Raw genomic sequence first — 54,706 nt, 5'->3', positions numbered from 1 at the left:
CGCTCGATGAGGGCCGCTTGCTGGTGGCCCACGCCGGAGACAGGGCCGACCTCGCGGGCAGTGAGCGCGGCGAATACAACGTGCACGGCCACGACTTTGAGGAGCGGGACGCTTACGGGCATCCCGTGCGCGAAGACTGGGCGGCGCTTCACACCGGCCCGCACCTGATCGTCAGCGGGCACACGCCAGTGCGCCGTCCTCAGCAGCGCGGCCAAGTCGCGGCAGGGGAGAGCTGGAACATCGATACCGGCTGCGTTTACGGTGGCTCGCTCACCGCCCTGCGTTATCCGGAGCGCCAGCTCGTCAGCGTCAGGGCCGCGCGGGCGTATATGCCGAGCCGCTTATTTGAAGAAGTCAGCGGAGTGCGGTAGGCGCTAGCTGTTGTTTTCACTCAAGTCCTCGACGCGGTTGACATTCTGATAAGCCTGCGGCGCGGCACTTTCCAGCTCGGCCCAGCCCACCTCAATCACAGCCAACTCATCGAGCAAGGCCAGCATTCGCCGCTCGCCTTTATCCAGCAGCGCAGTGACAGTGCTCAAGCTGGACACGTGATAAAGCGCGGCCAGCGGCTGCTTGCGCTTATCTGAGCTGTGGCCGATGACGGCCTGAGCGTTCGGCGCTCTGAACTGGGCCAGCCGTGCCCAGAACTCTGGCGTCAGGTAAGGCAAATCCACCGCCGCGAACGCCGCCCACAGTTGCGGCTCCAGTGCGCCCGTTTTTAAGGCACCCAGCCCCGCTTCCAATCCCGCCAGCGGCCCTTCGCCGGAGCGGGTGTCGGGGACGTTGTGCCAGCCGCCGAGTTCGTACTTGCACGGCGGCGCGACAAGAATTCTGGGCGCGTGGTTCTCCAAGCTGGCCGCCACCCGCTCCAGCAAGGTTTGCCCACCGAGCCGGGCCAGCGCTTTGTCGCTCCCGAACCGGCGCGAGGCTCCTCCGGCAGTGATGATGGCAGCAGTAACGATGGCGGGGGGCGGCGCGGCGGGCAGCATCCCTCAAGGCTAGCGCGTTCTCAGCGTGGCTGCGTCATTTGCGTGACTGCGTTATAAACTAACCGCCATGAGTAAAGTCATTATCATCGGCGCGGGCGGCGTGGGCAATGTGGTCGCCAAGAAGTGCGCCCAAAACGACAGCGTGTTCACCGAAGTTCTGATCGCCACCCGCACTGTCAGCAAGGCCGACAAAATCGTGGCCGAGATTCACCAGCACCTGCCGGACTCCAAGACCCAGTTCAGCACCGCCAGTGTGGACGCCGACAACGTTCCGGCCTTGGTCGAACTGTTCAATGCATTTAAGCCTGAACTCGTCATCAATGTGGCGCTGCCCTACCAAGATTTGACCATTATGGACGCTTGCCTGGAGACCGGCGTGCATTACCTCGACACTGCCAACTATGAGCCGCTGGACGTGGCCAAGTTTGAGTATTCGTGGCAGTGGGCGTACCGCCAGCGCTTCGAGGAAGCTGGCCTGATGGCGCTGCTCGGCTGCGGTTTCGACCCCGGCGCGACCAACATCTTCACCGCCCACCACGCCAAGCACCACTTCTCCGAAATTCACTACTTAGACATTATCGACTGCAACAACGGCGATCACGGCAAAGCTTTTGCCACCAACTTCAACCCTGAAATCAATATCCGCGAAATCACCGCCAATGGGCGCTACTATGAAAACGGCGAATGGATCGAAACCAAACCGCTGGAAATCTCGCAAGACATCTACTATCCCAAAGTTGCCACCCGCAAAAGCTTTGTGCTGTATCACGAAGAACTCGAATCCCTCGTTCTCAATTTTCCCACCATTAAACGCGCCCGCTTTTGGATGACTTTCGGCGAAAATTACATCAAGCACCTGAACGTCTTGGAAGGCATCGGTATGACCAGCATCGTGCCGATTGACTTCAGGGGCCTGAAGGTCGCGCCGATCGAATTCCTTAAAGCGGTATTGCCCGCGCCCGAATCGTTGGCTGAAAACTACACCGGCCAAACCTGTATCGGCGTGCAGGCCAAAGGCATCGGCAAAGACGGTCAGGAAAAAGTCCATTTTGTCTACAACGTCTGCGATCACGCTGAAACGTACAAGGAAGTGCAGGCGCAGGGCGTCAGTTACACCACTGGCGTTCCGGCCATGATCGGCGCGGCGCTGATGCTTCAGGGCGTCTGGAAGAAGGTGGGCGTTCACAACGTCGAAGAATTCGACCCCGATCCATTCATCGCTGAGATGAACAAATGGGGCCTGAAGGTAGACGAACTGGCGGGCATCGAACTGGTCAAAGCCTAGCGCCGGAGCCGGTTTGACCCGGCAACCCCTCTCGCCCGCTTCGGCTGGGCTTGAGGGGTTTCTCATCTCGCTCATTTCTGGTACGCTGAAGTGCTGAGTTTTTCACAGAAGTATTAAGCCATCTAAGTAAAATCAATGGAGTTCTGCTGCCTGCCCTCTTCCTTCGCCTCACCCCCAAGGAGTTCCATGACCACGTTAGACACTACTCCCAGCATGGCCCAGCGCCTCACCGCCGAAGCGGTCGGCACGTTCTTTCTCGTCACCTCGGCGCTGCTGGCTCCCGCTGGAACCACTTTTGCCGTCGTCGGCCTGACCCTCGCGGTGATGGTCATTGCGCTCGGCAAAGTCTCGGGCGCTCAGCTCAACCCCGCCGTGACCACCGGCTTGATCACCTCTGGGCAGTTTCCAGCGGCCACCGGCCTGCTGTATATGCTGGCGCAAATTGTCGGCGCGGTGATTGCCATGCTGATCGGCACGGCGGTGCTGCGCGAACTCGGCACACCGGCTGGCCCGATTGCGCCCAAGGGCCTGTTCTGGCTGATGGAATTTATCGGCACCTTCCTGTTGGTCACGACCGTGACCCGCGTGGTGATCGGCAAAGCCTCGGACGCGGCGGCCAGTCTCTCCATCGGCCTGGCGCTGGTCGTCGGCATCGGCATCTCGGGCGCGAGCAGTGGGGGGGTGCTCAATCCGGCGATTGCCATTTCGCTCTCAGTGGGCGGCATCCTCAGCTTCGGCAACGTCATTTTGTACATCGTTGCTCCGCTTTTGGCGGGCGCATTGGCGGGCTTGCTGACCCGCTTTCTGGCCACGCCTTCCGAGCTGCGCGGCGAAGGCTGAGATTCATTTCGGTTGGCTGAGCGCTGGGGGAAACCTCGGCGCTTTTTTTGCTCTTCTTTTATGGACAGCACCGAAATTCTTGGACTGAGTTGACCAAACATCGGGTGTAATAGACTGAGTTCATGACCCAAACTGACTACGCTTCCCGCATGGACTGGCTCCTAGCCTTTGGCAAAACGCCGGATGAAGTGGCCGGGCGCTTGGAGCGCGAGCTGAGCACTTACCAGCAAACCGTAACGCGGGCGCAGGCCCACTGGAACGCCACCTTGCCTGAGCGCGACTGGTCGCCTGCCCAAGAAACCGAACACGTGATCTTGGTCAACGAGGGCAGCGCCAAAATTGCCGCGCTGCTGCTCTCTGACAAGCCGCTGCGGCCCACCGAGCAAACACCCATCGAAGTGGACGCGCAGGGCCGCCGCCAAGCGCCCAGCAACACCCTGCCCAGTGAGGGTCAGCCCTGGGAACATCTGAATGAGCGGTTCGGGCAGGCCGGTCAAATGTTGCAGGCGTTGGCATTGCGGGCCGACGACAACACCGAGCGCCGGTTTTTTCATGCGGCAATGGGCGAGATCACGGCTTTAGACTGGCTGAGAATGGCCGCCTTCCACACCCGCCACCACCGCAAAAAGCTGGAAACGGGCCTGACCCAGTTGGAGGCGCTCGGAGGCCCAGCCGTGAGCGCTCCCATTCCTGCCGAGCCGCAGGGCAAGCTCGAAAAAGGGGTGCGCGGCTTTGAACTCGATGCCCACATCACCTTCAGCGGCCCGCACAGTGCTGAGGAAGTGACGCGGCTGCTGCGCGGCTTTGGAGCGCGGGTCGAAGCCTACGGCACGCAGGACGTGCGCGTCGCACGCGTCACCGGCCAAGTGGACACCCAACTCGCCCGCGAGCAACTCCGCGCCCTCCTGGAAAGCGGAGCCGCCAGCCGCATCGAAGTTGGACTGCACGGGTTTATGCGCTCGTCCACCGGCCAGACCGACTGGGTGCCTTGGCGGCGCAACGTGGTGCTGGGCCGCTCAGACTGGGAGCAGGTCAAGTTTGAGGAAGGCCTGCGCTACGTTTTAGAGTAGATGGGTCAGCCGGATTATCTGGAAACTCAGCCACTCAGGCAGAGTCCAGCGGTGTGGCTGAGCGTTCCCTTCGCCTTGCTGTTCTGGGTGTTGGCCTTCGCCCAACTCATCTTAGGGGTGACGGTGGGCAACCGCCCCGTCTCCAATCTGACGATGGGACTGCTGTGGCTCGGCGTCGGTGTGGCCCTGCCCAGCTTTTTTCTGCTGTCCTGCCTCAAGACCAAGGTGGACGCCCAGAGCGTGATGCTGAGGCTCGGGCCGTTTCCAAGCCGCACCATTGCGAGAAAGCAGATTGTGCGGGCCTATGCCCGAACCTGCGACCCCATCCGGGAATACGGCGGCTGGGGGTTCCGTGTCGCCTCTGGCAGCAGGCGGGCTTACCTCGCGTCAGGCACCTCGGGCGTTGAGCTTGAACTCGTGAGCGGCCAGCGGGTGTTTGTCGGCTCATGCTGCCCAGAAGAACTCCTCAGCGCCCTTGACGCCTGAGCGCACTCAGAGAAAGCGCTCGGGAAACTCGGCTTGAAATTGCCGCCACGTTTCGGTGGTGCGGGGCTTGCCGCCTTCCGCTGTCCACATCCAGTACGGGGTGTATAAGCTACGGGCCAGCCGGACTTCTTCACGGAAGATCTCGGCGCTAACTCCGCCCTCACGCAACAGGCCACTGCTCTCAAAGCGCCCCAGCACCCCGGAGCGGTCATAGGGCACCGCCCGTAAAGTGGCTTTCCAGCGGCCCTGCTCCATCCCCTGAACGCTGTCGAGCAACAAGTATTGGGCGCGGGGGTCTTCGTTGAAGGGAGCGCCCACCGCTCCGGTGTTGAGCACCAGCCGCCCGCCTTCCACCGCCCTAACCATCGGCTTGTGGGTGTGCGAGCCGATCAAGACCTGAACGTCGGCTTCGTCCAGCAGTTCGGTGAGGCGCTGCTCTGGGGTGTGCTGGCTGAGGCTCTCGCGGTAGTGGGCGGCGGTGCCGTGCGCCAGTTCGATGGTGGGCAGGCCGCTCCAACTCAGGCGCTGCGTCATCGGCCAGGTCAGGAGCGGGGCGATCAGCCCGGCTTGGTCGAGTTGACCGGCGCTCCAGGCGGTGGCGGCCCAGAAAGGGTCTTCAAACCAGTCGCCGGGTAAGGTGCTGTCGCGGGTCAGCCACAGCCGCATCAAATCGTCGTGGTTGCCCAGCACAAACGTCGGCGGCGTCGGCAAATTCAGCAGGGTTTCTACTGCCCGCACGCTGTCGGGGCCACGGTTGACCACGTCACCGTTGACATACAGCAGATCGGCTCCCTGCGTTTGAATATCGGCCAGTACGGCCGCTAGGGCGTCGTGGTTGCCGTGAATGTCAGCGATAAAAGCGAGGCGCACGCGGCGCATTCTAAAGCCTGCGGCCCGCTGCGTTGGCTCAGCGGCTTGCAATTGCGGCGGGCCGTTTGTGTACGGCGCTCGGTGGACGGTCAGCCATGAATTGAAGTCGTGCCAGAAGCGAATGGAAAAGAAACCTTCAGCGCTCAACGCTCGGGACGCTGTCATTTATTCCGCTCAGCGCCTTTAAGCCCCGCTCAGCGCCTGCCTGCACCTGCGGGTGCGGGTCGGTTCGCAGGCGTTCCAGACCGGCCCGGTCTTGCCAGCGCCACAGCGCGTAAGTCGCCGCCTCGCGCACTTCCCAGGCGGGGTCGGCGGCGGCCAAGTCCAGCACCGGGCGCAGCCGCTCTTCGCCCAAGTTCCCGGCCACCGTCACGGCGTTGCGGGCCATGCCCTTGCGGCGCGGTCGGGCGTGGGCGGCGTGCTGATACCGGCGAGCAAATTCGCGCTCCGAGACGCCGAAAAAGCTGAGCAGATCGGGATGGGCCAGCTCGGGGTCAGGTCTGAGAGTGCGGGCCAGCTTCCCGGCTTTGAGGCTCCAGGGACACACCGCGCAGCACACATCGCAGCCCAGCAGCCACTCGCCGATGCCGGGGCGCAGCGCCCAGTCCACCGGGCCCCGGTGCTCAATGGTCAGGTACGACACGCACTTGCGGGCGTCGATGGCGCGGTCGGGGTCAATCGCTCCCGTCGGGCAAGCTGAGATGCAGCGGGTGCAGCGTCCGCAGCGGTCGGGGTGAGCCGGTTCATCGGGCTGGTCAGGCAAGTCGGTCAGTACGGCGGCCAGCGTCACGAACGCGCCCAGCTCGGTGCTGACCAGCATTCCGGACTTGGCGTGCCACCCCAAAAAGGCCCGCCCAGCGAGGTCGCGCTCCATCAAGGGGCCGTGATCGACGTAACCGCGTGCCCGAACGCCCAGCGAAGTGGCCTCGCTCACTAAACGCGCCAGCAGCGGCTCGATCTGGGCGTGGTAATCGGGCGTGTGGGCGTACTGGGCCACCCGTCCGGCCCGCAGGCCCCCTTTGGGCGGTGGCGTCTCCTCAAAGGCGTGGCTGATGCCCAGCGCCAAGACTCGCCCGACGCCCTGCGAGGCCAGCAGCGAAGTGGACAAGTCGGCCCGCCTCCAAGCGCCGGTCTCCAAGTAAGCCATGCCGGCTTGCCGCCCGCTCTCCAGCCACTCGCCGTAGCTCTGCCAGGCCTGGCGCGGCACCTGACCCGAGGCCCAGCCCGCCACGTCAAAGCCCAGCTCAAGCGCCAGCTCACGCAGGGTCTGGGCAGCGGTGGTGGTGTGGGGTGAAGGCAAGGCCAGCATCGCCCTCAAGTCTAAAGGCAGACACGGTGGTTGACGCTGCCGCCGCTCGCTCTTTTTCGTTGCCTATTTTCCTTTAATAAAATTCCGCATCAGATTGACGCAGGCGCTGGCCTCACCCTCTGTGTTGCTGCCGCTGAGGGTGTGCAGTTTACCGCCCTGCGACAAATACAGTTGAACGATCTGGTAATTCACGCCGCTCTGGGCGTAGGTGTAAGCGGCCAGCACGCTCCAGTCGCTTTGCTGCGACACCGGCTGAATGCTGACTTTCATCATGCCCTGCTTGGCCAGCGCTTTTTGGAGTTTGTTGCCCATGCTCAGGGCGTCTTGCTGGCTGCTCATCGGCGCAAACTCCTGAGCAAAGCTCTGCTCACGCAGCACGCACGCGCCGCTTTGGTCGCGCCAGGTGTTGGCGTCCACGCTGATCCACCCAGCAGGCGGCGTGAGGGCGTAAGCCGCGCCGCCCAGCCCGCAATTCAGCGCAGCAAAGGCAACGAGCGGTCTGATGACGGGCTGGACAAAGAAGGGGCGCATGACGCTAGCTTAGCTGCTGCGTCTGTAAAGCTTCTAAACGTTTGGTGAGCTGCTCACGCACAGCCGGCCACTCGCTGCTCAAAATGCTGAACATCACGCTGTCCCGGACGTAACCGTCGGGCTGCACCTGAAATTGCCGCAGAGTGCCCTCACGCACCGCACCAAGCTTTTCGAGCGCCTTTAAGCTGCGGGCGTTGCGCTCATCCACCTTGAACTGCACCCGGTTGGCTCCCAGCACGGCAAAGGCCCGCTCCATCAGGAGGATTTTGGCTCCCGGATTGGCGGCGCTGCCCTGAAACGGTGGGGTCAGCATGGTGCCGATCTCCAGCCACAAATCGCTGGGCTTGGTTTCGCTGTAACTGATGCGCCCGGCGACTTGTTGGCCCTGCGGCGTGCTGAGCAGCACCGCGAAATTCACGCGGTTGGGCAGCGCGTTGAGGCGCTCAATGTACTCGGCCCAAGCCGGCGGCGTGTTGGCGGTTGGCCCGCCCCGCGACAAAAACGACACAGTGGCGTCGGTGGCGTGCTGCGCCAGATCAGGCGCGTGGGCGGCGGTGAGGGCTTCAAGTCGGACGAACGGGTTGGTCAGCGTCGGGGCCTTGAGCCAGTCTGGGGGCGCGGCAGGTTGCATACTTTGAGCGGCTAAGCCTTGACGCTCTGTTCGGCAACCGGGGCGGCTTGACCGAAGGGGATTTCCGGTTGCCGGGCGACGCGCCACAGCATATAAATCGAGAACAAAATCAGCGGGATGCTCAGCACTTGGGTCAGCGTCAGCAGGCCGATGCCGGGGTTGTTCAGACCCTCATTGAGGTAGATGTTGGGCGAGAGCGGGTTGAGACGGAAGGTTTCTTCCCAGCCGGCCCGCAGGACGCTGTACCACAACCAGAATTGCCAGAAGGCCCAGCCGGGGTGACGCGAGCGCATCCAGAAAGCCGAGGCGATAATCAGCAGGATGCCGATGATGATGCCGTAGAGCTGAGTAAAATGCACTGGAGCGGTCATGACCTGCTGACCAGCGATGGTTTTGCAGTACTGCACCAGATTTTCTTCGGCATTGGGGTTGCACATGGCGTCGTGGAAACCGCGTGCCCAGTCCGGCCAGCGGTAGCCCACCGCCCAGTTGGTGACGCGCCCGACCGTGTCGGAGCCGTTCATGATATTGCCGAGCCGCCCGCCCACGATGGCAAAGCCGATGCCCGGCACGAACATGTCGGCGTACTGGTAAAAGTTGACGCGGTGGCGGCGGGTCATGATGTACAGCATGCCCACGCCCGCGATCAGCCCGCCGTGAATGCTGATGCCGCCCTGCCGGATGTTGATGATGTCGTAGAGCAGCGCTAGACCCGTTTTGTCGCTGAACAAATTCCACGAAGTCGCCACGAACAGCAGCCTCGCGCCGATAAAGCCGACCACCAGCGGCCACAAGATCATGTCCGAGAAAAGCTGCTCGTTGAGGCCGCGCCGCCGCACCATCCGGGTGCCGATGACGGCTCCGATAAAGATGCCCAGCGTCATGAGGACGCCGTACCAAGCGATGGAAAAGCTGCCGATCTGAAGGAAGACTGGATGCATAAAGTGAAGTCAGTTTAAACCCAATGGGTGAGGAGTGGGCCGCACACCTACAACTTCAGCACCCGCCGCAGCCGCTCACGGCCCAGCACCCCTTTGGCGATCACCGCGCCGCCGAGGCTCAGCACCGGCACGTCCCAGCCGTAGAGGCGCTCCAGTTCGGCGTTGCCGCTGATATCGACGCGCTCAAAAATTACGCCGAGCCCAAACAGGGCGGTTTCGGCGTCCTCGCAGAGGTGGCAGCCCGCGCGGGAATACAGCCGCAAGTCTGGCAGCGGCGGCAGACTCATAGGCTGGCCGTTGGCCACAGCCGCCACAGGACGTACAGCCCCATCAACACGTGTAGGGTGAATTTGGCTGCCACCCCGCCTAGCACGCCCAGCAGCGTTCCCCAAGCCGCCCGCACCGCCAAGAGCAGCGGCTTTCTGACGATCAGCAGCTCGGCCAAGAGTGCGCCCAGGAGCGGCCCCACGATCAAGCCGAAGGGAATAAAAATGCCCACCACACCGCCGATCAAAGCTCCCCAGATGGCCTGTTTGCTGCCGCCGTAGCGCCGAGCGCCCCAGGCCGAGGCCACGTTGTCGATCAATGAAATCAGCAGCGTCAGCACGCCGAGGGTGATGAAGAAAGCGAGATCACACCAAAGCTCAAAGCCGCTGAGCCAAGCGGTAAGCAGCGCACCGCCAAAGATGAGCAGCGTGGCCGGAACCGCCGGTATAAAGGTGCCGGCAAGGCAAAACAGCCAAATCAGCAAGAACACCAAAAAGGGCCAAGTCACCACGAAGTTACCGTCATCTCGGTTTCAGAGTACGCGGCGAGGCGCACAAAAGTTGCAAGTCAGCTCCCCAGGAATGAACTTTATGAGTAAAAATAAGACACACACATCAGACAGTGGTAAAAAGGAGGCCATGCGTCCATTCCTTGCCCTCACCGTACTGGCCTCCGCTTTGGCTGCTTCAAGTGCTTCCAACGCTTCCGCCGCCGATATCCGCCTTGGCCTCAACACCAGCGCCGCCCTGGGCTGCCAAATCGTGGGGCTGCGGGCAGGTGTGCAGTCTGAGAAGATCAGCGTGTACGGCCAAGTCTCGTACTGCAACGCCCAGAACGCCACCGGCGCGTCATTTGGCGGCGGCGTGAGCTACGACGTGGCTCAGTTCAGCAACTTCAAGCTGTACTTGCTGGGCGGTATCGACACCTTGCCCTCCGGTTCGCTGGCGGCCAACTTGGGCGTGGGTACCCGCTACAGCACGCCGCTGCTGCCAGTAGAAGGCTACATCGAAGCTGGAGCGCAGCTTATTCGCGGCACGCTCGCCAACGTGCCGGGGCCGCGCCTGTCGCTGGGCGTCAATTACCGCCTGAGTGTCGAGAACTTGCAGGGCACGCTGGTGCCTGATCCCAAGCAGGAATCCACCAGCGTGCAGTATGCCGGCGCTGCGCCAGTCGACTGCAAACTGACCCAGGAACAAGACGTCGCCTCGGCACGCGGCACGGCCAGCAGCGCCGCTTCAGCGGGCCTGAGCGACGCGGCGGGGGGATTCGGGGCGGTGTACGGCAACATCAACTACACCGTCAGTGTGGGCGGAGTCAGTATCAGCGGCAACAGCGCGAAAGTCAGCGGCAGCGTCAAAATCAGCGCCACCCAGCGCAGCAACGGCGAAAATGTCGGCGGCACCTTTGGCGGCACCATCAACTTGACCCGCGACGGCTGTGGCTGGCGGGCCACCGGCTACACGCAGAGCGGAAGCTGAGCGTAACAACGTTTGGCTTCAGGTAAACCGGGCAGGCCCGGGGGTTTAGCAAAGCACCGTCATCTTGTCAAGAAGCCGCTCTGTTTAAGACGCGGAATCCCGAAGTGGCAGCCGAGTTGTCTTTAAACGCGCCTGAACCGCGTCCGCGCCTGCTAGCATCAGGGCTATGTCGGTTCACCCGCTCACGGCGGCTCTCCTCTCCGGTCAGCGCCGCGCACTGGCCCGCGCCATTACGCTGGCCGAGTCGTCGCGGCCTGATCACCTGAGGGAAGCCCAGCAGCTCCTCGCTGAGGTCCTGCCGCACGCGGGGCGCAGTCTCCGGGTGGGACTGAGCGGTGTGCCGGGGGTGGGCAAATCCACCTTTATAGAAGCGCTGGGCTTGCAGTTGGCTGACGCGGGCCACCGGGTCGCGGTGTTGGCGGTCGATCCCAGCAGCCAGCGCACTGGCGGCAGCATCATGGGCGACAAAACCAGAATGCCCAACCTGACGGTGCATCCCGGCGCTTTTATTCGACCCAGTCCTGCTCGCGGCGCACTCGGCGGCGTGGCGCGGCGCACCCGCGAGGCCATCACCCTGTGTGAGGCGGCGGGCTACGACGTGCTGCTGATCGAAACGGTGGGCGTCGGCCAAAGCGAAACGCAAGTCGCCAGCATGACCGACGTATTTGTGCTGCTGACCTTGCCCAACGCCGGAGACGAGCTGCAGGGCATCAAGCGCGGCATCATGGAACTGGTGGACGTGTGCGTGGTCAACAAGGCCGACAGCAACCCGGCAGCGGCCCGGAAAGCCCAGGGTGAGCTGGCGGCGGCGCTGCATCTGCTAACTCCACGCACGGCGCTGCGGCAACCTCAGGTGCTTCAAGCCTCAGCCCTGACGGGTGCGGGCATCACTGAAGTCTGGGCGGCGGTCAAGGCTTTTACGGCGGACTCGGTGCGGGTACAAGCGCGGCGGCAAGCTCAACACAGCGGCTGGTTTGAAGAACTGCTCAAAGAAGCCGCCTGGCAAGCGTTTGAAGCGGGAGTGAGCGCCGAGCAGCTGCGGGCCATTCGCGCCGAGGTGCGGGCGGGAACGTTGACAGCGGTGCAGGGGTTGGCGGCGCTGCTGGGCGGCGCGTTCAGGCCGTAAGCAGTGGGGTACTGTGCTGGTGGGTGCGGTGAGAGGAAGTGGAGGCTTGATGTCAGGACTTAAAAAACATGCTCAGAACAAATTGGGCCGCTCGTTCATACTGCTCGGCTTACTGGGTTTCTCACTCAGTTCGGCTCAAGTTCCGCCGACTGCTTCAAACTCGCCGCACATTTTTCTGCTGATCCTTGAAAACCACAGTTACGGCCAAGTGATCGGCAATCCCAATCTGCCTACACTCAATGCGCTGGCAAAGCGCGGCGCACTGGCCCGCAACTATACTGGCGTGACCCATCCCAGTTTGCCCAATTACGTGGCTCTCATCGCGGGCAGCACCATGAACATGGTAGGCGACGACCCGGCGCAGTCATTTGTGGGCGCGACACTGGCCTCGCAACTCGCAGATCAGCGCCTGACCTGGAAAGGCTATATGCAGGGCTTGCCGGCGGCCGGTTCCAACGTGAACTACGCCGGGCTCTATGGCAAAAAGCACAACCCGTTCATGCTCAGCAGCGACCTTGTCAAGCAGCCGAAACAGCTTGCCAACGTCGTGCCGTTTGAGCAACTTCAGACCGACTTGCAGCGCGGCCAAGTGCCCAATTTCTCCTTGCTAGTGCCAGATTTGTGCCACGACCTGCACGGCGACTTGCGCTGCTTGGGCCGCGCCAACGTGGAGCGCACAGGCGACGCTTTCGTCAAAAAGTGGGCCGACCAGATCATGGCCTCTTCCGTTTGGAAACCCGGCGCGGCGTTGATCATCACCTTCGACGAAGGCGAGGATCAGCAGGGCGGCGGGGGACGGGTGGCGACCATCCTCTTGACGCCGGGCGGGCAGGGCGGCAAGGTCAGCGATCAGCCATACAACCATTACTCTTTGCTGCGCAGCATGGAAGACCACCTCGGTGTGCCGCCGCTGCGGGAAGCCGCCCGCGCGACGCCGATGAGCGATCTCTGGCCGTGAAAGCTGGCGTGGCCACAAAAAAGCGCCGCCCCCACAACTCGGGAAGCGGCGCTGAACTCAGGCGGGGTTAAGCGCTGGGAATCTTGAGGACTTGCCCGGCCTGAATGGCGTCGGGGTTGGAGATGTTGTTGAGGTGGGCAATGTCTTTGTAGCGCATGGCGTCACCGAAATACTTCTCGGCAATGGCGCTGAGGGTATCGCCCGACTTGACGGTGTAGGTGGCGTCGCCGCTCACTTCGTCGCGGTCTTTGTGCATCTCTTTGGCCTGCGCCACCACTTTCAGACCGCTGATGTCCACGCCTGACACGCCTTCGACGCCGCGTGCGATTTGCTCAGCGAGGCGCTGCTCGTGGTCGCTGTCGACCGCGCCGCGCAAGATGACGCTCTTGCCGCTTTGCAGCACGTCAATCGGATCGTCGGCCAGTTCGCCGTTGCTGCGAATAGCGTGGTAAACCGCTTTGGCGATTTTGCTGTTGTCCACAGCGGCGGCGATAGCGGCGTCCACACTGCTGTTCGCGGAGCTGCTCTGGGCAGGATCACTCTGCATCACGCTGCCGCCCTGCGAGCCGGATTCGGTCACGTCGTCGCTGCTGCCGACATCGGCGGTGGGTGTCGGGGCACTCACCTGCACTTCGCTGGTGTTTTGCTGAGCCACCAAGCCGCTGATGTCCACACTCTTGACGCCGTTGATCCCTTCGGCCACCACATTGACGAGTTGGCCGTAGCGCTCATTGGGCACCATGCCAGTCACGCTGACATTGCCGCCACTTTCGCTGACTTGAAGGCCCAGATCCTTGAGTTGGGGCTGGGCATTGAGGGCTTCTTTCACACGGTCGGCAGTCGATTTTCCAAATGGCCACATGCGGTCAGCGTACACTTTTCGTCACTGGAAATGTAAGAAAGTTACTTTTTATAAAGAATTGTTCCAGAGCGTCCTCATCTGTCGCCAGTGGATTTGTCGGCTGACTTTGAGCGGGGCCATCTCATTTTTTGCTGTACAGCAGCCTGAGAAGTGAGGCGGTGGCAACAGCCCGGCTGATTCTCCGATGAGAAAGGCTAAGCCCTTGGCTGCGTCGATTGGCTTCGGTGGGCCAGCGCAAGGGCGCTTGTTATTCTGCAAGGAGCGTAATATAATCCTCTAAGTTATGACCTATGCACTGCAAGACGCTGCCCGGCACCACATCGCCAGCCGCTTTCGGGCCGCCACTGACCGCGACATCAGCGGCTTGGCTGCCGACGAGTGCTTGCGGCGCGGTTTGTTTGCTCCAGACGGCACTCCGGCGGCGCGGCTGTGCCTGGGAAGCCACAGCGCCGTGAGCGATCTGCTGTTTCGGCGGCTGCATTTCGGCTGGGAAGAAGTGGTCTACGTCTATGACGGCACGCGCGGCGAGCAAGCCAAATACCTCAAAGCCAAGCTGGATCTGACGGTGGCGCTGGCAGACAGCGGCGACGAGCTGACGCCTGAGGTCGAACAGCGCTTGGCACAGGCGGTCGCGGCGCTGGAGCAGCTCTGGCAAAGCTGGGCCGGGTATCAGGCCACCACCACCGACGACCTGGCGCGGGCGCTGGATGAAGCTGGGTAAGTGAATCAAAGGTAGAATTTCTTGAATTATTTTAATCTTGATGCAATGAATGAATGAGTTTTTTAGTCTCAGAGTTATTCCATCTGTTTGAATTCTTCGATATGAAATCTTCTAACTTTTCAGACTGCTGCCGAGACATATAGTCTACCGAAAGCCTATTGGATCTATCCAGTAGCATCTGATATATATCGTTTTCGAGCAGTAAGCGCATCTCGAATCTTATTTTTCCTCCTGAGGTTTCTACTCTCTTTCCCAGTCTCCCCTTATATTTGCGGGGCTTGAGAACGGTGAAGAATATGAAACCGGGTAACATAGCCATCGTCACTAAATAGTTATTCACATAAAATGCGAAACTATCAAACGATCTCAGAAGGTGGAAAACCAAGCCCCGAGGTAGACCATGTGTTGTCTTTATTGTGTCATTGTCATCGCATATGGTGGTATTCTTGCCGTCATTTGTAACGAGTAGAAAGTGTTCCACTCCTTGCAATTTACTGGTGGATTTCAGCAAGTATCTTCTCAGATAGGATTTTGCTGATCTGAAATCTTCAAAATCCAGATCATTCCTTCTGTCTGGGGACTCTTCTTCTAAAAGTATAATTCTGTAAGCCAGAGACGCAGCAAAATAATGTAATTGTTGAGTATAGTCGATCTCAAGTGATCGATCTTCGTGGTATGGAAGAAATATTTTCTCCATGAAATACTTCTCACTTGAACCAATTAGATTCCCATCGCAATTTGAACAGAGGAGATGTTTTTTAATACCGTCCTGAATTCTTTTCTCAGGATTGATTGAGCTGCGCAGATGTCCCGTTGCAGAAGTTCTCTTTATCCAGTTTATTACGCTTCTGGGTATTATGTGACTTTCAATGAGCTGAGAGTGTTTACCGCATAGCTTGCAAAGGCCAAAAGCAGTGTGTTTCACAGACATGTTTCCTACTGTAGAACAGTTCTCCGATGTTTTCTCTAAGTAAAAAATAATTGGAATCTAAAATTACAGTTCAAACCGTCCGTAAATCGCGTCCACCTCGCGCAAATACCACTCCAATTTGAAGGCTTCATCCAAATCGGCGTCGTTCAGCGGGTTTTCGGGATCGGCTTTGAGCAGGTCGCGCAGGCCCTCGCCGCTTTCCCAGCTTTGCAGGGCGTTGCGCTGGACGATTGAATAGGCGGCTTCACGGCCCAGCCCCTTTTCGTCGATCAGCAGATGCAGTACCCGCTGGCTAAACACCAGACCGCCCAAATCGTTGAGGTTTTTCAGCATCCGCTCCGGAAAGACCACGAGGTCGCGCAGCACCCCGGTTAGGCGGCGGGTGGCGTAGCTCGCCAGGCCGGTGGCGTCCGGCAAAATGACCCGCTCGGCGCTGGAATGGCTAATATCGCGCTCGTGCCACAGCGCCACATTCTCCAGGGCTGTCACCAGATAGCCGCGCAGGAGCCGCGCCATGCCGGTGACATTCTCGGTCAAAATCGGGTTTTTCTTGTGCGGCATCGAGGAACTGCCTTTTTGCCCTTTGCCGAACGGCTCCATCGCCTCGCGCACTTCGCTGCGCTGAAGGTGACGGATTTCCACCGAAATCTTTTCCAAGGTGGTGCCCAAAATGGCGATGGCCGACAGCACTTCGGCGTGGCGGTCACGTGCCAGCGTTTGATTGGTGACGGGCGCGGGTTGCCACTGCCAGGCGGCGGCCACCGCTTCTTCGATTTTGGGGCTGACGTGGGCGTAGGTGCCCACCGAGCCGGAAAGCATCACCACCCGGACGCGCTGCTGGGCCGCCTTGAGGCGCTCGCGGTCGCGGTCGAGCGCCGTCATCCAGTTGAGGAATTTGAGGCCAAAGGTCATCGGCTCGGCGTGAATGCCGTGGGTGCGGCCAATCGTGGGCGTGTGCTTGTACGTCACGGCCTGGACGCGGCAGACTTCCCGAAGAGCGGCAACGTCGGCCAAAATGATGTCCAGCGCTTCGTCGAGCAGCAGGTTCTGGGCGGTGTCCACCACGTCGGTGCTGGTCAGCCCATGATGCACGAAGCGGGCCGGATCGCCGTAGCGCTCGGTCAGGGCGGTGGTAAAGGCCACGATGTCGTGCCGCGTCACGTTTTCGATCTCGGCCACCCGCACCGCGAAAGCCTCGTCGAGGGGGTCGGCCCCGGTCAGCGGAGCGAGGGTGCGGTAAGCGTCAGCAGGCACTTCACCGAGCTGGGCCTGCGCCTCTAAAGCGCTGAGTTCGACTTTGAGCCAAGCACGGTAGCGGTTGGCTTCACTCCACAGGACTTTCATTTCGGGCGTCAGGTAACGGTCAATCATGTCGCCTTAGCCTACACGCTCAGGTGCTCGCCTCATTCACGCCCACCCACAGCACCTTGACGCCCGGCACGTCCAGCGCGTCGGCGGGCAGGTAGCCGTTCCAAGCTGGATTGAAAGGAATCACGTCGGGCTGGTTCAGGGCTTGCTGCAACTCGTTTTGGTAGGTCGTGCAGTAGCTGGTGTTGGGTGCGCCGCTGAAGCTGTAAGGTTGCCCCTTGAGCTGCTCAGCGGCCCGCTCCAGGGCGAAATACTGCGCCGACGTGACGCCCACGTCCAGCACGATCACGGCGTAGCGCGGCAGCAGCGTGTCGGTGGGCCGAATCCCCGCCGTTTGGGTCAGGCCCGGTTGGTCGGCCATCTGGCCTTGCCCCAGCTTGCGGGCCAGATGCGAACACGGCCCCCAGAAATTGGTGGCAACGGTGGTGCGCCAGCAGGGCAGCAGCAAACTGCCCTCGGGAGCGCGGGCCAGCGCCTCGGCAACGCTCACCAGTTTGTCGGCGGGCACCAGACCGGTCTCCAGAAGAGTGGCCGGTTTGATCTCGCTCCCAATGGGGCCAGCTTTGAAGTTCAGGGTGCGCGGCTCGATGGCGGGCAGTGCCAAGCAGCCGGACAGCACAACACTCAGCAGCGGCCAAAGCAGCAAGGAACGGGCGCGGATCATGCGCTTATTCTGAGGCCAGGCCGCACACAAAACGTGATGAAATCCCCCAGCCGTCAGGCTTTGGTGTGGGGCAAGCCTTTAGACTGAGGCGTGACCTCGCCTGACTTTGCTCCGCCTGATCCAGCATTCACCGCCTACCTTGACGTGGCCACCGAAGCGGCCCGCGCTGCCGGAGCCATTCAACTCGCCCGCGCCGAACTCGCGCACGACGAGAAAAGCAAAACGACCTTCAGTGACCTCGTGACCGAAGTGGACGCCCTGTGCGAAGCCGAGATTCGGCGCGTGATCTCGGCGGCTTATCCGGCCCACGCCGTGCTGGGCGAGGAAGAAGGGCAGGCCGGTGAGGGCGACTTTTTGTGGGTGGTCGATCCCTTGGACGGTACCGTCAACTACGCACGCGGCTATCCGGTCTACTGCGCCTCGGTGGCCCTCGAGGTGCGCGGCGTGCGGGTGGTGGGCGCAGTCTACGATCCGACCCGGCGTGAGCTGTTCACCGCCACTTTGGGCGGCGGGGCGTTTCTCAACGGCGCACGGATTCGGCCCTCGCGCACGCCGAGCCTGCTCAGTCCGGCGCTGATTTCCACCGGCTTTCCGTACAACGTGGCGAGCGACCGCAGCAACCTGACCTACCTTGAAAAGTTGCTGGCGCTCGGCGTGCCGGTTCGCAGGCCCGGCGCGGCGGCACTGGATTTGTGCAACGTGGCCTCGGGCCGGATGGACGGCTACTGGGAAACCGGCCTCAAGCGCTGGGACGCGGCGGCGGGCAGCCTCATCGTGGAGGAAGCAGGCGGCGTCATCAGCGACCTCGGCGGCCAGCCGACGCCTTACGGACACGGCATCGTGGCGGCCAGTGCGCTGCTCCACCCCGAACTCTTAGCGGCGCTCAGCGGCTGATGACGGGTGAGGCGTGAACAGCCGCGTTGTCGGACTGATGGTGGCCATGCTGGTGCTGCTCAATATCGGCGGCGCGATTGGAGTGATTTTGAGCTTGGGACGCGGCGACCTCAGCGGTTTGGGCACGCTGGCGGTCACGTTGGGGCTGGACGTACTGGGCTTTTGGCTGCTGAGGCAAATGCGGGAATAAGTAGGAGAACTCCCAGCCTAAATTCCCCCCGGCAAAGCGCTTACCTTGAGGCCCAGCGCCACCAAGATCAGCGCGGCCAAAAAGCCCAGGGCCACCAACGCGGCCAGCAGCATCACCGCTCCAATCAGCACGCTCAGCGCCGCTCTGGGCACGCTCAGGCGCTGGGCGGCGGCGAGGCTCTGCACCAAGAGCAGCAGCGTCCAAACGCTGAGCAGCAAGCTGAAAAAGCCGAACAACACGCCGCCCAGTGTGGGCACGGCTCCCGCCTCGGCGCTGCCGCCCAGCGGAGCCAGAATGTAAGAGAGCAGCACGGGTAAGCAGCTCCAACCCGCCGCCAGCCTTGAGGCCCGCAGGTTGCCGCTGCCGCCCAGCCACTTACTGGCCGTCCGCAGCATCGGAGGCCAGCCCAGCGCCTGCAACCCGCCCAGCAGCACCCCGCTGACCACCGCGACCGTAAAGACATTGGTGCCGGAAGGCAGCATCGGCACCAGCATTTCGCGCACCTGCGGCGCGAGCGAGGAGAGCAGCCCCGCGCCGAAGAGGAGCGGCAGCGCCCAAGCGTCGCCTTGGCCGTGCTGAAGCATGTTGTTTAAGGTTGCGGCGGGCGCGGTCCACATCAGCCGCCAAGGACTGACCGGGCCGGAAGCGAAATCGGGCAAAGACATTGGCGTATTTTGGCACAGGCGTGCAGAAAGGCCGGGCGGCTTGATTGAGGACTTGAACTCAGCGGCTTGCCTCAGCCGGAAAGCGGGGCGCTGTCATCCTCTGCGAACCACAGCTTTGCGGCCACTGGCCCCGCTGCCGCCCTCAGCGCTTTTGGTGAAAGCACCGCTTGTTCAAACGCCCGAATCAGCGGATGCTGACTTGTTTGGGCGCTGGTCACGCGGCCAATGCTGCGCCACAGCGGAGTGGGCAGAGGATACGCCTGCAAGTTGGCTGCAAGCGGCGCGACCACCAAACGGGTCAGCACGGTAAAGCCGTGTTCTTCGGCCACCATGCCCAGCGCCACTTGAGCGTCTTTGAGGCGCACGGCGGGCATGGGCGGGCGCGAATGGCGGGCGATGTGATCAGCGATGTGCGGCGCACAGTCTTCCTCGCAGACGATGTACGGTGCGCGGTGAAAATCTTCCCAACTCGTCAGGCGCGGGGCGTGAGCGGCGGCGACGATCAGGTATTCGTCGGCGAACAGCGGTTGGCAGCGCAGCTCAGGGCGCATCGGCAGCCGTCCCAAGCCCAAGTCCGCTTGGCCCCCGAGAACCAGCTGTTCAATTTCATCATGCTCGCCGCTGGTGTCCTGAATGACCACTTGAATGTGGGGATAAAGACGCCGAAAGCCGCTCAGCGAAGGCGTGAGAAGCTGGCGAATGACGCTGCGGCACGACGCGACACGCAGCAGGCCGCACAGCGCTTCAGGTTGAGGATGTTCATTCGGCAGCATGGCCCTCAGCGCAGCGGCGGCGAGGCGGGCCTGCTCCAGCACCGCCGAGCCTGCGGGCGTCAGGCGTGCGCCGTATCTGCCCCGTTCAAAAAGTTGGACGCCCAGTTCTTTTTCCACCGCCTTCACCGCGTAGCTCACACTCGACTGCGCCACGCCCAGCCTCAGCGCCGCCTCGCTGAAACTGCCGCTGTCGGCCACCGCGATCAGGGCCGAGAGGTGCTGGCTGCTCAGCGCCGGTAAACGCTGGCCTGACGCGCCGGTCAGTGGCTCACTGAGCTGAAGATTCACGTGGGCAGTCTAGCGCCGCCTATAGACAAAGCCGATGGATGTGGCGGGTTGTATCAAAGCGCTGCTTTGTTTTCTGGGGAGCTGAGTCTCAGAGTAGAGTTCACCGTCACTCCTCGCCCATTTCCCACTTCAAAGGAAGGCCACATGTCTATGTCCCGCTCATTTTCCCGCTGGCAAACCCTGAACCTGGCCGCCTTACTGCTCGCCTCGCAGGCTGGAGCGGGCGGAGCGGGTGCGCCTAACTCTGCTCAACCTTCCAGCATCGCCGCCCCGCCCAGCCTCACCCAACCGGTGCGCGAACTGCAACTCGCCGCCGCGCCGGACGGTTCACTGATCTTGAGTCTGCTCAGCGATTCCGGCGAATTTTTCAGCGGGCGGGGCTGGTTTACCGGGCGCGAGCTGACGGCTTGGCGCTACGGCGGCGCGTGGCAGCCACTCGGCGGCGTGCTGAATTACGACGTGCCGCGTCCGGCCTCGACCCTCAACATGGCGCTGGACGAGCGCGGGCAGCCGCTGTTGGTCTGGAATGAAAATTACGGCGACAACGACGTGGTGGTGATGCGGGCTTACGAGAACGGCGCGTGGACGAATTGGCATTCTCGCTATCTGGGCGACGATTTGCCGTATGCCGCCCGGACGCGGGCCGTCGCCATGCGGGACGGTGAGCCGGTGCTGGCCTGGGGCGAGTATCTCCGCAAACCCTACGGCAGCCGCCTGACGGTGCGGAAATGGGACGGCCAAACCTCGTGGGTGCGCAGCGAAGCGTTCAACGACATCAAGGCCTTTTCGCGCACGCCCGCGCTGGCGACCGACTCGGCGGGTCGGGCGGTGGTGGCGTGGTTGCAGGGCGAAGTGCTGACCAGCAATGTCTATGTTTCGCGCCAAACGAGCAGCACTTGGGAAAAGTTAGGCGGCAGCCTCAACCGCCACCCTCAGCGTTATCTGGCCTCTACCCGCTTGGTGTTGGACGACAAGGAGCAGCCCATCGTGGCGTGGCTCGAAGATTTGGGCGGTCAGGACACGCTCTACGCCTCGCGCTGGAACGGGCAAGCTTGGCAGGCCTTGGGCGGGCCGGTCAATCAGCACTTTGCCGCCGCGCCGAGCCTCGCCGTGACGGCTGAAGGTCAACCCGTGTTGGCCTGGGTAGAGGAAAAAGGCAGTACCGGCCAAATTAAGCTGGCGCGGTGGACGGGCGCGGGCTGGCAAGCCTACGGCATCCAGAATCTCGATCCCAAAAAAGACGCCCGCTCGCCTGCCGTAACCGTGCTGCCGGATGGCAAGCTGGCGTTGGCGTGGCGGGAGGACGTGGACGGAATCTATACGGTGCAGTTGCGGGAATTTGGGCGCTGATAACAGGGGAGAGCTTAGGGGTGTTTAGCCCTTGACGCTCCCCGCCAGCAGCCCGCGCACGAAGTAACGGCCCAGCACGATGTAGACGAGCAAGGTGGGAATCGCCGCCAGAATCGCGCCTGCCATCGGCAAATTCCACGAGACGGCTTGCCCGCCCGCCAGTTGCGAGAGGGCGTACGTCACCGGCTGGCTGCCAGAAGAGGTTAGGGTGGCGGCAAACAAAAACTCGTTCCAGACCTGCGTGAACTGCCAGATGATCACCACCACGAAGCCGGGAATGCTGATCGGGAAGATGACTTTGCTGTAAATGCTCCAAAAGCCCGCGCCGTCGATGGTGGCGGCTTCCACCAAAGCGTCCGGCACGTCGGCGTAGAAGTTGCGGAAAATCAGGGTGGTGATCGGGATGCCGTAGACCACGTGCGCCAGAATCAGGCCCCAGATGCTGCCGTACAGGCCCAGCGATTTGATGAACTGAAACAGCGGAATCAGCACCGACTGATAGGGAATGAACATCCCGAACAGCATGAAAGCGAATAAGGTATTGGCTCCCCGGAAGCGCCACTTGCTCAGCGCGTAGCCGTTGAGGCTGCCCAGCATGGCGCTGATGGCCGTGGCAGTGACAGCCAGAAACAGGCTGTTGCCCATGTTGCCGCCGACTTTGGCCCAAGCGTCCGAGAAGCTGGCCCAGTTCAGAAACTTGGGCAGTTGCCAAGTGGTTGCCAGATTGATGGCGTCGGGCGTTTTGAAAGCGGTGACGACCAGCAGATAAATCGGCAGCAAAAAGAACAGCGTGGCGACGGTCAAACCCAAATACATCAGGCCGCGTGCAACTGAAAAACGCGGGGACTTGTGGGTGCTGGGGGCGCTGACCGGACTCAGGGGGGTGGTGGTCATAAAGCCTCCGGTTGAACGGTTTCACAGAGGCGGTGAGATCCGAGTGAAGCGAGTGGAACCCGCCTCATGCGTGACCTTCCTGCGTTTTAAACTGGCTGAACAGGTACGGAATAATAATGACGGCGACCAGTAGGAGTAGCACTGTGCCGATGGCTGCGCCGACGGCCAGCGCGTTTTGCCTAAACGAGGTGATGTACATCAGCAGCGCCGGAACGTCGGTGGGGCCGTTGTCGGGGCCGGTCATGGCAAACACCAGATCAAAAATCTTGAGGCTGATGTGGCCCAGAATAATCATGGCCGACAAGGTAATCGGGGCCAGCAGCGGAAAGATTACGTGGCGGTAAGTGTTCCACTCGTTCGCGCCGTCCACGCGGGAGGCCTCACGCAGCTCCTCGGGAATGCCGCGCAGCCCTGCCAGATACAGCGCCATGGTGTAACCGCTCATTTGCCAGATGGCGGCGATGATGATGCCGATAAAGGCGATGTTGAAGCCGTGCAGTTCCGGCGCGGGCAGCAGCTTGACATTCGGCCCGATGACCAGCGCCCACAGCAGTAGCAGCGCGGCGCAGCCCAGCGCCACCCATGTCCGGGTGCGCTGCCCGTCCCTGAAGGCCAGCCAAGCCACCCACAGCAGCACGAGGCCCACAATCGTCGCGGTGATCAGTGGAAGCTTGTTCCAATCAAAGCTCCACACCGAATCGCGGCTGGTCAGCCAACCGTTGCTGGCCGGATTGAGGTGAAAGAGCTGGTTGAGGCCGCCCTGCGGTTGCAGCATCCAGCGCCAGATGGTGCCGGTGACGATAAACGACAGGCTCATCGGAAACAGAAAAATGGTGCGCCAGAGGCCCTCGGCTTTGGGATTGCGGTCAAGGAGGAGCGCCATGCTGAGGCCCAGCCCCAAGCAGCCCACAATGAAAAACACTGTGAAAAACAGGGTGCTGACCAGGTCTTGCCTAAAGCGGACGTTCAGGTTGCTGGTAAACAGATCGTGGTAATTTTGCAGCCCGATAAAGCGGATGATCGGGGTGAGGCTAAACGCCTGTGCCGGATCGTTGCCCCAATCGGTCAAGCTGGTGTAGGCGGTGCGGAAGATAAAGCCGTAGACGAAGACCGCCAGCAAAATCACCGACGGTGTCAGCACCGCGATAGCCCACAGGCGGTCAGTGGAAAGACGTTTCAAATTGATCTCCTTTCAAAAACCAAAAGACGGCGCAAGGGCTTGCCGTCTCTGGGAGGGGTGCGAAGTTGTAGTCAGGATATGCGGCCCAATTCAGTCGGCTTCACCAACCGACTGAATCAGAAGCCGTCTTACATGCCGATGCGCGACTTGTCGGCCAGATCCTGAGAGGCCTGGGCGGCAGCCTTGGCGTCGCGGTTGCTGACGAAATCGTCGTTCACGCTGCCAAAGCCGCTGGTAAAGCTCTCGGGCGCGGCGGCTCCGTGAACCATGCTGCCCACGATGGTGTTCTTCTTCCAGTCTTTGGCGGCCGATTGCGAGTACGCGCCGTACTTGCTCAAATCCGAGTCGGTGCGGGCGGCAATGCTGCCCTTAAGCGGATTGAAGGCGTCTTGGCCCTGCTTGCTGCCCAGCACTTTGAGCCAGTTGACAACTTCGGCGCGGTTTTTGACGCCTTTGGGGAGTCCGAAGCTATCGGCCAGCATGATAAAGACGCCGTTGGTGCTGGGGCTGGCACTCCAGGCAAAATCAGTGCCGGGCTTGAGCTTCTTGGTGGTTGTCATGTAACCGGCAGCCCAGTCACCCATGATGTTGAAGGCAGCCTGGCCCGCGAGCATACGGTCGGTGGCCTGCTGCCAGCTCAGGCCGCTGGCGTCTTTGTTGGCGCAGTCGAGGATATTGCCGTACATCGAGAAGGTAGACACCACTTTGGGATCGGTGAACTTGAGATTGCCGCTCCACAGATCGTTCCAGCCCTTCGTCCCCAGCATGGCCGTGGCGATGGACTCCCAGATCATCTGCTGGGTCCAGTTTTCGCCCATCACGAGAGGAGTGGCCACGCCCTTGGCCTTCAGGGTGGTGCAGACCGTGAGCATATCGTGCCAGGTCTTTGGCGCACTGACGCCCCACTTTTTCAGGTTGGCCGGGACATACCACATCACGTTGGAGCGGTGAACGTCCACCGGCACGCTGTAGATGCCGCCCTTGTAGGAAATCAGGTCAATCACGGCTTTGGGGAATTTGCTGCTCCAGCCTTCGGACTTGTACAAGCTGGAGAGGTCTTCCATCCGGTTGGCGACGACCCAAGTACCGGTGAGTTCTTGGCCGGCGTGGGCCTGGAAGCTGTCGGGTGGATCGCCGCCGAGCATCCGGGTTTTGAGAACCGCTTTGGCGTTGGTGCCCGCGCCGCCCGTCACTGCGGCATTGTCCACTTTGACACTGGGGTATTTGGTTTCGTAGAGCTTGATCAGGGCGGCGAGCGCTGGGCCTTCGTCACCGGCCCACCACGAGAAGATCTCGATTTTGCCGGCGGCGAGGGCTTGGGCGGTCAGGCCGAGAGCGGCGGTGATCACGAGGGCGTTCTTGATGCTTTTTTTCATAAAACTCCTTTGGGAGAAGCGCCGAGCGCTTCAGAAAAATACGGGTTCGGACGAGCCAGTTGTGTCCTATCAGGCGGTGCCCGGCTGGCCTGAGCTGAATAAACGGCGTCTTGCCGTGAAACCTGAGTCAGATGCCGCAGGCCGCGCGGGGTCAGTAACTCACCCAGCAGCATGGCCCCCACACCCAGCACGCCCACATCAGTCCCCAGCTCCGAGTAATCGATACAGACACCGGTATGGTTGATTTGCATGGTGCGCGGCGCGGCGCTTTCACGCACGGCGCTCAGCAGGGCGTCGCCCGCCTGGGTCAGCCGCCCGCCCAGCACCACCGCGCCGGGATTGAACAGGTTGAGGGCCGTCGAGATGGCCACCCCCAGGTGATGGCCGACCTCGCGCCACAGGCCCCTGACCAGAACATCGTCCGGGGAGGCAAACAGATCACTCAGGGTAAAGCGCTCGGGGAGCCGGGTGGCTTCTCCAGCGGCGCGGCGCTCGGCGGCCAGCGGCAGCAGAACTTGGGCCGCCGCGTAGCTTTCCAGCGAGCCGGGGCCGCCGCTGCGTCCCACCGGCCCCTGCTCGTTGATGGCGATATGCCCGATCTCACCTGCGCCGCCGCGTGATCCCCGGTAGAGCTGCCCGCCGCAGATGATGCCCGCGCCGATGCCGGTGGCGAGTTTCACGTACACCAAGTCCGGCTGGCCCTGATGGGCACCGAAGCGGTGCTCGGCCAGCACCCCCAGGTTGGCATCATTCTCGACCAGCGTGGGCAGCCCCAGCAGCGCACCGAGTTCACTGGCCACGGCGACGCCGTGCCAACCGGGAATGTGCTGGGCCATGACCTCCCCCGTACCGAAATCGACTGGCCCCGGCACGCTGACCCCCACCAGCGCCACCTGCGCTTTGCTGACGCCCGCATCGCTGAGCACGGCCCCGCTCAGCTCAGCGATGCGGGCGTAGGTGTCCTGCGGCCCGGCAGTCACGTCATGCGGAATCTGGCGGCTGGCTTGGGGCTGACAGCGCAGGTCGAGCAGGTCTACCCGCAGGTGACTGGCCCCCAGATCGACGGCCAGCAGATAAGCCGCCTGGGCATTCAGCGAGAGCAGGGTGGCCCGCCGCCCGGTTTGCGAAGCGGCCTGATCTTCCCGCACGCCGCCTTCCAGCACCAGCCGGGCCGCCAGCAACTCGTTGACCAGTGACGACACCGCGCTGCGCGACAGGTGCAGCTCACGCGCCAGATCGACCCGCGCCAGATCCCCCGCCCACAACCGCGAAAGCAGTTGCAGCAGATGACGGCTGCGGATGGCCGCCTGATCAAAGGCGACGTGTTCGGTAGGCTGCGGCATGGTCGATGACACTCCTGAGAACAGCTCCTGAATGGTCAGGCGAGATGAGGAAGATGGGTGTTGTTTAACGTTCATGAAGGTACGCCTTCCGGCTTTGTTTGTCAACCGGACGAACTAACTCCCCCCAGTGGGGTTCCTCCCGGATTGCCCGCCTTAGATTGCCAAGATGGGGGCCGGAGCTTCGCCAACCCGCCCAGCGGTAAAAGTGCGCTTTGAGGTTAACTCAGTCGGTAAGACGCTGAACCCCAATCCTGTTCACCTTTATCAACGCTCTGCGCTCGCCCCAAACTTAGACAAACAGGCCGTTTTCCTGAAACACTTCGCCGTCCAGCAGGATTTGGCCGCCGTTGCCGCGAAGATCGCAGATCATGTCCCAGTGAATGGCGCTTTGGTTGAGGCCGCCGGTTTCGGGATAGCTGCGGCCAGCCGCCAGATGCACCGTGCCGCCGATTTTTTCGTCGTACAAGATGTTGCGGCTGGGCGTCTGGATACCATCGTTGCTGCCGATGCCGATCTCACCGAGAAAACGTGCACCGGAGTCAGTGGACAGCGCCGCTTGCAGCACGTCGTCGCCGATTTCAGCGTGGGCCTCTACAATCTGACCGGCCTTTAAGCGCAGCGTAATACCTTCTACCGGCTGTCCGGCGTACTCGCTGGGCAGGCCGAAATAAATCTGGCCCTCGGCGCTGTCTTCAATCGGCGACACGAACACCTCGCCCGAGGGCATGTTGCGCTTGCCGTCCGAGTTAGCCCAGGTGCGGCCCCTGACGCTGAGGGTCAAATCGGTTTGAGGAGCCAGAACCCGGATCTGGTCGGCGCGGCTGAGGCGCTCGATCAATTGGGCCTGCCGGACGCGCACCTTGCCCCACTCGGCCACCGGATCGGGGGTGTTGAGAAACATTGCTCTTGACACGAAATCCTCGTATTCGGGCAGGCCCATGCCCGCCGCTGCCGCGCCCTGAGGAGTGGGGTACTGGGTCAGCGTCCACTTTTTGCTGCTTCTGGCGGCGCTGAGCGGCTGCGTAGCTTTGACGCGCCGGGCCTGGCGCGTGGGATCGGTGGAAGCGCCCAATCTGGGCAAGCTGTGGGTCATCAGCCGGATACTGCCGTCGATGGCCTGAACGTCGGCCAGCTCGGCGGGGTGAAGGCTTTCCAAGATGAGGTCGGAGGCCAGCTGCGCGAAATCTTCAGCTTGCCCCGGATACTCCAGCCGCAAAACCGGCAAAGCTCCCCGCCGCAGCAGGGCGCGGGCGACTTCCTCAAAAAGTGGCAGGGTCTGCACGCCGCCGCTGAGCAAAATGCGCTCGCCGGCCTGAGCGCCGATGCAGTAGCCCGCCATCAGCTCGGCGTGGGCGGCGGGATCGTACTTGACGAGGTCTGGTTTGACGAAACCGGATGCGCTGAGTTCGGAGGCCATGCCTCAAAGATACCCCCGTGAGCTAAACTCAGCCGATATGACGCTGGCCCAAGGTCTTGACCGCACCGATCCCCGCCACACCGCCCGCCTGACCATCGCCTGCGCCGACCGCAAAGGCATCGTGGCGGCGGTGTCGCAGTTTCTGCACCATCACGGCGCGAATATCATCCACTCCGATCAGCATTCCACCGATCCGCAGGGCGGGCAATTTTTTATGCGGATGGAGTTTCACCTTGACGGTTTAGACCTCGCCAAAGAGCAGTTCGAGCGGGCCTTTGCTCAGCAGGTGGCCGAGCCGTTTGACATGAACTGGCGCGTCTGGTACACCGCCCAGCCCAAGCGGATGGGCATTATGGTCAGCAACTACGATCACTGCTTTCTGGACTTGCTGGTTCGCAAGCGCCGGGGCGAGCTGGATGTGGAAATTCCGCTGGTGATCAGCAACCACGCGACCCTGTGCGGCGACGCCGAGATGTTCGGGGTACCGTTTGCTCAAGTCAGCGTGACCAAAGACAACAAAGCCGAGGCCGAGCAAGAGCAGGCGCGACTGTTCCGTGAAGCGGGCGTGGACTTCGTGGTGCTGGCCCGCTATATGCAGATTCTGTCGGGGGAGATGCTGCGCGGCCTCGCGGTACCGGTCATCAACATTCACCACTCGTTTCTGCCCGCCTTCATCGGCGCGAATCCCTACCGGGCGGCCTTCCAGCGTGGCGTCAAGCTGGTTGGGGCCACCGCCCACTACGTGACCGAGGAACTCGACGCCGGGCCGATCATCGAGCAGGACGTGGCCCGCGTGAACCACCGCGAAACACCCGAGACCTTGATGCGGCTGGGCCGCGACGTGGAGCGCCAAGTCTTGGCCCGCGCCGTCAAAGCGCACTTGGAAGATAGGGTGCTGGTGTCGGGCAACAAAACGGTGGTGTTCTAGCACGGAGCAAATGGAGCAACGCGCTCTGGAGGCCCCATGATCGCCCGCGCTTACCTCGGGGTCATCCTGACGGTACTGATCTGGGGCGGCAATGTGGTGGCCCTCAAGGTGCTGCTGGACTTTTTTACCCGCAGCCAGACCATCGGCCTGCGGCTGGGGGCGGCGTCTCTGGTGCTGCTGGGGCTGACGCTGCTGCGAAGTGGCTGGCCGAAGTGGAGTGTAAGAGACTGGCTGTGGGTCGTGGGCGCGGGGCTGCTCGGCACCACGCTGTTCCAGAATTTCTCGGTCATCGGCGTCGACCGCTCGCCTGCCGGGATTTCGGGGCTGGCCAACGCAGTGGTGCCAATTTTGGTGGTGCTGCTGGGCAGTTTGGTGGGTCAGCGGCCTAACCGCCTTCAGGTGCTGGGGGTGCTCGTTTCGCTCAGCGGCATGCTGTGGCTGCTGGCACAGACGCTGGAACCTGGCAGCACGCTGAATCTGCTGGGTCTGGGCTTTTTGGGCTTGTCGTCGCTGACCTGGGCCGGTTACACCCTCGCCAACCGGCCCCTGGTGGCGCGGCTGGGCCTGTTGCCGTCCGTCACCTTCGCCACCCTGGTCGGCACATTGCCGCTGCTGATTCCGGTGCTGCCGACGCTGGGCCAGCTCTCCGCGCCGCCGCTGATCTGGGGGCTGGCTGCCCTGTCGGGCCTGCTCTCCAACGTGTTCGCTTACTTGGCTTGGGGCAACGGCATTCAGGTGCTGGGCGCGGCCCGAACCAGCATCTGGCAAAACCTCTCGCCGCTGGTGGCCTTCGGGCTGGCCGTGTGGCTGCTGGGTGAGCGCTTCACACCCGGCGAACTGAGCGCGGGGGCGCTGACGTTGATGGGCGTGCTGGTGGCCAACTGGCCGCAGCGGGCGGGTCAGTCTGGGCTGAATGACGCGGGCTGAGTCAGAAGAAAGTGGTTCTCTAGGTCGTTTCTTGGTCTGTTGGTGGCTGGATTAGTTGCCGAACGCGCGTCTCCACGGTGGCCCAGGCAGCTTCGGGCGTGATCTGATTCAGCAGCAAGTGAACATTCAGGCCGTCGATCAGCGCCTGAATCTCGCGGGCGGCGTTCTCAGGGGCCGGGTGATTCAAGCAGCCCAACTCGGCGAACCCTTCAAAAACTTCCCGAAAGACCTCACTCAGGGCGCGGTAGGCCACCCCCTGAGTATCGGCCAGACCCGGATCGCTGATGCTCAGGCCGACAAAGGCCAGCCAGACCTGCGATTCGGCGCGGCGCTCGCTGTCGAGCGGCAGCACCTCACGCAGCAGATTCAGGAAGTCGCCCAGTACGTCTGCGGTGCGCCGCAGCCCCAGCATCCGCGCTTCGATGCGCTGGGCGATGTGCTGCGCGGCAAACATCAGGATCGCTTCTCGGTGCGGCAGATAATGCCTGATCGCGCCACTCGACCAGCCGGAACGCTCGGTGATCTGTCTCAGGCTGACGCCCGCCACGCCGTGTTCGCGCACCAGTGCCCAGACGGTTTCGGCCAGTTCGCGGCGGCGCTGATCATGATCGACAATACGGGGCATCTTGTCTTTTTAGCACACGCGTGCTATTAAAAGTGGGATTTAGCAAGAACATGCTATAAAGGGAGCTCAAGAATGGGATGGACGGTATTGGTGCTGGCTGGGCTGTGCGAGATCGGCTTCACGACTTGCCTCAAGCTGAGCGACGGCTTCAAGAAAATTTGGCCGAGTGTGCTATTTCTGGTGTTCACCATCGCCAGCTTCAGTTTGATGAGTCAGGCGCTCAAGACGCTGCCGCTCGGCACGGTCTACGCGGTCTGGACGGGGATCGGTGCAGTGGGCACGGCGATCATCGGCTTCATGTTCTTTAAGGAAGAGGCCACGCCGCTGCGGTTGGGGCTGCTCGGCACGGTGGTGCTGGCGATCATCGGGCTGCGGGTGGTGCCGTGAGTGGCCCGCGCTGGACAGGGTGGCACTGGCTGGTGCTGGCGGGCCTCCTCGAAATCGGTTTTGCCACCGCTCTGAAGCTGGAGCAGACCCGCCCGCAGTTCCTGTATCTCTTTTTGGTCTGCGCTTATTTCAGCTTCGACTTCCTCGCCCGCGCCCTCAAAACCATTCCGCTGGGCACGGCCTACGCCATCTGGACGGGCATCGGCTCGGTGGGCGCAGTCGCGGTCGGCAGCTTGATGTTCGGCGAGAGCCTCAGCCCACTGCGGCTGGCCCTGCTGGGCGTACTTGTCGCGGCGCTGATCGGCCTGAAGCTGTCGAGCAGCAGCAAAGACGCTCAGGCCTGAAATCGATTCAGACGCGCAGCTCCTCCTGTCCTGCTCCGCTGCGGTCGGCCACTATCGCCTCGGCCACCACTTGCGGCGTCACTGCGCCTTTGGGCACCTTGCCGACCTGCGCCCACAGCCCCGTGTCCACGGCGGGCGGCAGCACCAGTGTCAGCGTTTTGCCGCGTGCTTCCAGGCGGGTAATGGTCAGCAGCCGCGCCACCGCCGCCTTGCTGGCCGCGTACTGCGAAAATCCCCTCGCGGTGGTCAGGTCTTCGCGTGCGCCGATGACGTACAGCCGCCCGCCCGAGGCCAATTTAGGCAGCCCGTACTTGAGTGTCCACAGCAGCCCAAAATAATTGGCGTTCCAGACGTGGCGCACGCTTTCAGCTTTGGCACTCGCCAGCGCTTCCGGGTAAGCCGACCCCGCTGCATAGACGATGGTGTCTAGGTTGTCTGGAAGCTCCCCGAAGAGCTTGCTGACCTGACTTTCAAAGCCGACATCTACTTTGAGGGCCTTTGCATTGAGCGGTTGGGCCAACGCTTGGAGCTTGACTTCGTCGCGCCCGCTGAGATAAAGCTCGTTGTCAGGCCAACTTTGAACGAGAGCCGAGCCGATGCCGCCAGTTGCGCCGAGAATAAGCGTGGTCATGCCCTCAATTCAACACAACAAAGCCCCGCGTGACCGTAGGGTTTCGCGCTTATGGCTCCTCAGTTCTGAATGCTGGGCCGGAGACTGAAAGCCTCAACCTGCTCTCAGCCCTCATTTTACAGCTCACTCAACTCAGCTTGATCACCGTGCGGCCCCGCACCTGCCCGGCCAGAATCTCCGTCGCCAGTCGCGGCAGGTCTTCCAGCTTGGCCATCTGCACGCCGTCCTTAAGCAGCTTTTCAGGTAGCTCGGCGGCCAGCCTGTCCCAAGCCCGCTGGCGCTGAGGCGCGGGGCACTGCACGCTGTCCACGCCGTGCAGTGTGACGTTTCTTAAAATAAAGGGCAGCACCGAGGTCGTCAGGCTGGCGCTGTCGGCCAGTCCGCAGGCCGCCACGTGGCCGCCGTACTTGGTGCTGGCCAGCACGCCTGCCAGCGTCGCGCCGCCTGCCACGTCCACCGCCGCCGCCCAGCGCTCTTTTTCCAGCGGCTTTTTGAGGGCGCTCAGCTCATGGCGGTCAAGCAACTCGGATGCGCCCAGCCCGCGCAGGTACTCGCCCTCGGTTTCGGCCCTGCCTGTGGCAGCGGTGACGCGGTAGCCGCGTGCGGCCAGCAAACTGACGGCCACGCTGCCCACCCCGCCTGCCGCGCCCGTGACCAGCACCTCGCCATCTTCCGGTTTAAGGCCCGCGTCTTCTAAGGCCATCACGCACAGCATGGCAGTCAGTCCCGCTGTGCCCACCGCCATCGCTTCGGCGGCGCTGAAACGTTCGGGCGTTTTGACCAGCCAGTCGGCTTTGACACGGGCCAGTTCAGCGTAGCCGCCCCAGTGCCGCTCGCCCACGCCCCAGCCGGTCAGGGTCACGGCGTCGCCCGCCTGATAGCGTGAGTCCGAGCTGTCGAGCACCGTTCCGGCAAAGTCGATGCCCGGCACCATCGGATAGGTGCGGATGCCCAGCTTGCCCAAAATCGCCAGCCCGTCTTTGTAGTTCAGGTCGGACGCGTCCACTTTTACCGTCACCTCGCCGGCAGGCAAATCCTGACTGGACACGTCGGTGACGTTGGCGCTCACCGCGTCGCCGTCTTTGGTGAGCAGCAGGGCGCGGAAGGTGGCGGGCAGGGCGTTTGAGTTTTGAATGCCTGAGTTTTGGGTCATGCCCGCACGCTAGCGGCAAAATGGGGGGCGGCGTCTGTGAAGCGTGGGCAACATTCTAGGTTCAAAGTGAAAAAGCGCGTTCCAGCGCGGCGTGAAGGTGACATTTAACCTTACTTTAGAGTTGCAGTTTCAGGTTCGCGGTGTGGGCGGCTGTTCGTCATCGGAGCGGTCACCGGCTTGGTGAATCTCCTCGGTCACCGCTTCCTCGGTTCGGCTGAGAAAGCGCCGGGCAGGGTCGCGCCAAACGGCAATCAGGGCCGCGCCGCACACCGCGAGGGTCGCGGCCTGATAAGGCAAAGTCCCCAGCGGCGCGAACATCAGGCCCAGCATGGCCGCGCTGCTGAGCAGGAGCGCCCAAACGCTCAAATCCATTCGCAGTTTGCCCAGCGCGTGCTGGGTCACGAAACGCAGCGTTGCCAGGTTGACGAAAATCGCCGTCAGGGACAGGCCTACGGTGATCCGCTCAACTTGGTCGGCTTCTTTACCCTCGTGCGCGATGCCGTGGCCGATGCCGACGCCCAGCGCGGTCAGCGCCAAGGTCAGCGGCAAATGGCTGTAGAGCCACACCAGCAGCGTACCCACCCGCCCGTCGCGGTGGGCCAGCAGCACCGGCAGGTCGCGGGCTTCGTCAAAGTAGAGCTTGAAGAGGGCCAGACTCAGCAGCAGCGAGAGGGCCGCCGGAAGCTGATCCACGAAACTGAGCGGCTTATTGCCCGTGCCCGCCACGATTTCGGTAATCACCGCCCCGAGCGAGATGATGGTCAGCAGCCCGACGCGCTCCGGCAGGTGCTCGGGGTGTGGCAGGTTCTGGCCCTGCACCCGCCGCGAAACCAGCGAGGCCAGCGCGTCTATGCCCACGGCGCTGCCCCAGGCGACCTGCTGCCAGCCGGGCGGCAACCATGCCGAGCCCAGCCACACGACGGCGCTCAGCCCGAAGGTGCGTATCTGGGTGTAGGCCAGTTCAGGGCTGTCAGACGACCTGGCCTGAAAAGCGTACATGCCCACCAGAATGAACCGGTTGACGGCAAACACCACGCTGAAAAAAGCCCCCACGTCGCGCAAGTCGCCCAGCACCCCCAAAGCGAGGCCGCCCATACTGAGCAGTTGCAGCGCCGTGCCCCAGCGGTAGGGGCGCTCCTGATTGCCGTAGCGCCCCGCGAAGAGGGTGTTGCCCACCCAGGCCCACCACACCGCCACGAACATCAGCGCGAAAGTGCTGAAGCCGCGCAGGGTGTCGTCGTCGCTGAAGCGCTTGGCGAGCTGGTCGAAGGCGGTCACGAAGATCAAATCGAAAAACAGTTCCAGCCAGGTGGCCCGCTGCTCTTGCTGCGGCGATTTGTTTTCGGCGGCCACGTCGGTGGCGGTACTGGCTGAAGAGTTGGCTAAGGGGTCGGCGTCGGGTGAATCGGCGGCAGCCGAACTCACCGCAAGCGGCCCAGACTTTTGCGAATGAGTTGGTCGGCGCTTTGCTCAGAATCGCTGGCCAGGAGTTCCGAGACCACCGAACGCACCTGCGCGTCGCGGAAGCCCAGCGCCAGCAGCGCTTCCACCGCGTCCTGCCCCGCTGTGCTGATGACCCGCTGCCGCTTGCCGCCCACCGTGGGCGCAGCGAGGTGTTCCGGCACCTTGTTTTGAAGTTCTAATACCAGGCGCTCGGCGGTCTTTTTGCCCACGCCGGACACGCTGGAAAGCAGCTTGCTGTCGCCGCTGAGCAGTCCCTGAGCCAGTGCCGAAACTGGCATGGCCGACAGCAGCGCCAGCCCCAGCTTTGGCCCCACGCCAGTCACGCTGGTCAGCAGCTCAAACAGCTTGAGGCTGTCGGTCTCGGAAAAACCGAACAGCGTCCAAGCGTCTTCGCGCACCACCAAGCGGGTGTGGAGTTCGGCCACGTCGCCTACTTTGAGTTTGGCGAGGGTAGAAGCGGGACACAGCACTTCGTAGCCGACGCCGCCGGTAAGCACTATGGCGCTGTGTTCGCGCACTTCGCGCACCACGCCGGAGAGGAAAGCAATCATGGAAATTAGTGTAGAGCGGAAGGGGGGGTCAGGACGGGTGTATGTGAACCAATCTGAGCAGGCGCAATTCACCCGGTCGGCTGGCGGCAGTCCAGCAGCCAAACCCACCTTCACCACCTTGCCACGGCGCTAGACTTTGCGCCATGACCATCTCAGAACAGGGCCGCTTAGAAACCCTTCCCAAAGTCGGCGACCAACTGGGCCGCTACACCGTTGAGCGCGTGGAAAGCCTGCCCGACACGGCGTCCACCTATATCCAACTGCGCCACGAACTCGGCAGCCGCCACATTCACATTGCCCGCGCCGACGAGAACGCCGGATTCGCCGTGACCTTTCCCACCGTGCCCAAAGACAGCACCGGCGTGCCGCACATCCTGGAGCACATCGCCCTGATGGGTTCTAAAAACTATCCGGTGTCCGATCCGTTTTTTGCCATGATCCCGCGCTCACTCAACACCTTCATGAACGCCATGACGGCAGCCGACTGGACGACTTATTTGTTTTCCACGCGCAACCCCAGCGATTTCAAGAACCTGCTGAGCATTTACCTCGACGCTGCTTTCTTCCCGCGCATGACCCGCTTCAGCTTTCTGCGCGACGGCCACCGTTTCGAGAATGCCGATCCCGCCGACCCGAAGTCCGAACTCAAAATGCAGGGCGTGGTCTATAACGAGATGAAAGGCGCGATGGCCAGCGCGGGCGCGGTGCTCTACAAAGCGCTGGGCAAGGCTCTGTACCCTGATCTGACCTACGCCAACAACTCTGGCGGCGAACCGGCCAACATTCCCGATCTGACGTACGAAGACCTCAAAGCCTTCCACGCGGCCCACTACCACCCGTCCAACGCCTTTTTCTACAGCTACGGCCAGATGCCGCTCGCCGAGCTGCTGGCGACCATCGAGCGTGACGTGATGAGCCAGTTTGAGCCGAACGTACTGGACGTCCGCATTCCCGATCAGGCCAACTTCGAGTCTCCGCGCCGAACGGAAGTGCATTACCCGTCCAGCGACACCGAACGCGGGGCGCAGGTGGTGGTGGCCTGGAAAGTGACGCCGACCTATCAGGCCTACGACAACCTCAAATGGAGCGTGCTGAGCGAGGTGCTGCTGGGCAATCCGGCGGCTCCGCTCTACAAGCCGCTGATCGATTCGGGACTGGGCAGCGCTCTGGCCGACGGCAGCGGCTACAGCGACAACTTCCGCGAGGCGGCCTTCGGGGCGGGCCTCAAGGGGCTGAGCGCCGAGAACGCGGGCAAGGTGGAAGCGCTGGTGCTCGACACGCTGGCCCAGATCGAGCGCGAGGGTTTAGATGACGCCCTGATCGACAGCGCCCTGCACCAGTTCGAGATCGCCCAGCGCGAGGTGAGCAACGCGGGCACGCCCTACGCTCTCAAGATGCTGTTCGCGGTGGTCAATCCGTGGCTCTACGGCGGCGATCCGGTGGCCAGCCTGAATCTGGCCGCCGAGCTGGAAAAACTCAGCGCCGAGCGCAAGGCGGGCCGGGTCTTCGAGCCGATGATCCGTGAATGGCTCCTAGAGAACCCGCACCGCGTGACCCTGACCCTGACGCCCGACCCGGCCATGCAAGACCAGCAGGCTGAGGCCGAGAAAGCCATGGTGGCCCGCCTCAGCGCGAGTCTCACCGACGAAGACCGCGCCGCCATCGTGGCCGACGCTTTGATGCTGCAAAATGCCCCCGCTGACGATCACTCGCTGCTGCCCACACTGGGCTTGCCGGACGTGACGCTGAGCGTGCCGCGCCCCGATTATCAGATGGAGCAGCAGGGCCACGCCGAGGTTTACCGCTCGGCCCAGCCGACAGGCGGCCTGATTTACTTGGACGTGCAGGTGCCGCTGCCGGAACTGAGTCAGGATCAGCTTGAACTGTTGCCGTTCTACGCCTTCGCTGTGACACGCAACGGTGCGGCGAATCTCAGCGAAGTGGAATTGACCCGCCGAATCGAAGCTGTAACCGGCGGGATCGGCGCAGCGTCGGGTAAGGGCAACGGCCCCGATCAGATCAGCGAGATTCGCACCAGTTTGACCTTCAGCGGCAAGGCGTTGTCGCGCAACAAGGACGCCCTGGTCGAACTGCTGCGGGACGTGATCGCCGCGCCCAAGTTCAGCGCCGAGCGCCTTAGCCAGCTGGTCAATCAGCGGGTTTCGGGAATGCGTTCCAGCATCATCGGCAACGGTTCGGCCTATGCCTCGACCCTCGCCGGAGCGCAAGTCAGCCCACTAGAAGCGCTGGGCGAGTTGCAGGGCGGCGTCACCGCTTTCAAGCGCTATCAAGCCTGGCAAGCGGCGGGCAACTGGAGCGAGCTGCAAGGCCGCCTGGACGAACTCAGCAAGGTCGTCACCACTGCCAGCGCCCGCCTGGTACTGAGCGCCCCGGAGAGCGATCTGGCCCTCGACCTGTCGCCGCTGGCCACGCTGTTCGGCGGCGCGGCGCGGCAGACCCTAACTCCCGCGCTGGCTCCGCACGTTCCGCAGGCCCGCACCATGGATACGCCCGTGGCCTACAACGCGGTTTCGTTTGCCACCGTGCCTTACGTTCACGCCGACAGCCCGGCATTGTTGGTACTCAGCAAGCTGCTGCGAACCGAGTATCTGCTCAAGGAGCTGCGCGAGAAGGGCGGCGCATACGGAGGCGGGGCCAGCTTCGATCCGCGCACCGGCTCGTTTGATCTGACCAGCTTCCGCGACCCGCACATTGGCCGCACGTTTGAAGTGTTCGGCAAGCTGGACGAGTTCCTGAGCAGTGACGATCTGGGCGAGCGCCAACTCACCGAGGCGATCCTGAGCGCCAGCCGCCAGCTCGATCCGCTGCTGAGCGCCGACAGTCTGGCCCGCAACCGGATTTTCTCCGATCTGGCCGGATTTAGCGCTGACCGCCAGGAAGACTACAAAGCTCGCATGATGAAGGTGACGCTTGAAGACCTGCGCCGCGTGCAGCAAAGCTACCTGCTGCCCGAACGCGCCGGATACGCCACCTTCTCGGGCCGCGACCCCAACGCGGAGACGGCAGAGCAGCACCTGAAGTTTGAAGTGGAAAGTATTTAAGAAGCAGGGAGCAATAAAAAAAGGGGCGTGCCTATGGGTGCGCCCCTTTTTTTATCGCTCACTCCACTTTTTCCCCCCGCTGGAGCCGCACTGCCCGCACCAAGTTTTGAAACATCAACGCGCTGGTCAGTGGGCCAACGCCGCCGGGCACAGGCGTGTAGGCCCGCACGATCTCGCCGACTTCGGGAGCTACATCACCGACGACGCCCCCAGCCGTCACGTTGATGCCCGCGTCAATCACGACATGGTGCGGCAAAACGTGTTCGGGTTTGAGCAGTCCGGCCCGGCCCACTGCCACCACCACCGCGTCTTGCCTCTCCAGCACGCCCGCCAGATCTCGGGTGAATTCATTGCACAGCGTCACCGTCGCGCCCCGGTTGTTGAGCATCCAGGCCAGGGGGCGGCCCACCGTGCGGCCCGGCCCGATGATGGCCACCCTCGCGCCCGAGAGTTCCAGTGCTTCGCGGAGCAAAAAGCGCACGCTGCGCGGGGTGGGCGGCAGCAGGGCTTCGGACTCGCGGCCCGCCGAAACCAACGCCAAATTGGCGGGCGTCAGGCCCTCTATGTCTTTGGGGTGAACGATCTGGCGCAGCGCCGCGTCGGGATCAAGCGCCGGGGCCAGCGGCAATTCCAAGACGACGCCGTGAACCGTCTCATCGTCCGAGAGTTCGCGCAGAACGCGGTGCAACTCGGCCTGACTCACCTCAGCGCCGAGGTCGCGCACGCTCAAGCGCACGCCGAGTTTTTCGGCCTGACGGCGCTTGCTCTCCACATACACCAGCGTCGCCGGATCGCCCGACGCCACCACACTGACTAAGTGCAGCGCTCCCAAAGCCGAGAGTCGCGCCCGAACCTCCGCCGTCACGCCCGCTGCCAGCGGTTTACCCAGAAGTTGCATTCAACCCCCGCCTTTCATTTTTGCCCACACGCTTAATGCTTGAAGTGCCGCGAGCCGGTCAGCACCATGCTGATCCCGAGTTCGTTGGCGGCGGCGATCACTTCCGGGTCTCGCTTGGCTCCGCCCGGCTGGATGATGGCGCTGACTCCCACGCTGCCGGCCAGCCGCACCACGTCGTCAAAAGGGAAAAACGCTTCGGACGCCATCACCGCGCCGCGTGCCATCTCCCCGGCGTTCTGCACCGCCCGCTCGGCGGCCCAGATGCGGCTGACCGCCCCCGCGCCGATGCCCACCGTGACGCCGCCTCTTGCCAGCACCACATTGTTGCTGCGGGCGTGCTTGGCGACCAGCCAGGCGAAGGCCAAATCTTTCCACTCGGCTTCCGTCGGCTGCTTGTTTGTTACCACTTCGGGGCAAAGGTCGTCCCACAGCCGCTCATCGCGTTTCTGGGCCAGAAAGCCGCCGATGAGCGGGCGGTAGTCCAAGCCCGATGCCAGACGTTTACCTGCCCGCAGCACCCGCAAGTCGGGTTTCTTTTCGCGCAGCCACGTCAGGGCGTCTGCGTCAATGTCGGGGGCGATCAGCACTTCCAGAAAAGTGCCTCTGGTGGCTTTGGCCGTCTCCAGATCAATGGGCCGGTTGATCGCCACCACGCCGCCAAACACGCTGAGGGTATCGGCGTCGCGGGCGCGTTCCCAGGCTTCTTTCGGAGTGGTTGCCACCGCCACGCCGCAGGGGTTGGCGTGCTTGACCGCCACGCAAGCCGCGCTGCTGTCTGCGAACTCGCTCACCAGTGCCCAGGCCGCGTCGGTGTCGGCGTAGTTGTTGAAGCTCATGGCCTTGCCGCTCAGCACTTCGGCGTCAAGCACCGGCCCCGTCTGAGCGCCGAGGCGGTAGACGGTGGCCTGCTGGTGGGGGTTTTCGCCGTAGCGCAGATCGGCAATCTGGGTGAGGGGCAAGCTGACTTCTTTTGGGAAATCTTCGCCGGAAATACTGTCGCTAGAAAGACTGTCGCCGGATGGTTCAGACAAATAAGCCGTGATCGCCGCGTCGTAGCTGCTGGTATGGGCATAGGCTTTGGCCGCGAGGTGGCGGCGATCCGTCTGCGAAACCTCGGCCTGCAGGGCCAGCGGGTAGTCGGCGGGATCGACCAAGATCAGCACGCTCTCAAAGTTCTTGGCAGCGGCGCGAATCATGGCCGGGCCGCCGATGTCTATGTTTTCAATGGCCGTCTCCAAGTCGGCCCCCGACGCCACCGTTTCGCAGAACGGATAGAGGTTGACGCACACCAGATCAATCGGCCCGATGCCGTGCTGAGCGAGTTCGGAGAGGTGCTCGGGCGTGCGCCGCGCCAAAATGCCGCCGTGAATCTTGGGATGCAGGGTCTTGACCCGGCCATCCAGAATTTCGGGAAAACCGGTGACGTCGGCCACTTTGGTTGCCGGAACGCCCGCCGCTTGCAGGGCGCTGAGGGTTCCGCCGGTAGATAGGATGGCCCAGCCTTGCTCGGTCAGGGCGCGGGCAAAGTCAACGACGCCGGACTTGTCGCTCACCGAGATGAGGGCTTGCTTTTGGGGATGCTGAACTGAATCTGACATGGCCGCTCCTGAGTCAAAAGAGAAAGTAGACCTCTCCACTTCGCTGCACATCGCAGTGACAGGAGCGGAGAGGTCTGACCCAGGCGTGCGATCTGGCTAAGCTGCGGCTTCCCCGTGGTGGCCCCCACGTTCAGCGCCAGTTGCCGCAGCGCTGCTGAGCAGTATAGCTATTTGGGAAGATCAGTCAAAAAAGGCCCCGCTCATTCCCGGATAAGCAGCGCCACCGGAAAGAATTCCAGCACCTTGGCCAGCGCGATCTTGTCGCCGCGCACCCGGAAGCGCTCGCCGGTCATGGCGCTGCGGTAAGCGCCGCTGGGCAGGGCCAAAGTGCGGCTGCCCCACACCTCGCCCAGCGCCCAGGGCGTTTGGCCTTTGGTCAGGCTGTAGGTTAGGCGCGGGGCCAGTGTGACGGCCAGTTGATCGCCCCATTGACGCGAGAAGGCCAGCAGATGCTTGCCGCCGCTGAGGGCGTGGTAATTCCCCAGCCCGAACAGCTCAGGATTGCTGCGCCTTTCGGACAGGGCCACCCAGGTGGTCAGCAGTTTGATGCCGCCGTTGCCGTAGTTCCTCAGCAACTCTGCCGCCAAGCCCAGCGGGTCTTTGGCATGGCGCTCCTCGGTGCGCCGCAGCAGCGCCTGAAGGCGGGCGTAGTCCACCGGGCGGCGGTTGTCGGGGTCGACCAACGCCTGATTCCAGCTTTCACTGCCCTGATAGGTGTCGGGCACGCCGGGGGACGTTAGGCGCACCAGCGCTGCCGAGAGGCTGTTTTGTGCGCCGTAGGAGCTGATCTGCTCGTGAAAAATCTTGACGCTGTCCACGAACTCGCTGGAAGCCAGCAGGCCGCGAATCAAATTGTCCAGCGCTTCCTCATAAGCGGCGTCGGGCGCGGCCCAGGAAGTGTGCTGCTTGGCTTCACGGGCCGATTTGAGCATGGCGGCGCTCAGGCGCTCAGGCAAATCGGTGAGTGCGCCGCTCAGCGGCCAAGCGCCCAGCACGTTTTGAAAAAACATCATCTGGTCTACGCTGCTGGGAGCGCGTGCGCCTTCTGGGAGTTCGCGCTCAAAGGCGCGGGCCAGCTTGCCCCAGTGGCTGAGGTAGGCCGCCCACGTCTGCGGCATCTCGCTCAGCACCGCGATGCGGGCGCGGGTGCCTTCGCCGCGTTTGGTGTCGTGGGTGCTGGTGCTCAGCATGGCGTGCGGCCACTTTTCGCCCCTCTCGCGGGCCTGCGCGTGAAAGGTGCGCGGCGGCGTGCCGAAAATGGCCGGGTCGCCGCCGACTTCGTTGAGGCACAGCAGCCGTCCGTAGCGGTAAAAGGCGGTGTCTTCCGCGCCTTTGGCCGTCACCGGGCCGGTGAGTTGCTGGAACTTGAAGGCAAATTCGGCGTAGCGCTCGCGGCTCTCCAAATCGGGGGCGTCGAGCGTCAGCACCGCCTTCAGGAAGTCGAATAGGCTGCCGTCGAGTTCGCGGTTGAGCTTGCGGGCGTCGGTGATGGCGTGGTTGATCTTGGCGTCGTCGCCGCCCTCGCGCCCATCGAGCCGAACATAAGTGCGGTAGACCGGGAAAGCCGCAATGACTTCGCGCAGCACCTCGCGCAGGCTGCTCAAAGTAAAGTCGCGCCAGCGCAAATCCGCTTCGGCCAGCCGCTCGAGGTGCTCGGCCAACACGTTGACTTCGGAAGCGAGGCTGACCCGCTGAATAAATTCTTTGGTGTCGTGCAGCGTCTGGCCGTAGCTCTTGCGGTCGCCGGTAAAGCGCCGGTAAATCCCGCTGATCTCCTCCTCGTTGCCGCTCTCCACGAACACGCCGCCGAGCTGCGCCAAAAAGTCGTAGCCGGTGGTGCCGTAGATCGGCCAGTTGGGCAAGCGCTCGCCGGGTTCCAGAATCTTTTCGGCCAGCACGTACAGCGGTCGGCCGCCTGCCGCGTAAGGCACACCCAGCACCTCGGCGGCCCGTTCCTGCAACGTCTGGAAGTAACCGGCGGGGTCATACAAACCGTCGGTGTGGTCAAGCCGCACGCCTGCGATGACGCCTTCTTTGATGAGTTCAAACAGTTTGGAGTGCGCCCACTCGAAGACGCGGGGGTCTTCAATTCGCAGCGCCGCCAAATCGTTGATGTCAAAAAAGCGGCGGTAATTGATTTGCTCGGAAGCGACTTTCCAGTAGCTCAGCCGGTAATTTTGCTCGGTGATGAGCTGGTCGAGGCGCGTGGGGTCGGCGTTGAGTTCGCTCAGTGCAGTGTCCAGCGCAGCGGCAATCGCCGGGATCTCGGCGAGGCGCGAAAGGCGGCGCTCGATCACGGCGGTTTCGCGGGCGCGGCTTTGTTTGTCTTCGCTGGTCAGGTTGTCCTGGCTGCGCGGCAAATGGGCGGCTTGCAGCGCCAGCGAAGCGAGGTCGGCGCGGGCTTCTTCATTTTGGGGCGAGGCGTCGAGTTGGCTGGCGAGCGTCCAGGCCCGCGTGAGAATCGGGGCGTTCTGTCGCGGCGAGAGTGGAAAAGTGCGCTCGAAGTAGCGCAGGCCGAGTGCGCCGCCGATCCGCACCACCTGTAGCTCGCCGCGCTCCAGCACCCGCCCGTATTGATCGCCCAGCACCGGCAGCAGCACTTTGCCGCTGAGTGCCCGCTTGAGAGGTTCCCAAGAAATGTCGAAGAAGTGGGCGTAGCGGCTGGCCTGTCCGTGGCGCAGCACATCTTCCCAGTACGGGTTATGGCCGCCCGCGATGCCCATGTGGTTCGGCACAAAGTCGGCGATGATGGTCATGCCCTGCGCTTTGGCGGTTTGCCAGAGCTTGCGCAGACCCTTTTCCCCGCCCAGTTCATCCGAGACTCGGCTGTGGTCGGTGGCGTCATAGCCGTGCGAGCTGCCCGGCGCGGCCTGCCAGATGGGGGAGAGGTAGAGCGTGCTGATGCCCAGGCGGGCCAGATACGGCACTGCTCTGGCCGCGTCCCTGAAATCGAAGCGGGCGGTTTTGCCGCTGGGCAGCGTGATGGGGCCGTGCAGTTGCAATCGGTAGGTGGCGCGGGGAATCTGCGGCGTGTGGGGAGCGATCTGCGCCTGCGCTCCGGCAGCTTCGGTGAGCGCCGCCGTCATCCGTTGCCCAAGATCACAGCTTCACCGGCTCCCAGCGTGGGGGTGGGCTTGCCCTCGCTGTGAAACGTCAGGCTGGGAGGCAAGTTGAAGGGCAAGTCGAGTTTGGAGGCGGCCAGAGCGGTCTTGCCGGTGTTCCACAGCAGCGCCCGCTCGCCTTCGTCGGTTGTCCAGCGCACCCACAACACGGCGTCCACGTGCCCCGCCGTCAGCGCGTGACGGGAGCGGCCACTCAGCACCGGGTCGGTTTTTCTCAAGTTCAGCAACTGCTGATAGGTCTGAAACGTCTGGGCGTGTTCACCGTCTCGTTTCTCGGCCCAGTCGAGTTTGGCCAGCTCGAAGGTGGCGCGGTCTTGCGGGTCGAGGACGTAGCCCGAGAAGCCTTCAAAGTGCCCGAATTCTTTTTTGCGCCCCTCGCTGACGAGTGCGCCGAGATCGCCGTGGTGGTTGGAGAAAAACGGAAACGGCGTGCTGGCGGCCCATTCTTGGCCCTGAAAAATCAGCGGCGTCATCGGCAGGGCGAGCAGCACGGTGCTGGCTCCCCGGAAAGCGGCCACTGAGACGCGCTCCACGTCGGTCATTCGGTCGCCCTGAGCGCGGTTGCCGATCTGGTCGTGGTTCTGAATGAAATATACGAAACTGGGCGCTGGCAGCGCGTCAGCGGGTTGGCCGCGCAAATTGCCGGGCAGGGCGTGGTCTTCCATCGGCCACGTTTGACCCTCGTACGTCCAGCCCCGGTTGATGGTGTGGGCCAGCGCCGCCGCGCCGCCTTCAAAGGCCGCGTAGTAGCCGTCCTGATCTCCAGTCAGCGTCACCCGCATTTCGTGGTGAAAGTCGTCCACCCAGATGCCGTCGAGGTGATAGTCCGTGACCAGCATCGGCAAGTTGCGGTAATCCTCGGCCAGCATCAGGTGGTGGCCGCCCAGCCCGTGCACCTCCGAGGCCAGCTCCTGCAAAATATGCACCTCGGAGTCGTCGGGCATACTCTGGGTGGCGTCTAGACGCAGGCCGTCGAAGTGGTAATCGCGCAGCCACATCTGGGCATTTTCGGTAATCAGGCGGCGCATGTGGCGCTCGGCGTAATCGAGGCCCTCGCCCCAGGCGCTCTGAAACTTGCTGGTGAAGTACTTGGGGCTGTAATTTTTGAGGTAATTGCCGTCGGGGCCAAAATGGTTGTAGACCACGTCCAAAAAGACCGCCAGCCCAATGTTGTGGGCGGCGTCGACGAAGCTTCTGAGGTCTTCAGGGCGGCCATACGGCGCGTGCGGCGCGTAGAGGGCCACCCCGTCGTAACCCCAGCCGTACTCGCCCGCGAAGGCGGCCAGCGGCATCAGTTCGACGGCCGTGATGCCCAGCGCTTTAAGCTCCGGCAGCTTGGCCTGAGCTGCCTGATAAGTCCCTTCCGGCGTGAAAGTACCGACGTGCAGCTCATAGAAAACGCACTGATCCAGCGGAAGGCCGTCCCAGTCGACATCTTTCCAGTCGTGGATATTGAAGGCGATCACCTCGGCCTCGCCGTGAACGCCGCCTGGCAAAAATCGGGCGTAGGGATCGGGGGTGGGCACGCCGCCCAAGACAAACTGATAGCGGGTGCCCGCACCGACTGGCAAGACGGTCTGGTGAATGCAGTCGTGATCGGGGTCGCCGCTGCGCTCCATCGGGTAATCGGTGCCGCCGATTCTCACGGCGACGTCCTGCACTTCGGTGGCCCAGACCCGGAAACGGGTGCCGGTGCCGTCCGGCAAGACCTGTGCGCCGAGACGCTCGCCGCTGGAGAGGGGATGAGAGACGGGTTGGGAAGCGGGCGGAGCGGGAGCAGTGGAAAAATTGGACATTCGAAAGACCTCGTTGAGGAGGAGAGGCGGCGCTCAAGTGTGGTTAAGCGTGCGGCACGCGGGCCAAGCGGGTCACCGGGTTTTACCGGGATTCACCCGGCGTTTGTGTCTACGCTACGCCAATGACATGGCGAGGCCGGTGAGAAAGCCCTCAATGGCTGGGCAGAGGTGTAAATGCCCTGCGGCGAAAAAGCCGCCCAGATCAGGAAAACGGGGGCGGCTCTTTGCTCATCTTTTATTCATTCAATCTGAGCGGCGCTCAATTACAGATTGGGAAGCGGTTCACTGCGGGTGCAGCGGTACAGCTTGACACTGCGGGCGTGCAGGGTGGTTTCATTTCCGGCTTTGACCCGCTCTTCGGCGGCGTCATCGTAGGTGTCGAGCAGCAATTCCCACTCGTCGCAGCCGCCCAACTCCGGCAAGGTAAACGGCAAATCGATGTAAGTGCTGCTGAGCAGGAGCAGCAAGTGATCGTCTTGAACGGGGTTGCCCATTTGATCCACGTCGTTGAGGCCGTTGCCGTCGAGGAACACGCCCATACTCTGGGTTTCGGCACTTTGCCAGTCGCTGTCGGTCATCTCCTCGCCGTCAAAGCGCAGCCACACGATGTCGCGGATGTCCTCGCCGCGAATATTGCGCCCCGCAAAGAACTTGCGGCGGTGCAGGGCGGGGTGCTCACGGCGCAGGGTCAACAGCTTCTTGGTGAAGGCCAAGAGGGGCTCGTCCACGTTGTCCCAGTCGTACCAACTGATTTCGTTGTCTTGGCAGTAAGCGTTGTTGTTGCCGCCCTGGGTGCGGCCCATTTCGTCGCCGCCCAAAATCATCGGCGTGCCCTGAGACAAGATCAGGGTCGCCAGCATGTTGCGCTGCTGGCGTGAGCGCAGGGCTTCAACCTCGGGGTCTTCGGTGGGGCCTTCCGCGCCGCAATTCCAGGATTTATTGTCGTTGTGGCCGTCGTTGTTGCCTTCTTGGTTGGCGTCGTTGTGCTTTTCGTTGTAGCTGACCGTGTCGCGCAGGGTAAAGCCGTCGTGAGCGGTCATGAAATTGATCGAGGCGTACGGCTTGCGCCCGTCGTTTTGGTAGAGGTCGCTGCTGCCCGTCAGGCGGTAGCCGATTTCCGAGGCCAGCCCACCGTTGCCCTGCCAGAAGGCCCGCATGTCGTCGCGGTAAATGCCGTTCCACTCGGCCCAGTTGACGGGGAAGTTGCCCACCTGATAGCCGCCCTCGCCCACGTCCCACGGCTCGGCAATCAGCTTGACCCCGCTGATGATCGGGTCTTGGTGGATGATGGTAAAAAAGCTGGAGAGCTGATCGACTTCGTGCAGGCCGCGTGCCAGCGTAGACGCCAGATCAAAGCGGAAGCCGTCGATGTGCATCTCGGTAATCCAGTAGCGCAGCGAATCCATAATCAGTTGCAGCGTCTGGGGGTGGCGCACGTTCAGGCTGTTGCCGGTGCCGGTGTAATCGAAATAGTGGCGCTCGTTGCCAGTGACCAAGCGGTAATAGGTGGGGTTATCGATGCCTTTAAAGCTCATGGTGGGGCCGAGATGGTTGCCTTCGGCGGTGTGGTTATAGACCACGTCCAAGATGACTTCGATGCCTTCTTTGTGCAGCGCCTTGACCATGCCCTTGAATTCGGCAATCACGCCCTGCGGGTCGCCTGCGCGGGCTGCTGCCGAGTAACGCACTTCCGGCGCGAAAAAACTCAGCGTGGAGTAGCCCCAGTAGTTGTCGAGTCCCTTGTCCAAGAGAAACGGATCGTCTACGTGCAAATGCACCGGCATCAGTTCGATGGCCGTGATGCCGAGTTCTTTGAGGTACTTCAGCGTCGGCGGGTTGGCAATTCCGGCGTAAGTGCCGCGCAACTCTTCGGGCACCTCGGGGTGGGTCATGGTCAGGCCACGCACGTGGGCTTCGTAAATCACCGACTGGTGAAACGGCACTTTGGGCGGCTGGTCGCCTTGCCAGTCAAAGCCGGGATCGACCACCAGGCCCAGCGGTGCGCCGCGCTGGTCTTCGGTTTGCGGCTGATTGTCTTCATCGCCCGGCACATAAGCAAACACGCCCTGCTTAAACTGCTCGGTGCCTTCCACCGCTTTGGCGTAGGGGTCAAGCAGCACCACATTCGGATTAAAGCGCAGCCCGCGCTCAGGAGCGTACTCGCCCGACACGCGGTAGCCGTAGCGCTGACCCGGATGAACGCCCGGCACGTAGCCGTGCCACACGAAAGCGGTCTGCTCGGTGAGCGGCAGGCGGGTCTCTGCGCCGCCCTCGTCAAAGAGGCACAGCTCAACGGCTGAGGCGTGTTCGCTGTAGAGCGCAAAATTGGTGCCGTGACCGTCCCACGTCGCGCCGAGTGGATCGGGATTGCCGGGTCTGATCTGGATGGGGGGCTGCTCGAACTGGGTCATGGGTGGCTCCTTCGTTTTCTTTAGAAAGCCGCCCGGAACAACAGGCGGCCTCAATTGGCAAGTTGGAATAAGCAGCGTGTGGCGCTCGGCCTCGGCTGCGTGCTGAGCCTAGCAGGTGAGTTTTGTTTTCTTAAGGGCAAACGTTACACACAGGCTTCATCTCAGAGATTTGTCTAGGCGTACTGTTTGTCTCGACACCCGAAAAGCCGCGCCCAACGCGAGCGCGGCACAAAATGGCGGGGCTTGGCTCTTTGTTGAGAATCAAGTTGCCCATCACTTTGCAGCCCTATTGAGCTTTCAAAACCCCATGCGTGAGCGCGGCTTTTGCAACTGCGCCAGCTTTTCGGGCGTCCACAGTTCGTAGCTGTACATCGGGTACTGCCGCTTGAAGCGCCCGATCTTGTCCCAGATTTCCGCCGATTCGCGGGGAGCCACCAACACCAGTTTGAGAATCATGTCCATGTTGTCGTAAACATAAAAATCAAAGTAAAAGGTCTGCTCGTTGCCCTTATCGGTAAACAGCGGAAAAGGAAAGGGCCGGTAGCGCCAGGGCTTTTGCCGGTCTAACAAAATGCGGGCCGCCACCCGTTTGAGGTTGCTGTCGGGGAAGGAGTGCGGCGCTTTTTCGAGGTCGTAAAACACCGTGTCCGGCGCGGGAGCGTCCAAGGTGACGCCGATGGCCGCGCCTTTGGGGCCGACAGGTTTCTGGTTGGAGAATTGCCGCTGGCCGAAGCCGGGTTTTTGTCTGGTGTGGCCTCTATACCCTGCGGCGGAGCCAGAGCCGGTGCGGGTCTGAGTGCGCTGCTCAAGGCGGTCTCTGGGCTGCTCGGTGTCGGTGTGGCCGCTGCCGCCCAAGCCGCTGCTGGTGGGCCTGGCGGTCTGGCGGGCGTCGCTGGCTTTGCTTCCGGCCCGCCCTTCGGCGCTACGGAGGTCTTTGCTGGGGCCGCCCGGACGCGAGGGGCCGGTCTTGGCGAGTTCACGGGCCGATTTGGCTCCGCCCCGGCGCGAGGCCGGTTTCTTGGTGCTCGTTTTCTTGGATGGACGTTTGGGGCCAGTCATCTGCGTAGTGTAAGGCTTGGCCATAGAATTCAGCTCAAAGCGCCATACTTGCCCATGCACCTCGACCCTGCCCACTTGCTCAGCCCTGAGCGGCTCAGCCCGCTTTACCGTGAGCCCAGCGCCGCCGTGAAAGCCAAAACCAGTGACCGCATCAGCGCCGACTTTGCCCGCATTATTGCGGCGTCTCCTCTGGTGGTGCTGGCGACTGGCGGCCCGAATGGACTCGACTGCTCGCCGCGCGGCGACGTGGGCCAAGTCGTGTACGTACAAGACGAAAAAACCCTGCTGCTGCCCGACCGCCCCGGCAACAACCGGATCGACAGCGTCCGCAACATCTTGGCGAGTCCGTCCGTCGCCCTGATTTTTTTGGTGCCGGGCGTCAGCGAGTCCTTCCGGGTCAACGGCACCGCCCAGATCACCACCGATCCGGCGCTGCTGGCCCGCTTCGCCTACAAGGGCCAGTTGCCGCGCAGTCTGTTCGTCATTCACGTCGAGGAGGCTTACCTCCACTGCGGGCGTGCTCTGCTGCGCTCCGAGGTCTGGAACGCGGCCAAGCACGTCAGCGGCGAAGTGCTGCCCAACTTCGTGCAAATGCTGCGCGACCAGACCAAGCTGAATTTGCCGGATGACGCGCTGGTGATCGAAGACCGCTAATCGGCAGATTTGGAGGAAGTTCGCTTTCCCCATGCTCCATTGCTTATTCCAACAGGCTACTCAGCGCCGCATTCAGCGTGTCCCACGTCGCCTCGCCCAGTTTGGCACGGTACTCGGCTGCAATTTCTCGCTTGATGGCCTGCGCATCTAGCAGGTATTGCCATCCGGCGGGAGTGAAGTCTAGATGCACCGCCCGCTTGTCGCGGGGATCGGCGCGGCGCATCAGGTAGCCGTGCTGCTCCAATTCAGCGACCAACTGCCCCGCCGCTTGCTTGGTCATTCCCGCCCGCTCAGCCAGTTTGACGATGCTGCTGCCGTGCGCTTCAAGGTGGGGCAATAGGTTCGTGTGGGCGAGGCTCAGCGCCGTGTGGCCGCGTGCGTGCAACTTGCTCAGGGCCGATACGTTAAAAGCGCGGGCGGCACGGTGGAGCAAGCGCCCGATGTGATCTTGCCGAGCTTGCTCAAGCGCGGCTTGATTGGCGGGTGTCGGGATTGTTGATGGAGACGAATCGCTGGAAATAGACAGCCTCCTTGTCTAAGTAGGAAGATTGGTTTACTATTACTGCGAAGCACTCAGGAGGCCAGCCATGATCGTACACCGCGCCCAACACAACCAGTTTATTCCCTCTCCCAACGGCAATACCGGCGCAGCGCTGGCCACGCCCAGTCTCGGCGCTCAGGAAGTCAGCGTGGTGCGCCAGCACCAGATTCCCGGCGGCTTTAATCCGGTTCATACCCAAGACCACGAAGAAGTGATGGTGCTGCTTTCAGGCTCGGTAACAATCAGCAGCGGTGAGGAGCGCGTGGCCTTGGCGGCGGGCGACAGCCTGATCGTGCCGCCGCAAACGCTGCACCGGGTTGACAACACCGGCCCTACCGAAGCTGAGTGGCTGATTGTCTCAGTGGCTGGCGTGCGGCTTTTTCGGGAAGACGGGGAAGAAGCGTGTCCAGCTTGGCTTAAGTAGCCCCGCTTGAGGTGACTTCACCCGCCGATATGCACAACCGGGCGGCGCTGCTTGTCGCCATTTTTCTGTTGTGATGAGTCAGCAACGCCATATGGCTTATTTCACGGCGGTCAATATAGACGGTGCACAGTCGTTCGATTATCCCCGCAAGAATGACATGTGGCACTTCGACTCGCGTATTCCCGCCGAATTTCAAATTGACAACCGGATGTACAGCAACGAACCCGGCGCACACGGCTTTTTTGACCGGGGCCATCTGGTGCGCCGCCGCGATCCGATCTGGGGTGTGGGTGACGTGCTCAAGCAGGCCAATAACGACACCTTCCACTGGACGAATTGCAGCCCGCAGTATTGGGAATTTAACCAGAGCGATACGTTATGGCAGGGCCTGGAGAATTTCATTTTCGCCAATACCGACCATGACAACCTCAAAGTCACGGTCTTGACTGGCCCCGTCTTTGCTGATGACGACCCGCTGCACCGCCAAATTCAAATTCCGCAGCAGTTCTGGAAAGTGGTGGCAGTCTGTGACGCCGCTGAAACTTTAACGACCAGCGCTTATACCGTCAGCCAAGCGCCGTCTGTCAAAGACATTCCTTTTGAAGCGCTGCCGGTGGGGCCGTACAGCACTTTTCAAGTCAGTATTTCGTACTTGGAAGGCTTAACTGGATTGGATTTGGGAGAAACGGTGCGGGCGGCAGATGTATTTGTTGGTGAACAACCTAAAAAACTCGACCGCATTGCAGATATTGCGCCTCTAAAACCGATTCAGCCTGCTATTCAAACTGCGCAACAAGCATTATCTCCGACTGCTGATCAACTCGGCGTAGAACTGGAGAACGGACAGATTCTATATTTTGAACTGACTCAAGCGGATGAACAGCAAGATTCGCAGATCCGTCAACTCGATCATGATGGCGGGCCGTTTTTGCAAGTAGGCGAAACGCGGCAAGCGGCCCTCAAGAAGGCCTTACCCACCCTCACAGACATTTCGCAAACCCTACAAGACATCAATCAACCCGATGAGTTGTGGTTGCAGCTCGGCCTCAAGGTCACGGCAGACGCCAATATCATTTTGGCACGGTTGGGCACCGAGGGAACCCTCAATGTCACTCTCAAGTGGCTCAACACCTTGCCGGATGGCAGCAAAAAACCGCCGAGGACTTGAGCGTTACTTCGCCAGCGCCTTGACCCAGCTTAAATCCACCAACTTATTCAGGTCCGGCACGCTGCGGGCAAATCCGGCCTCCTGGTTGAGCTGGGCGTACTCCGCGAGCGTTTTGAGGTTGATGTCAAAAGTCACCTGGGTTCGGGCCAGCCCCTTGAACAGATCAGCGCTGCTGGGGCGCTTGCCAGTGAAGCTGTAAATCTCGTCGCTGATGGCCTTCTGCGCCCCTGCGTTGCTGGATTTGATGAAATTGATGGCGTCCAGATGGCCCCTTAGCAGCGCCTTGACCGCCTCCGGATTCTTTTTGGCATAGTCCGTGTTGACGACCAGAACGGTGGTCGTGTAGTCGCCGCCGTTCCAGATGGCCTTTTCATTGGCGATGAGTTTCGCGCCCTGCGATTCCATCACCGCGCCCCAGGGTTCCTGCACCAGCGCGGCATCCACCTGATTGCTGGCGAAGGCGGCGGGCATGTTGGCCGGATCGATCGGAATCACCGTGACGGTGCCGCCCTCGTCGCTGGCTTTCAGGCCGTTCTCGTGCAGCAGGTGGCGCAAACTGATGTCCTGGGTGGAGCCGCGCGTGGGCACCGCCACTTTTTTGCCGCTGAGCGCCTTAACATTGCGAACGCCGCTGCCCTTTCTGGCGACCAGCACCGCGCCTGCGTTGGCGGCTCCGGCGTAAATCTGAATCGGCACCCCGCGCAAGAAAGCATTGATGGCTGGGCCGGGGCCGACGTAAGCCGCGTCAATCGCTCCCGCCGCGAACGCTTCGTTGATCTGTGAGCCGTTGGCAAAATCACTGACGACCAGTTTGGTGGGGCCGAGTTGCTTCTGGATAAAGCCTTTTTGAATGCCGACCAGTCCCGCTGCGTGCGTGATATTGGGAAAAACGCCGAGCCGCAACTGGGCGGGCGGAGTGGCCTGAGCCTGAACGGACGAGGAAATGAGCAGGCCCAGCGAAAGGAAAAGAGCGGTTCGGTTCATGCAGAAAGTCTAGCGTACAAAATGACTAACTTTGTCAACTAGTCTAGAATAGCGAGCTGTCTGGTGACTTGAAGTCGGGCTTACTTCTCTAGCAGCCGCCGCACCACCATCAACTGACCCAGGTGGTAGGCGTTGTGGTCGGCGATCAGCAGGGCCTCGCGCAGCCAGGTTTGCCCACCGCCGTCCGGGCCGTCGCCGTTGGGCACCACCGCAAACAGGTCAGCCTTGTCCAGCAGCGCCAGAAATTCGTCCAGATCGACTTGCAGACTTTCGGCGGTCTGCTGCCAGCTCTGAGCGGTGCCCGCCGCTTTGGGCCAGTAATCGGTGGGCCAGACGAGTTCGGTGTACGGCTCGTCTTTGACGAACTGCAAGATGTCGCGCTGGGTAAACCACAGGTGCCACAGCAGCCCCCACGCAGTGTACGGCAAACCCACCTCAGCATTGATCTGGTCGAGCGGAAAGTCTTCCAGCACGTCGCTGAGCTGCAAGTGGGCCTGGCGCTCAGTCAGCAGGGCGCGGACGTGGGTCTTGAGATCCCTGCTCACACCCTCTGGACTCATAAAATACCCCCCAAATACTCGCTGAGGCTTTCCTTGATCGGCATGAAATAGGTGTGGCCGCCGACTTCTGCCGCAAAGTTCAACACTTCCTGCGCCCAGGCGCGGTTGGCTTCCAGCGTGGGCGTGAAGCTGCTCGGAAATACCGCCTTGTTGCGATTTTGCCAGTAGCTGAAACTGCGCTCGGTGGTTACGGAAGTCGCGCCCCAGAAGACCTGACGGGTGGGCAACAGCTCGGCCCAGATGTCCATCAGGCGGCGGTCGAAGAACGGCTGGGTAAAAAATCCAATGGCTCCGGCTTCCAGCTTGGCTTCGGCGTAGTCGCGTTCGCGGGTAAAGCTCTGGCGGTAGGGATCGAGGCCCGCCCAGACCGACACCTCCGGCAGTTCGCGCCGAAACTTGCGGATGATGTCCAGCGAGGTCACGTCATAAGTGCGCTGGCTCATGTCGCTGGGCGCGTCGCCCTCGATGATCAGCACTTCCGAGAGGCCGTGCTCACGCAAAAAGTCGGCCATCTTCAGCGGTTCACGCGGATTGATGTCGATGGCGCGGATGTGCGGAATCGCTTCCGGCACATGCTCGCGGGCCATCTGGCAGCCTTCCCAGCTCCGCATCCGGTAGCGCAGAAAGTCGGGAATGTTGACCACCTGCACGTTGCCGAGGGTGCTGCTGAGTTCGGCCAGCTCAGTTCGCAGCGACGTGCGGCTGCGCGGCACCAGTTCCACGCTGACGCGGGTGAGTTTGGGCGCAGTCTGAACGGGTTCGGCCAGAACGGAAGTCACGCCGTCACCGTTTCAGGCTTTGTTTTCGGGATCACCGGCTGCGGATCATACGCCAGATTGGGCGCGAGCCACTTTTCAGCAACGTCGAGCGTCCAGCCTTTGCGGGCCGCGTAATCCACCACCTGATCGCGCCCGATGCGGCCCAGCGCCAGGTATTTGCTGTCTGGGTGTGCCAGATACAGCCCCGATACAGCGGCGGCGGGTAGCATGGCGCAGCTCTCGGTCAGCTCCATGCCGATGCTTTCGGCGTCCAACAGGGCAAACAGGGTGCGCTTCTCAGTGTGGTCCGGCTGGGCCGGATAGCCGGGCGCGGGCCGGATGCCCCGGTAACGCTCCTTGATCAGGTCGTCGCCGCTGAGCGTTTCACTGGCTGCGTAGCCCCAGTAGGTGCGCCGCACGTCCTGATGGAGCTTCTCGGCAAACGCCTCGGCCAGTCGGTCAGCCAGAGCTTTCACCATGATGGAGTTGTAATCGTCGTGCGCGGCGGCGTACTCGCTCGCCAGTTCATCGGCCCCGTGAATGCCCACTGCGAAGCCCCCGATCCAGTCGGGCGACTCGGAGACGAAGTCGGCCAGGGCAATGTTGGGCACCGTCTGGTCGCGCTGCTGGCGGAGGGTGTGAAAGGCGGTGTGCTGCTCGGGCAGGGTAATGTCGTCGCCCACCCTCACCGCAGGCCACAACCCAATCACACCCCGCGCCGTGAAGCGCTTCTCGGCAATGATCTTCGCCAGCAGCGCCTTGCCGTCCTCGTAGAGCTTGCGGGCCTCCACACCTACTGAAGGGTCGCGCAGAATCTTGGGATACACGCCAGGCATTTCCCAGGCGATGAAAAACGGCGTCCAGTCTATGAACGGCAGCAGCTCACTGAGGTCTTGCTCAATCACTGTGCGGCCCGGCTGGTTGGGTGCGGGGGCAGGCTTGTCTTCAATTTTGGGCGCTCTCT

Annotated in this window: 55 protein-coding genes and 1 riboswitch (2 of these 56 running past the window's edge); of the genes, 20 read left to right on the top strand and 35 right to left on the bottom strand. The window is 62.3% G+C overall.

What is annotated here, in order from left to right; genetic code table 11:
* A protein-coding gene (locus EHF33_RS06880) for a metallophosphoesterase (protein WP_241191078.1) crosses the window boundary here: on the top strand, window positions 1-371 show its 3' end. Its footprint begins 382 nt before the window's first position; only the last 371 of its 753 coding nucleotides appear in the window; its start codon lies beyond the left edge, outside the window; its stop codon occupies window positions 369-371.
* A 3-nt stretch (window positions 372-374) separates the two neighbouring features.
* Here EHF33_RS06880 and EHF33_RS06875 read toward each other — a convergent pair whose 3' ends face one another.
* Window positions 375-989: a molybdenum cofactor guanylyltransferase gene (locus EHF33_RS06875; protein WP_124869232.1), complete on the bottom strand. Its 615-nt coding sequence runs from the start codon at window positions 987-989 to the stop codon at window positions 375-377.
* A gap of 67 nt (window positions 990-1,056) precedes the next feature.
* On the opposite strand from EHF33_RS06875, the gene EHF33_RS06870 reads away from it, so the two are divergent.
* The 4 genes from EHF33_RS06870 (at window position 1,057) to EHF33_RS06850 (ending at window position 4,670) form a co-directional block, all read left to right on the top strand.
* The gene (locus EHF33_RS06870) at window positions 1,057-2,274 is read left to right on the top strand and encodes a saccharopine dehydrogenase family protein (protein WP_124869229.1); all 1,218 of its coding nucleotides are present in this window, start codon (window positions 1,057-1,059) and stop codon (window positions 2,272-2,274) included.
* Between the two features lie 186 nt (window positions 2,275-2,460).
* The gene (locus tag EHF33_RS06865) at window positions 2,461-3,114 is read left to right on the top strand and encodes an aquaporin (RefSeq protein WP_124869226.1); all 654 of its coding nucleotides are present in this window, start codon (window positions 2,461-2,463) and stop codon (window positions 3,112-3,114) included.
* 122 nt (window positions 3,115-3,236) lie between these two features.
* Window positions 3,237-4,184, top strand: a complete 948-nt coding sequence (locus EHF33_RS21425) for a DinB family protein (RefSeq protein WP_241191077.1) — start codon at window positions 3,237-3,239, stop codon at window positions 4,182-4,184.
* Window positions 4,185-4,670 carry a DUF6141 family protein gene (locus EHF33_RS06850; RefSeq protein ID WP_124869223.1) on the top strand — a complete coding sequence of 162 codons (486 nt, stop codon included), beginning with the start codon at window positions 4,185-4,187 and terminating at the stop codon, window positions 4,668-4,670.
* Window positions 4,671-4,676: 6 nt separating this feature from the next.
* Here EHF33_RS06850 and EHF33_RS06845 read toward each other — a convergent pair whose 3' ends face one another.
* The 7 genes from EHF33_RS06845 to EHF33_RS06815 all read right to left on the bottom strand — a co-directional run bounded on the left by EHF33_RS06845 (window position 4,677) and on the right by EHF33_RS06815 (window position 9,727).
* Window positions 4,677-5,705, bottom strand: coding sequence for a metallophosphoesterase family protein (locus tag EHF33_RS06845; RefSeq protein WP_338135003.1), 1,029 nt, complete (start codon window positions 5,703-5,705; stop codon window positions 4,677-4,679).
* Entirely contained in the window at window positions 5,677-6,849 is a 1,173-nt protein-coding gene (queG, locus tag EHF33_RS06840) for a tRNA epoxyqueuosine(34) reductase QueG (RefSeq protein WP_124869220.1), read from the bottom strand. The genes EHF33_RS06845 and queG overlap by 29 nt, the downstream gene beginning before the upstream one ends.
* A 63-nt stretch (window positions 6,850-6,912) precedes the next feature.
* The gene (locus EHF33_RS06835) at window positions 6,913-7,380 is read right to left on the bottom strand and encodes a hypothetical protein (RefSeq protein ID WP_124869217.1); all 468 of its coding nucleotides are present in this window, start codon (window positions 7,378-7,380) and stop codon (window positions 6,913-6,915) included.
* 4 nt (window positions 7,381-7,384) lie between these two features.
* Window positions 7,385-8,011, bottom strand: a complete 627-nt coding sequence (locus EHF33_RS06830) for a GNAT family N-acetyltransferase (protein ID WP_124869213.1) — start codon at window positions 8,009-8,011, stop codon at window positions 7,385-7,387.
* An 11-nt stretch (window positions 8,012-8,022) separates the two neighbouring features.
* The gene (locus EHF33_RS06825; RefSeq protein WP_124869210.1) at window positions 8,023-8,952 is read right to left on the bottom strand and encodes a prolipoprotein diacylglyceryl transferase; all 930 of its coding nucleotides are present in this window, start codon (window positions 8,950-8,952) and stop codon (window positions 8,023-8,025) included.
* Window positions 8,953-8,999: 47 nt separating this feature from the next.
* Window positions 9,000-9,239: a glutaredoxin family protein gene (locus EHF33_RS06820; RefSeq protein WP_338135002.1), complete on the bottom strand. Its 240-nt coding sequence runs from the start codon at window positions 9,237-9,239 to the stop codon at window positions 9,000-9,002.
* On the bottom strand, window positions 9,236-9,727 hold the full coding sequence (locus EHF33_RS06815) for a DUF456 domain-containing protein (protein ID WP_124872931.1): 492 nt from the start codon (window positions 9,725-9,727) through the stop codon (window positions 9,236-9,238). The genes EHF33_RS06820 and EHF33_RS06815 overlap by 4 nt, the downstream gene beginning before the upstream one ends.
* A 130-nt stretch (window positions 9,728-9,857) precedes the next feature.
* On the opposite strand from EHF33_RS06815, the gene EHF33_RS06810 reads away from it, so the two are divergent.
* From EHF33_RS06810 to EHF33_RS06800, 3 genes are all read left to right on the top strand, one after another.
* Entirely contained in the window at window positions 9,858-10,697 is an 840-nt protein-coding gene (locus EHF33_RS06810) for a hypothetical protein (protein WP_124869207.1), read from the top strand.
* A gap of 166 nt (window positions 10,698-10,863) precedes the next feature.
* Complete coding sequence (gene meaB, locus EHF33_RS06805; RefSeq protein WP_124869204.1) at window positions 10,864-11,823, top strand: methylmalonyl Co-A mutase-associated GTPase MeaB; 960 nt, start codon at window positions 10,864-10,866, stop codon at window positions 11,821-11,823.
* A 49-nt stretch (window positions 11,824-11,872) separates the two neighbouring features.
* Entirely contained in the window at window positions 11,873-12,781 is a 909-nt protein-coding gene (locus tag EHF33_RS06800) for an alkaline phosphatase family protein (protein WP_124869201.1), read from the top strand.
* A gap of 67 nt (window positions 12,782-12,848) precedes the next feature.
* Here EHF33_RS06800 and EHF33_RS06795 read toward each other — a convergent pair whose 3' ends face one another.
* Window positions 12,849-13,643: a BON domain-containing protein gene (locus tag EHF33_RS06795; protein ID WP_124869198.1), complete on the bottom strand. Its 795-nt coding sequence runs from the start codon at window positions 13,641-13,643 to the stop codon at window positions 12,849-12,851.
* Window positions 13,644-13,926: 283 nt separating this feature from the next.
* Between EHF33_RS06795 and EHF33_RS06790 the strand changes: the two genes are divergently transcribed.
* Window positions 13,927-14,364: a hypothetical protein gene (locus tag EHF33_RS06790; protein ID WP_124869195.1), complete on the top strand. Its 438-nt coding sequence runs from the start codon at window positions 13,927-13,929 to the stop codon at window positions 14,362-14,364.
* A gap of 31 nt (window positions 14,365-14,395) precedes the next feature.
* Here EHF33_RS06790 and EHF33_RS06785 read toward each other — a convergent pair whose 3' ends face one another.
* From EHF33_RS06785 to EHF33_RS06775, 3 genes are all read right to left on the bottom strand, one after another.
* Window positions 14,396-15,295, bottom strand: a complete 900-nt coding sequence (locus EHF33_RS06785) for a hypothetical protein (RefSeq protein ID WP_124869192.1) — start codon at window positions 15,293-15,295, stop codon at window positions 14,396-14,398.
* 63 nt (window positions 15,296-15,358) lie between these two features.
* On the bottom strand, window positions 15,359-16,666 hold the full coding sequence (purB, locus tag EHF33_RS06780) for an adenylosuccinate lyase (RefSeq protein ID WP_124869189.1): 1,308 nt from the start codon (window positions 16,664-16,666) through the stop codon (window positions 15,359-15,361).
* Between the two features lie 19 nt (window positions 16,667-16,685).
* A complete protein-coding gene (locus EHF33_RS06775; protein WP_124869186.1) occupies window positions 16,686-17,327 on the bottom strand; it encodes a hypothetical protein in 642 nt (213 codons plus the stop codon).
* A 90-nt stretch (window positions 17,328-17,417) separates the two neighbouring features.
* On the opposite strand from EHF33_RS06775, the gene EHF33_RS06770 reads away from it, so the two are divergent.
* Together EHF33_RS06770 and EHF33_RS21065 are read left to right on the top strand one after the other, a co-directional pair.
* Window positions 17,418-18,221 (top strand): inositol monophosphatase family protein, encoded by an 804-nt coding sequence (locus EHF33_RS06770; protein WP_124869183.1) that lies wholly within the window; start codon window positions 17,418-17,420, stop codon window positions 18,219-18,221.
* A 13-nt stretch (window positions 18,222-18,234) separates the two neighbouring features.
* A complete protein-coding gene (locus tag EHF33_RS21065; RefSeq protein WP_164473358.1) occupies window positions 18,235-18,411 on the top strand; it encodes a hypothetical protein in 177 nt (58 codons plus the stop codon).
* A 17-nt stretch (window positions 18,412-18,428) separates the two neighbouring features.
* Here the strand turns inward: EHF33_RS21065 and EHF33_RS06765 are convergent, their stop codons facing one another.
* Both EHF33_RS06765 and EHF33_RS06760 read right to left on the bottom strand, forming a co-directional pair.
* On the bottom strand, window positions 18,429-19,076 hold the full coding sequence (locus EHF33_RS06765; protein WP_124869181.1) for a YIP1 family protein: 648 nt from the start codon (window positions 19,074-19,076) through the stop codon (window positions 18,429-18,431).
* Between the two features lie 71 nt (window positions 19,077-19,147).
* On the bottom strand, window positions 19,148-20,137 hold the full coding sequence (locus EHF33_RS06760; RefSeq protein ID WP_124869178.1) for a LysR family transcriptional regulator: 990 nt from the start codon (window positions 20,135-20,137) through the stop codon (window positions 19,148-19,150).
* A 144-nt stretch (window positions 20,138-20,281) separates the two neighbouring features.
* On the opposite strand from EHF33_RS06760, the gene EHF33_RS06755 reads away from it, so the two are divergent.
* Window positions 20,282-21,487 (top strand): hypothetical protein, encoded by a 1,206-nt coding sequence (locus EHF33_RS06755; protein WP_124869175.1) that lies wholly within the window; start codon window positions 20,282-20,284, stop codon window positions 21,485-21,487.
* Between the two features lie 24 nt (window positions 21,488-21,511).
* Here EHF33_RS06755 and EHF33_RS06750 read toward each other — a convergent pair whose 3' ends face one another.
* The 5 genes from EHF33_RS06750 to EHF33_RS06730 form a co-directional block, all read right to left on the bottom strand.
* Window positions 21,512-22,381 carry a carbohydrate ABC transporter permease gene (locus EHF33_RS06750; RefSeq protein ID WP_124869172.1) on the bottom strand — a complete coding sequence of 290 codons (870 nt, stop codon included), beginning with the start codon at window positions 22,379-22,381 and terminating at the stop codon, window positions 21,512-21,514.
* A 64-nt stretch (window positions 22,382-22,445) separates the two neighbouring features.
* Complete coding sequence (locus EHF33_RS06745) at window positions 22,446-23,561, bottom strand: carbohydrate ABC transporter permease (protein ID WP_124869169.1); 1,116 nt, start codon at window positions 23,559-23,561, stop codon at window positions 22,446-22,448.
* Between the two features lie 128 nt (window positions 23,562-23,689).
* A complete protein-coding gene (locus EHF33_RS06740) occupies window positions 23,690-24,937 on the bottom strand; it encodes an ABC transporter substrate-binding protein (protein WP_124869167.1) in 1,248 nt (415 codons plus the stop codon).
* Window positions 24,934-26,280 (bottom strand): ROK family transcriptional regulator, encoded by a 1,347-nt coding sequence (locus EHF33_RS06735; protein ID WP_124869164.1) that lies wholly within the window; start codon window positions 26,278-26,280, stop codon window positions 24,934-24,936. Before EHF33_RS06735 ends, EHF33_RS06740 begins: the two co-directional genes overlap by 4 nt.
* 289 nt (window positions 26,281-26,569) lie before the next feature.
* Complete coding sequence (locus EHF33_RS06730; protein ID WP_241191301.1) at window positions 26,570-27,697, bottom strand: aminopeptidase; 1,128 nt, start codon at window positions 27,695-27,697, stop codon at window positions 26,570-26,572.
* 37 nt (window positions 27,698-27,734) lie between these two features.
* On the opposite strand from EHF33_RS06730, the gene purU reads away from it, so the two are divergent.
* Both purU and EHF33_RS06720 read left to right on the top strand, forming a co-directional pair.
* A complete protein-coding gene (purU, locus tag EHF33_RS06725; protein WP_124869161.1) occupies window positions 27,735-28,625 on the top strand; it encodes a formyltetrahydrofolate deformylase in 891 nt (296 codons plus the stop codon).
* Between the two features lie 36 nt (window positions 28,626-28,661).
* Window positions 28,662-29,552 (top strand): DMT family transporter, encoded by an 891-nt coding sequence (locus EHF33_RS06720; RefSeq protein WP_124869158.1) that lies wholly within the window; start codon window positions 28,662-28,664, stop codon window positions 29,550-29,552.
* Between the two features lie 19 nt (window positions 29,553-29,571).
* Here EHF33_RS06720 and EHF33_RS06715 read toward each other — a convergent pair whose 3' ends face one another.
* Window positions 29,572-30,177 carry a TetR/AcrR family transcriptional regulator gene (locus EHF33_RS06715; RefSeq protein ID WP_124869155.1) on the bottom strand — a complete coding sequence of 202 codons (606 nt, stop codon included), beginning with the start codon at window positions 30,175-30,177 and terminating at the stop codon, window positions 29,572-29,574.
* Between the two features lie 72 nt (window positions 30,178-30,249).
* Between EHF33_RS06715 and EHF33_RS06710 the strand changes: the two genes are divergently transcribed.
* The gene (locus EHF33_RS06710) at window positions 30,250-30,564 is read left to right on the top strand and encodes a DMT family transporter (RefSeq protein ID WP_124869152.1); all 315 of its coding nucleotides are present in this window, start codon (window positions 30,250-30,252) and stop codon (window positions 30,562-30,564) included.
* Complete coding sequence (locus EHF33_RS06705; RefSeq protein ID WP_164473431.1) at window positions 30,561-30,908, top strand: DMT family transporter; 348 nt, start codon at window positions 30,561-30,563, stop codon at window positions 30,906-30,908. The genes EHF33_RS06710 and EHF33_RS06705 overlap by 4 nt, the downstream gene beginning before the upstream one ends.
* A gap of 7 nt (window positions 30,909-30,915) precedes the next feature.
* Here EHF33_RS06705 and EHF33_RS06700 read toward each other — a convergent pair whose 3' ends face one another.
* The 4 genes from EHF33_RS06700 to ruvA form a co-directional block, all read right to left on the bottom strand.
* On the bottom strand, window positions 30,916-31,539 hold the full coding sequence (locus tag EHF33_RS06700; protein ID WP_124869149.1) for an SDR family NAD(P)-dependent oxidoreductase: 624 nt from the start codon (window positions 31,537-31,539) through the stop codon (window positions 30,916-30,918).
* 127 nt (window positions 31,540-31,666) lie between these two features.
* Window positions 31,667-32,692 carry an MDR family oxidoreductase gene (locus EHF33_RS06695; RefSeq protein WP_124869146.1) on the bottom strand — a complete coding sequence of 342 codons (1,026 nt, stop codon included), beginning with the start codon at window positions 32,690-32,692 and terminating at the stop codon, window positions 31,667-31,669.
* A 129-nt stretch (window positions 32,693-32,821) separates the two neighbouring features.
* Window positions 32,822-34,117, bottom strand: a complete 1,296-nt coding sequence (locus EHF33_RS06690; protein ID WP_124869143.1) for a low temperature requirement protein A — start codon at window positions 34,115-34,117, stop codon at window positions 32,822-32,824.
* Entirely contained in the window at window positions 34,114-34,707 is a 594-nt protein-coding gene (ruvA, locus tag EHF33_RS06685) for a Holliday junction branch migration protein RuvA (RefSeq protein WP_124869140.1), read from the bottom strand. Before ruvA ends, EHF33_RS06690 begins: the two co-directional genes overlap by 4 nt.
* A gap of 143 nt (window positions 34,708-34,850) precedes the next feature.
* Here ruvA and EHF33_RS06680 point away from each other — a divergent pair, with 143 nt between their 5' ends.
* A complete protein-coding gene (locus tag EHF33_RS06680; RefSeq protein WP_124869137.1) occupies window positions 34,851-37,769 on the top strand; it encodes an insulinase family protein in 2,919 nt (972 codons plus the stop codon).
* A gap of 58 nt (window positions 37,770-37,827) precedes the next feature.
* Here the strand turns inward: EHF33_RS06680 and EHF33_RS06675 are convergent, their stop codons facing one another.
* The 6 genes from EHF33_RS06675 to EHF33_RS21305 all read right to left on the bottom strand — a co-directional run bounded on the left by EHF33_RS06675 (window position 37,828) and on the right by EHF33_RS21305 (window position 48,653).
* Window positions 37,828-38,667, bottom strand: coding sequence for a bifunctional 5,10-methylenetetrahydrofolate dehydrogenase/5,10-methenyltetrahydrofolate cyclohydrolase (locus EHF33_RS06675; protein WP_124869134.1), 840 nt, complete (start codon window positions 38,665-38,667; stop codon window positions 37,828-37,830).
* A gap of 32 nt (window positions 38,668-38,699) precedes the next feature.
* Window positions 38,700-40,265: a bifunctional phosphoribosylaminoimidazolecarboxamide formyltransferase/IMP cyclohydrolase gene (gene purH / locus EHF33_RS06670; RefSeq protein WP_124869131.1), complete on the bottom strand. Its 1,566-nt coding sequence runs from the start codon at window positions 40,263-40,265 to the stop codon at window positions 38,700-38,702.
* Window positions 40,266-40,335: 70 nt separating this feature from the next.
* A riboswitch (ZMP/ZTP riboswitch) is annotated at window positions 40,336-40,419 on the bottom strand.
* A 46-nt stretch (window positions 40,420-40,465) separates the two neighbouring features.
* Window positions 40,466-43,351 carry a malto-oligosyltrehalose synthase gene (gene treY / locus EHF33_RS06665; protein WP_124869128.1) on the bottom strand — a complete coding sequence of 962 codons (2,886 nt, stop codon included), beginning with the start codon at window positions 43,349-43,351 and terminating at the stop codon, window positions 40,466-40,468.
* A complete protein-coding gene (gene treZ / locus EHF33_RS06660; protein WP_124869125.1) occupies window positions 43,348-45,183 on the bottom strand; it encodes a malto-oligosyltrehalose trehalohydrolase in 1,836 nt (611 codons plus the stop codon). The genes treY and treZ overlap by 4 nt, the downstream gene beginning before the upstream one ends.
* A gap of 263 nt (window positions 45,184-45,446) precedes the next feature.
* Complete coding sequence (gene glgX, locus EHF33_RS06655) at window positions 45,447-47,594, bottom strand: glycogen debranching protein GlgX (protein ID WP_124869122.1); 2,148 nt, start codon at window positions 47,592-47,594, stop codon at window positions 45,447-45,449.
* 297 nt (window positions 47,595-47,891) lie between these two features.
* Window positions 47,892-48,653, bottom strand: coding sequence for a hypothetical protein (locus EHF33_RS21305; RefSeq protein ID WP_185974637.1), 762 nt, complete (start codon window positions 48,651-48,653; stop codon window positions 47,892-47,894).
* Between the two features lie 54 nt (window positions 48,654-48,707).
* On the opposite strand from EHF33_RS21305, the gene EHF33_RS06645 reads away from it, so the two are divergent.
* Window positions 48,708-49,307: an MSMEG_1061 family FMN-dependent PPOX-type flavoprotein gene (locus EHF33_RS06645; RefSeq protein WP_124869119.1), complete on the top strand. Its 600-nt coding sequence runs from the start codon at window positions 48,708-48,710 to the stop codon at window positions 49,305-49,307.
* 43 nt (window positions 49,308-49,350) lie between these two features.
* Here EHF33_RS06645 and EHF33_RS06640 read toward each other — a convergent pair whose 3' ends face one another.
* Entirely contained in the window at window positions 49,351-49,740 is a 390-nt protein-coding gene (locus tag EHF33_RS06640) for a MarR family winged helix-turn-helix transcriptional regulator (RefSeq protein ID WP_241191300.1), read from the bottom strand.
* 154 nt (window positions 49,741-49,894) lie between these two features.
* On the opposite strand from EHF33_RS06640, the gene EHF33_RS06635 reads away from it, so the two are divergent.
* Window positions 49,895-50,272 (top strand): cupin domain-containing protein, encoded by a 378-nt coding sequence (locus EHF33_RS06635; RefSeq protein WP_124869113.1) that lies wholly within the window; start codon window positions 49,895-49,897, stop codon window positions 50,270-50,272.
* Window positions 50,273-50,345: 73 nt separating this feature from the next.
* Window positions 50,346-51,440, top strand: a complete 1,095-nt coding sequence (locus tag EHF33_RS06630) for a CU044_2847 family protein (RefSeq protein ID WP_124869110.1) — start codon at window positions 50,346-50,348, stop codon at window positions 51,438-51,440.
* A 3-nt stretch (window positions 51,441-51,443) separates the two neighbouring features.
* Here the strand turns inward: EHF33_RS06630 and EHF33_RS06625 are convergent, their stop codons facing one another.
* The 4 genes from EHF33_RS06625 to metH form a co-directional block, all read right to left on the bottom strand.
* Entirely contained in the window at window positions 51,444-52,424 is a 981-nt protein-coding gene (locus EHF33_RS06625) for an ABC transporter substrate-binding protein (RefSeq protein WP_124869107.1), read from the bottom strand.
* 80 nt (window positions 52,425-52,504) lie between these two features.
* Window positions 52,505-52,984, bottom strand: a complete 480-nt coding sequence (locus EHF33_RS06620) for a DinB family protein (protein WP_124869104.1) — start codon at window positions 52,982-52,984, stop codon at window positions 52,505-52,507.
* On the bottom strand, window positions 52,981-53,763 hold the full coding sequence (locus EHF33_RS06615; protein WP_241191299.1) for a methylenetetrahydrofolate reductase: 783 nt from the start codon (window positions 53,761-53,763) through the stop codon (window positions 52,981-52,983). The genes EHF33_RS06620 and EHF33_RS06615 overlap by 4 nt, the downstream gene beginning before the upstream one ends.
* On the bottom strand, window positions 53,760-54,706 hold the end of the coding sequence (metH, locus tag EHF33_RS06610) for a methionine synthase (protein WP_124869101.1). 2,734 nt of this gene lie beyond the right edge of the window; 947 of the gene's 3,681 nt are visible here — the last part of the coding sequence; its start codon lies off the right edge, out of view — the gene reads right to left on this strand; its stop codon occupies window positions 53,760-53,762. Before metH ends, EHF33_RS06615 begins: the two co-directional genes overlap by 4 nt.

This window comes from Deinococcus psychrotolerans, from assembly GCF_003860465.1.
GTDB classification, from domain to species: domain Bacteria; phylum Deinococcota; class Deinococci; order Deinococcales; family Deinococcaceae; genus Deinococcus; species Deinococcus psychrotolerans.
This window is presented reverse-complemented; position numbering and strand designations above follow the sequence as displayed.

Excerpts from the sequence above, each read along its gene's own strand:
- EHF33_RS06825 (WP_124869210.1), bottom strand. The coding sequence starts at position 8,952 with ATGCATCCAGTCTTCCTTCAGATCGGCAGCTTTTCCATCGCTTGGTAC.
- EHF33_RS21305 (WP_185974637.1), bottom strand. The coding sequence starts at position 48,653 with ATGACTGGCCCCAAACGTCCATCCAAGAAAACGAGCACCAAGAAACCG.
- EHF33_RS06740 (WP_124869167.1), bottom strand. The coding sequence starts at position 24,937 with ATGAAAAAAAGCATCAAGAACGCCCTCGTGATCACCGCCGCTCTCGGC.
- EHF33_RS06680 (WP_124869137.1), top strand. The coding sequence starts at position 34,851 with ATGACCATCTCAGAACAGGGCCGCTTAGAAACCCTTCCCAAAGTCGGC.
- EHF33_RS06810 (WP_124869207.1), top strand. The coding sequence starts at position 9,858 with ATGCGTCCATTCCTTGCCCTCACCGTACTGGCCTCCGCTTTGGCTGCT.
- treY (WP_124869128.1), bottom strand. The coding sequence starts at position 43,351 with ATGACGGCGGCGCTCACCGAAGCTGCCGGAGCGCAGGCGCAGATCGCT.
- EHF33_RS21425 (WP_241191077.1), top strand. The coding sequence starts at position 3,237 with ATGACCCAAACTGACTACGCTTCCCGCATGGACTGGCTCCTAGCCTTT.
- EHF33_RS06790 (WP_124869195.1), top strand. The coding sequence starts at position 13,927 with ATGACCTATGCACTGCAAGACGCTGCCCGGCACCACATCGCCAGCCGC.
- EHF33_RS06630 (WP_124869110.1), top strand. The coding sequence starts at position 50,346 with ATGAGTCAGCAACGCCATATGGCTTATTTCACGGCGGTCAATATAGAC.
- purB (WP_124869189.1), bottom strand. The coding sequence starts at position 16,666 with ATGATTGACCGTTACCTGACGCCCGAAATGAAAGTCCTGTGGAGTGAA.
- EHF33_RS06645 (WP_124869119.1), top strand. The coding sequence starts at position 48,708 with ATGCACCTCGACCCTGCCCACTTGCTCAGCCCTGAGCGGCTCAGCCCG.
- queG (WP_124869220.1), bottom strand. The coding sequence starts at position 6,849 with ATGCTGGCCTTGCCTTCACCCCACACCACCACCGCTGCCCAGACCCTG.
- EHF33_RS06830 (WP_124869213.1), bottom strand. The coding sequence starts at position 8,011 with ATGCAACCTGCCGCGCCCCCAGACTGGCTCAAGGCCCCGACGCTGACC.
- EHF33_RS06875 (WP_124869232.1), bottom strand. The coding sequence starts at position 989 with ATGCTGCCCGCCGCGCCGCCCCCCGCCATCGTTACTGCTGCCATCATC.
- EHF33_RS06635 (WP_124869113.1), top strand. The coding sequence starts at position 49,895 with ATGATCGTACACCGCGCCCAACACAACCAGTTTATTCCCTCTCCCAAC.
- EHF33_RS06775 (WP_124869186.1), bottom strand. The coding sequence starts at position 17,327 with ATGATCCGCGCCCGTTCCTTGCTGCTTTGGCCGCTGCTGAGTGTTGTG.
- EHF33_RS06820 (WP_338135002.1), bottom strand. The coding sequence starts at position 9,239 with ATGAGTCTGCCGCCGCTGCCAGACTTGCGGCTGTATTCCCGCGCGGGC.
- EHF33_RS06750 (WP_124869172.1), bottom strand. The coding sequence starts at position 22,381 with ATGACCACCACCCCCCTGAGTCCGGTCAGCGCCCCCAGCACCCACAAG.
- EHF33_RS06795 (WP_124869198.1), bottom strand. The coding sequence starts at position 13,643 with ATGTGGCCATTTGGAAAATCGACTGCCGACCGTGTGAAAGAAGCCCTC.
- EHF33_RS06850 (WP_124869223.1), top strand. The coding sequence starts at position 4,185 with ATGGGTCAGCCGGATTATCTGGAAACTCAGCCACTCAGGCAGAGTCCA.
- EHF33_RS06785 (WP_124869192.1), bottom strand. The coding sequence starts at position 15,295 with ATGTCTGTGAAACACACTGCTTTTGGCCTTTGCAAGCTATGCGGTAAA.
- glgX (WP_124869122.1), bottom strand. The coding sequence starts at position 47,594 with ATGACCCAGTTCGAGCAGCCCCCCATCCAGATCAGACCCGGCAATCCC.
- EHF33_RS06710 (WP_124869152.1), top strand. The coding sequence starts at position 30,250 with ATGGGATGGACGGTATTGGTGCTGGCTGGGCTGTGCGAGATCGGCTTC.
- EHF33_RS06845 (WP_338135003.1), bottom strand. The coding sequence starts at position 5,705 with ATGACAGCGTCCCGAGCGTTGAGCGCTGAAGGTTTCTTTTCCATTCGC.
- EHF33_RS06730 (WP_241191301.1), bottom strand. The coding sequence starts at position 27,697 with ATGGCCTCCGAACTCAGCGCATCCGGTTTCGTCAAACCAGACCTCGTC.
- purH (WP_124869131.1), bottom strand. The coding sequence starts at position 40,265 with ATGTCAGATTCAGTTCAGCATCCCCAAAAGCAAGCCCTCATCTCGGTG.
- EHF33_RS06625 (WP_124869107.1), bottom strand. The coding sequence starts at position 52,424 with ATGAACCGAACCGCTCTTTTCCTTTCGCTGGGCCTGCTCATTTCCTCG.
- EHF33_RS06755 (WP_124869175.1), top strand. The coding sequence starts at position 20,282 with ATGTCTATGTCCCGCTCATTTTCCCGCTGGCAAACCCTGAACCTGGCC.
- EHF33_RS06865 (WP_124869226.1), top strand. The coding sequence starts at position 2,461 with ATGACCACGTTAGACACTACTCCCAGCATGGCCCAGCGCCTCACCGCC.
- EHF33_RS06695 (WP_124869146.1), bottom strand. The coding sequence starts at position 32,692 with ATGACCCAAAACTCAGGCATTCAAAACTCAAACGCCCTGCCCGCCACC.
- EHF33_RS06735 (WP_124869164.1), bottom strand. The coding sequence starts at position 26,280 with ATGCCGCAGCCTACCGAACACGTCGCCTTTGATCAGGCGGCCATCCGC.
- EHF33_RS06835 (WP_124869217.1), bottom strand. The coding sequence starts at position 7,380 with ATGCGCCCCTTCTTTGTCCAGCCCGTCATCAGACCGCTCGTTGCCTTT.
- EHF33_RS06765 (WP_124869181.1), bottom strand. The coding sequence starts at position 19,076 with ATGTCTTTGCCCGATTTCGCTTCCGGCCCGGTCAGTCCTTGGCGGCTG.
- EHF33_RS06715 (WP_124869155.1), bottom strand. The coding sequence starts at position 30,177 with ATGCCCCGTATTGTCGATCATGATCAGCGCCGCCGCGAACTGGCCGAA.
- EHF33_RS06720 (WP_124869158.1), top strand. The coding sequence starts at position 28,662 with ATGATCGCCCGCGCTTACCTCGGGGTCATCCTGACGGTACTGATCTGG.
- meaB (WP_124869204.1), top strand. The coding sequence starts at position 10,864 with ATGTCGGTTCACCCGCTCACGGCGGCTCTCCTCTCCGGTCAGCGCCGC.
- EHF33_RS06620 (WP_124869104.1), bottom strand. The coding sequence starts at position 52,984 with ATGAGTCCAGAGGGTGTGAGCAGGGATCTCAAGACCCACGTCCGCGCC.
- EHF33_RS06675 (WP_124869134.1), bottom strand. The coding sequence starts at position 38,667 with ATGCAACTTCTGGGTAAACCGCTGGCAGCGGGCGTGACGGCGGAGGTT.
- EHF33_RS06800 (WP_124869201.1), top strand. The coding sequence starts at position 11,873 with ATGTCAGGACTTAAAAAACATGCTCAGAACAAATTGGGCCGCTCGTTC.
- ruvA (WP_124869140.1), bottom strand. The coding sequence starts at position 34,707 with ATGATTGCTTTCCTCTCCGGCGTGGTGCGCGAAGTGCGCGAACACAGC.
- EHF33_RS06870 (WP_124869229.1), top strand. The coding sequence starts at position 1,057 with ATGAGTAAAGTCATTATCATCGGCGCGGGCGGCGTGGGCAATGTGGTC.
- treZ (WP_124869125.1), bottom strand. The coding sequence starts at position 45,183 with ATGTCCAATTTTTCCACTGCTCCCGCTCCGCCCGCTTCCCAACCCGTC.
- EHF33_RS06700 (WP_124869149.1), bottom strand. The coding sequence starts at position 31,539 with ATGACCACGCTTATTCTCGGCGCAACTGGCGGCATCGGCTCGGCTCTC.
- purU (WP_124869161.1), top strand. The coding sequence starts at position 27,735 with ATGACGCTGGCCCAAGGTCTTGACCGCACCGATCCCCGCCACACCGCC.